This is a genomic window from Marinilabilia salmonicolor, from assembly GCF_003003035.1.
GTDB classification, from domain to species: Bacteria; Bacteroidota; Bacteroidia; order Bacteroidales; family Marinilabiliaceae; genus Marinilabilia; species Marinilabilia salmonicolor_A.
Genome location: NZ_PVTS01000017.1, coordinates 57,672 through 115,342 on the forward strand (window position 1 = coordinate 57,672; position 57,671 = coordinate 115,342).

Annotated in this window: 44 protein-coding genes and 2 tRNA genes (1 of these 46 only partly in view); 22 read left to right on the forward strand and 24 right to left on the reverse strand. The window is 42.3% G+C overall.

The window, feature by feature from the left end; translation table 11 throughout:
- Positions 1-118 precede the first annotated feature (118 nt).
- The 3 genes from BY457_RS15235 to gcvT form a co-directional block, all read right to left on the reverse strand.
- A complete protein-coding gene (locus BY457_RS15235; protein WP_106154191.1) occupies positions 119-1,042 on the reverse strand; it encodes an NAD(P)-dependent oxidoreductase in 924 nt (307 codons plus the stop codon).
- Positions 1,043-1,101: 59 nt separating this feature from the next.
- Entirely contained in the window at positions 1,102-2,169 is a 1,068-nt protein-coding gene (gene serC / locus BY457_RS15240; RefSeq protein ID WP_106154192.1) for a 3-phosphoserine/phosphohydroxythreonine transaminase, read from the reverse strand.
- Positions 2,170-2,402: 233 nt separating this feature from the next.
- Positions 2,403-3,491: a glycine cleavage system aminomethyltransferase GcvT gene (gene gcvT, locus BY457_RS15245; RefSeq protein WP_106154193.1), complete on the reverse strand. Its 1,089-nt coding sequence runs from the start codon at positions 3,489-3,491 to the stop codon at positions 2,403-2,405.
- 653 nt (positions 3,492-4,144) lie between these two features.
- Here gcvT and BY457_RS15250 point away from each other — a divergent pair.
- Together BY457_RS15250 and BY457_RS15255 are read left to right on the forward strand one after the other, a co-directional pair.
- Positions 4,145-4,621 (forward strand): Hpt domain-containing protein, encoded by a 477-nt coding sequence (locus BY457_RS15250; protein ID WP_106154194.1) that lies wholly within the window; start codon positions 4,145-4,147, stop codon positions 4,619-4,621.
- A complete protein-coding gene (locus BY457_RS15255) occupies positions 4,621-4,935 on the forward strand; it encodes an STAS domain-containing protein (protein WP_106154195.1) in 315 nt (104 codons plus the stop codon). Before BY457_RS15250 ends, BY457_RS15255 begins: the two co-directional genes overlap by 1 nt.
- Positions 4,936-5,206: 271 nt before the next feature.
- Here BY457_RS15255 and clpB read toward each other — a convergent pair whose 3' ends face one another.
- Positions 5,207-7,792: an ATP-dependent chaperone ClpB gene (clpB, locus tag BY457_RS15260; protein ID WP_106154196.1), complete on the reverse strand. Its 2,586-nt coding sequence runs from the start codon at positions 7,790-7,792 to the stop codon at positions 5,207-5,209.
- A 581-nt stretch (positions 7,793-8,373) separates the two neighbouring features.
- Here clpB and BY457_RS15265 point away from each other — a divergent pair.
- The 3 genes from BY457_RS15265 (at position 8,374) to BY457_RS15275 (ending at position 14,126) form a co-directional block, all read left to right on the forward strand.
- Entirely contained in the window at positions 8,374-10,308 is a 1,935-nt protein-coding gene (locus BY457_RS15265; RefSeq protein WP_106154197.1) for a hypothetical protein, read from the forward strand.
- 282 nt (positions 10,309-10,590) lie between these two features.
- Positions 10,591-11,025, forward strand: coding sequence for a hypothetical protein (locus BY457_RS15270; protein ID WP_106154198.1), 435 nt, complete (start codon positions 10,591-10,593; stop codon positions 11,023-11,025).
- Between the two features lie 35 nt (positions 11,026-11,060).
- Entirely contained in the window at positions 11,061-14,126 is a 3,066-nt protein-coding gene (locus BY457_RS15275) for an ATP-binding cassette domain-containing protein (protein WP_106154199.1), read from the forward strand.
- Between the two features lie 87 nt (positions 14,127-14,213).
- Here BY457_RS15275 and BY457_RS15280 read toward each other — a convergent pair whose 3' ends face one another.
- From BY457_RS15280 to guaA, 7 genes are all read right to left on the reverse strand, one after another.
- Positions 14,214-14,594: a DUF1987 domain-containing protein gene (locus BY457_RS15280; RefSeq protein ID WP_010665017.1), complete on the reverse strand. Its 381-nt coding sequence runs from the start codon at positions 14,592-14,594 to the stop codon at positions 14,214-14,216.
- Positions 14,595-14,613: 19 nt separating this feature from the next.
- Positions 14,614-15,177: a SiaB family protein kinase gene (locus BY457_RS15285; protein WP_106154200.1), complete on the reverse strand. Its 564-nt coding sequence runs from the start codon at positions 15,175-15,177 to the stop codon at positions 14,614-14,616.
- A gap of 149 nt (positions 15,178-15,326) precedes the next feature.
- A complete protein-coding gene (epsC, locus tag BY457_RS15290) occupies positions 15,327-16,253 on the reverse strand; it encodes a serine O-acetyltransferase EpsC (protein ID WP_106154201.1) in 927 nt (308 codons plus the stop codon).
- Between the two features lie 168 nt (positions 16,254-16,421).
- Positions 16,422-16,964: an AAA family ATPase gene (locus BY457_RS15295; RefSeq protein ID WP_106154202.1), complete on the reverse strand. Its 543-nt coding sequence runs from the start codon at positions 16,962-16,964 to the stop codon at positions 16,422-16,424.
- A gap of 26 nt (positions 16,965-16,990) precedes the next feature.
- Positions 16,991-17,629, reverse strand: a complete 639-nt coding sequence (pnuC, locus tag BY457_RS15300) for a nicotinamide riboside transporter PnuC (protein ID WP_106154203.1) — start codon at positions 17,627-17,629, stop codon at positions 16,991-16,993.
- Positions 17,619-19,202, reverse strand: a complete 1,584-nt coding sequence (locus BY457_RS15305) for a S41 family peptidase (RefSeq protein ID WP_106154204.1) — start codon at positions 19,200-19,202, stop codon at positions 17,619-17,621. The genes pnuC and BY457_RS15305 overlap by 11 nt, the downstream gene beginning before the upstream one ends.
- Positions 19,203-19,214: 12 nt before the next feature.
- Entirely contained in the window at positions 19,215-20,744 is a 1,530-nt protein-coding gene (gene guaA / locus BY457_RS15310; protein ID WP_106154205.1) for a glutamine-hydrolyzing GMP synthase, read from the reverse strand.
- A gap of 225 nt (positions 20,745-20,969) precedes the next feature.
- On the opposite strand from guaA, the gene BY457_RS15315 reads away from it, so the two are divergent.
- Positions 20,970-22,574, forward strand: a complete 1,605-nt coding sequence (locus tag BY457_RS15315; RefSeq protein ID WP_106154206.1) for an alpha-N-arabinofuranosidase — start codon at positions 20,970-20,972, stop codon at positions 22,572-22,574.
- A 139-nt stretch (positions 22,575-22,713) separates the two neighbouring features.
- Here the strand turns inward: BY457_RS15315 and BY457_RS15320 are convergent, their stop codons facing one another.
- The 3 genes from BY457_RS15320 to rpsA are packed head-to-tail and all read right to left on the reverse strand — an operon-like array spanning position 22,714 to position 25,915.
- Complete coding sequence (locus BY457_RS15320) at positions 22,714-23,625, reverse strand: ribonuclease Z (protein ID WP_106154207.1); 912 nt, start codon at positions 23,623-23,625, stop codon at positions 22,714-22,716.
- An 8-nt stretch (positions 23,626-23,633) separates the two neighbouring features.
- Positions 23,634-23,990 carry an STAS domain-containing protein gene (locus tag BY457_RS15325; protein ID WP_106154208.1) on the reverse strand — a complete coding sequence of 119 codons (357 nt, stop codon included), beginning with the start codon at positions 23,988-23,990 and terminating at the stop codon, positions 23,634-23,636.
- Positions 23,991-24,016: 26 nt separating this feature from the next.
- Complete coding sequence (gene rpsA, locus BY457_RS15330) at positions 24,017-25,915, reverse strand: 30S ribosomal protein S1 (RefSeq protein ID WP_106154209.1); 1,899 nt, start codon at positions 25,913-25,915, stop codon at positions 24,017-24,019.
- Positions 25,916-26,952: 1,037 nt separating this feature from the next.
- Here rpsA and BY457_RS15335 point away from each other — a divergent pair.
- Genes BY457_RS15335 through BY457_RS15360 form a run of 6 tightly spaced genes read left to right on the forward strand, consistent with a single transcriptional unit; the run spans position 26,953 to position 33,464 of the window.
- The gene (locus BY457_RS15335) at positions 26,953-28,284 is read left to right on the forward strand and encodes a UDP-glucose dehydrogenase family protein (RefSeq protein ID WP_106154210.1); all 1,332 of its coding nucleotides are present in this window, start codon (positions 26,953-26,955) and stop codon (positions 28,282-28,284) included.
- Between the two features lie 6 nt (positions 28,285-28,290).
- Positions 28,291-29,241, forward strand: coding sequence for a UDP-glucuronic acid decarboxylase family protein (locus BY457_RS15340; RefSeq protein WP_106154211.1), 951 nt, complete (start codon positions 28,291-28,293; stop codon positions 29,239-29,241).
- A 49-nt stretch (positions 29,242-29,290) separates the two neighbouring features.
- On the forward strand, positions 29,291-30,193 hold the full coding sequence (rfbA, locus tag BY457_RS15345; protein WP_106154212.1) for a glucose-1-phosphate thymidylyltransferase RfbA: 903 nt from the start codon (positions 29,291-29,293) through the stop codon (positions 30,191-30,193).
- Positions 30,194-30,201: 8 nt separating this feature from the next.
- Entirely contained in the window at positions 30,202-30,762 is a 561-nt protein-coding gene (rfbC, locus tag BY457_RS15350; RefSeq protein WP_106154213.1) for a dTDP-4-dehydrorhamnose 3,5-epimerase, read from the forward strand.
- 8 nt (positions 30,763-30,770) lie between these two features.
- Complete coding sequence (gene rfbD, locus BY457_RS15355; RefSeq protein WP_106154214.1) at positions 30,771-31,667, forward strand: dTDP-4-dehydrorhamnose reductase; 897 nt, start codon at positions 30,771-30,773, stop codon at positions 31,665-31,667.
- Positions 31,668-31,706: 39 nt separating this feature from the next.
- Entirely contained in the window at positions 31,707-33,464 is a 1,758-nt protein-coding gene (locus tag BY457_RS15360) for a phospho-sugar mutase (RefSeq protein ID WP_106154215.1), read from the forward strand.
- A 56-nt stretch (positions 33,465-33,520) separates the two neighbouring features.
- Here BY457_RS15360 and BY457_RS15365 read toward each other — a convergent pair whose 3' ends face one another.
- On the reverse strand, positions 33,521-34,942 hold the full coding sequence (locus BY457_RS15365) for an ATP-dependent DNA helicase (RefSeq protein ID WP_106154216.1): 1,422 nt from the start codon (positions 34,940-34,942) through the stop codon (positions 33,521-33,523).
- Between the two features lie 177 nt (positions 34,943-35,119).
- Between BY457_RS15365 and BY457_RS15370 the strand changes: the two genes are divergently transcribed.
- From BY457_RS15370 to BY457_RS15380, 3 genes are read left to right on the forward strand one after another with little or no spacing between them, the layout of a single operon-like run.
- The gene (locus BY457_RS15370) at positions 35,120-35,749 is read left to right on the forward strand and encodes a hypothetical protein (protein ID WP_106154217.1); all 630 of its coding nucleotides are present in this window, start codon (positions 35,120-35,122) and stop codon (positions 35,747-35,749) included.
- 14 nt (positions 35,750-35,763) lie between these two features.
- A complete protein-coding gene (locus BY457_RS15375) occupies positions 35,764-36,618 on the forward strand; it encodes a DUF3822 family protein (protein WP_106154218.1) in 855 nt (284 codons plus the stop codon).
- Positions 36,609-37,148: an RsmD family RNA methyltransferase gene (locus tag BY457_RS15380; protein WP_106154219.1), complete on the forward strand. Its 540-nt coding sequence runs from the start codon at positions 36,609-36,611 to the stop codon at positions 37,146-37,148. The genes BY457_RS15375 and BY457_RS15380 overlap by 10 nt, the downstream gene beginning before the upstream one ends.
- A 366-nt stretch (positions 37,149-37,514) precedes the next feature.
- On the opposite strand, the gene BY457_RS15385 is transcribed toward BY457_RS15380, so the two are convergent.
- The 4 genes from BY457_RS15385 to aroQ form a co-directional block, all read right to left on the reverse strand.
- Positions 37,515-37,591: transfer RNA gene (locus BY457_RS15385), tRNA-Asp, on the reverse strand.
- Positions 37,592-37,620: 29 nt separating this feature from the next.
- A tRNA-Asp gene (locus tag BY457_RS15390) sits at positions 37,621-37,697 on the reverse strand.
- A 168-nt stretch (positions 37,698-37,865) separates the two neighbouring features.
- Positions 37,866-39,305, reverse strand: a complete 1,440-nt coding sequence (pyk, locus tag BY457_RS15395; protein WP_106154220.1) for a pyruvate kinase — start codon at positions 39,303-39,305, stop codon at positions 37,866-37,868.
- A 43-nt stretch (positions 39,306-39,348) separates the two neighbouring features.
- Positions 39,349-39,762 (reverse strand): type II 3-dehydroquinate dehydratase, encoded by a 414-nt coding sequence (aroQ, locus tag BY457_RS15400; protein ID WP_106154221.1) that lies wholly within the window; start codon positions 39,760-39,762, stop codon positions 39,349-39,351.
- 332 nt (positions 39,763-40,094) lie between these two features.
- Between aroQ and xerD the strand changes: the two genes are divergently transcribed.
- Positions 40,095-40,994 (forward strand): site-specific tyrosine recombinase XerD, encoded by a 900-nt coding sequence (gene xerD / locus BY457_RS15405; RefSeq protein WP_106154222.1) that lies wholly within the window; start codon positions 40,095-40,097, stop codon positions 40,992-40,994.
- Positions 40,995-41,497: 503 nt separating this feature from the next.
- Positions 41,498-43,117, forward strand: coding sequence for a phosphoenolpyruvate carboxykinase (ATP) (gene pckA, locus BY457_RS15410; protein ID WP_106154223.1), 1,620 nt, complete (start codon positions 41,498-41,500; stop codon positions 43,115-43,117).
- A gap of 51 nt (positions 43,118-43,168) precedes the next feature.
- On the opposite strand, the gene BY457_RS15415 is transcribed toward pckA, so the two are convergent.
- The 4 genes from BY457_RS15415 to folP form a co-directional block, all read right to left on the reverse strand.
- Entirely contained in the window at positions 43,169-44,029 is an 861-nt protein-coding gene (locus BY457_RS15415; protein ID WP_106154224.1) for a TIGR01777 family oxidoreductase, read from the reverse strand.
- Between the two features lie 28 nt (positions 44,030-44,057).
- Entirely contained in the window at positions 44,058-45,413 is a 1,356-nt protein-coding gene (locus tag BY457_RS15420; protein ID WP_106154225.1) for a mechanosensitive ion channel family protein, read from the reverse strand.
- A 176-nt stretch (positions 45,414-45,589) separates the two neighbouring features.
- On the reverse strand, positions 45,590-46,369 hold the full coding sequence (cdaA, locus tag BY457_RS15425) for a diadenylate cyclase CdaA (RefSeq protein ID WP_106154226.1): 780 nt from the start codon (positions 46,367-46,369) through the stop codon (positions 45,590-45,592).
- A gap of 37 nt (positions 46,370-46,406) precedes the next feature.
- On the reverse strand, positions 46,407-47,279 hold the full coding sequence (gene folP, locus BY457_RS15430; RefSeq protein ID WP_106154227.1) for a dihydropteroate synthase: 873 nt from the start codon (positions 47,277-47,279) through the stop codon (positions 46,407-46,409).
- A 133-nt stretch (positions 47,280-47,412) separates the two neighbouring features.
- Here folP and BY457_RS15435 point away from each other — a divergent pair, with 133 nt between their 5' ends.
- The 5 genes from BY457_RS15435 to BY457_RS15455 all read left to right on the forward strand — a co-directional run bounded on the left by BY457_RS15435 (position 47,413) and on the right by BY457_RS15455 (position 55,968).
- The gene (locus BY457_RS15435) at positions 47,413-47,997 is read left to right on the forward strand and encodes a DUF1599 domain-containing protein (RefSeq protein ID WP_106154228.1); all 585 of its coding nucleotides are present in this window, start codon (positions 47,413-47,415) and stop codon (positions 47,995-47,997) included.
- Between the two features lie 18 nt (positions 47,998-48,015).
- Positions 48,016-49,254, forward strand: coding sequence for a BT_3928 family protein (locus BY457_RS15440; protein WP_106154229.1), 1,239 nt, complete (start codon positions 48,016-48,018; stop codon positions 49,252-49,254).
- Positions 49,251-50,006 (forward strand): triose-phosphate isomerase, encoded by a 756-nt coding sequence (gene tpiA / locus BY457_RS15445; protein ID WP_106154230.1) that lies wholly within the window; start codon positions 49,251-49,253, stop codon positions 50,004-50,006. The genes BY457_RS15440 and tpiA overlap by 4 nt, the downstream gene beginning before the upstream one ends.
- A gap of 266 nt (positions 50,007-50,272) precedes the next feature.
- On the forward strand, positions 50,273-51,118 hold the full coding sequence (prmA, locus tag BY457_RS15450; RefSeq protein ID WP_106154231.1) for a 50S ribosomal protein L11 methyltransferase: 846 nt from the start codon (positions 50,273-50,275) through the stop codon (positions 51,116-51,118).
- A 350-nt stretch (positions 51,119-51,468) separates the two neighbouring features.
- Entirely contained in the window at positions 51,469-55,968 is a 4,500-nt protein-coding gene (locus BY457_RS15455) for a hypothetical protein (RefSeq protein WP_106154232.1), read from the forward strand.
- Between the two features lie 10 nt (positions 55,969-55,978).
- Here the strand turns inward: BY457_RS15455 and BY457_RS15460 are convergent, their stop codons facing one another.
- Positions 55,979-57,671 carry the final stretch of a PAS domain S-box protein gene (locus BY457_RS15460; RefSeq protein ID WP_106154233.1) on the reverse strand. It continues 1,982 nt past the right edge of the window, so only the last 1,693 of its 3,675 coding nucleotides appear in the window; its start codon lies off the right edge, out of view; the stop codon is at positions 55,979-55,981.

Below are 57,671 nucleotides of genomic sequence, written 5' to 3' on the forward strand. Positions count from 1 at the left end.
AAAAATCTAAACCGCAGTCCCGAAGTAGCGTTTGTAAGATTTTTAAACAAAAAGCACAATCGGGATGAGGATCTAGATTTTGAGCAACAACGCAGAGGTTGGACTTTATAGACAAACACTATTTATTCACCCGGAAAGTTTCGTCTCCATCCTTCAGGAACTTAACAATTTGGTTGGCAGCAGCCACTCCTGCATTGATGTTAGCCTCGGAGGTCTGTGCGCCCATTTTCTTAGGCGTAAAGAAGAATCGTCCCGGGAATTTCTCCTCAAAAACCGCTTTATTATCTGGGGCAATATCAGAAATATAAGCAAAGTCGGCTCGTTTCTCCATGAGCGCCACCACGCTTTCCTCATCAATTACCTCCTTACGTGCAGTATTTACTAGCACAGCACCTTCGGGCATTGTGTTAAGCAACCCCGCATTGATAGACTTTTTGGTTTTATCATTGGCCGGAATATGCAATGACACATACTGACAAGTACTGTACAATTCCTCTACTGATGAGACAGGTGTGATACCATCAGCTTTAATTTTAGCATCCTCAACAAAAGGATCGAAGGCATATACATCCATTCCGAAACCTTTGGCTATTTTGGCCACATAGATTCCCACGTTTCCATAGGCGTGAATTCCAATTTTCTTTCCACGAAGCTCCGTTCCGGCCGCTCCGTTGAAATGATTACGTGCCTGAAAAACCATCATTCCAAATGCAAGCTCTGCCACTGCATTGGAGTTCTGCCCGGGGGTATTCATAGCCACAATATTTTTAGCCGAACAAGCCTCCAGATCCAGATTGTCGTATCCCGCACCGGCACGAACAACAATCTGCAACTCTTTTGCAGCATCAACCACATCAGCGGTTACTTTATCCGACCGAACAATCAGAGCGTTGGCATCGGCAACAGCAGCATTGAGTTCATCAGGTGATGAATATTTCTCAAGCAAAGACATAGAAAAACCTGCAGCTTCAACAATCTCTTTTATCTGAGCTACTGCAGCAGGAGCAAAAGGTTTTTCGGTTGCAACCAGTATTTTCTTCATAATTACCAAAGTTTTAAACAAACAAAGGGCCCTCAAAGGCCCTTTGCTGTGGTTTAATGTTAGTGTTTCTTTTCAAATTCCTGCATGGTTTCCACAAGGGCCTTAACACTTTCATAAGGCAAAGCGTTGTAAGTAGAGGCCCTGAAACCGCCCACACTTCGGTGACCTTTAATCCCAATCATTCCACGTATTGTGGCAAAATCCAGAAACTCTTTTTCCAGCTCTGCAAACTCATCATTCATGACAAAGCAAATGTTCATCAAAGAGCGATCTTCTTTAGCGGCAGTTCCTTTAAACAATTTGTTGCGGTCAATCTCATCATACAGCAAACCTGCCTTCTCTTCATTCTTCTTTTGCATGGCAGCCACTCCGCCCTGCTCCTTAAGCCATTTCAATGTTTGCAAAGCAGCAAAAACGGGAAGTACAGGAGGTGTATTAAACATTGAACCTTTGTCGGCGTGGGTTCTGTAATCCAGCATGGTTGGAATATCCCTGCCGGTTTTCCCGAGAATATCCTTCTTCACAATTACGAAAGCGACACCTGCAGGAGCCAGGTTCTTTTGCGCTCCACCATATATAATGGCATATTTTGATACATCTACAGGTCGTGAAAAGATATCGGATGACATATCAGCCACCAAGGGTACATTCACATCCAGATCTTCTTTGATTTCGGTACCGTAAATGGTATTATTGGTGGTGATATGAAAATAATCTGCATCGGCAGGTACCTCATAATTTTTGGGAATGTAATTGTAATTGGCCTCTTTGGATGAAGCAACTTCCACAACCTCGCCAAAAAACTTAGCCTCTTTCAATGCTTTGGCAGCCCATGCACCGGTATTCAGATAGGCAGCTTTTTTCTTCATCAGGTTGTATGGTACCATACAAAACTGAGTGCTGGCGCCACCACCCAGAAAAAGTACTTCATAATCATCAGGAATATTGAGCAGCTCTTTAAAAAGTGCCTGTGCCTCATCCATAACGGCAACAAACTCTTTTCCGCGGTGCGAAACCTCCATAACAGACAGGCCGGTACCTGCAAAGTTCAAAACAGCATCTGCTGTATTCTTAATGGTAGAATCAGGCAAAATAGATGGCCCTGCATAAAAGTTGTGTTTCTTCATCACCAATTCGTTTTTTTAATGAGAATATACAATAATGTTAGGTTTCAAAATCAATTGCAAGAGAATCGCCTGCAATAATTATAAATGATAAGTCAGACTTGTTGATTTTGTAAGATATTGAAACAAGAGATGATTTTTATCACGGTTCAAAGTTAGTGATTTATGATTTTTTATTCATCTGTTTGTCACTTTTTTTTGCGGATTAACCACAAGGTTGGAAAAATGACATTTTGTTACAATTCCACAAAGGGAGGCTTAACTACTTTTGCCCTGAGATCTTTATTCCTGACTCTGATAAATATTTCGCTTTCCGGTTTCCAAAATCCCTTTTTCAGATACCCCATACCAATCCCCTGCTTCAGCATTGGCGACATGGTTCCGGAAGTAACCGTGCCAATATTGTTGCCATCGGCATCTACAATTTCATATCCATGACGGGGTATTCCTCTCTCCTGAAGTACAAAACCTTTCAGCCTTTTCACCACTCCCTTCTCTTTCTGTTGTTCAAACAGCTTGCGCGAAATAAAATCATTGCCATCAACCAATTTGGTGATCCACCCCAGACCGGCCTCCACCGGAGAGGTTGTGTCGTCCAGATCATTTCCATAGAGTGCCAGTCCGGCTTCCAGTCGCAGGGTATCCCTGGCTCCCAGTCCGGCGGGCAACAGACCGAATTCAGTCCCGGCCTCCATTACTGCATTCCAAAGTGCCGGAGCCTCCTCATTATAGACATACAGCTCAAATCCCCCGGAGCCGGTATATCCGGTATTGGAAATGATAACATTATCCACCTTGCCGATGGTACCCACCTTAAATGAATAGTAAGGAACCGAGGACAAATCCGTAGTGGTAATTTTTTGAAGAATCGAAGCCGCTTTTGGGCCCTGAACAGCAATCAGTGAAATTTTGTCACTGGCATTTTCGAGTTCTGCTCCGAATGAGTTGTTTTCATTAATCCATTTCCAGTCCTTTTCCATATTGGAAGCATTTACCACCAACATATATTTTTCGGCCTCGTAATGGTACACTATCAGGTCGTCCACAATTCCACCCTGTTTATTGGGAAGACAGGAATACTGAGCTTTGCCAAACGGTAATGCAGCAACATCATTACTGGTAACATATTGAATAAGCTTCTGAGCATTGGGGCCTTTAACCCAAAACTCTCCCATGTGCGAAACGTCAAAGATTCCGGCAGCTTCTCTTACCGCCATGTGCTCTTTGTTAATTCCGGAATACTCAACCGGCATATCAAAACCGGCAAAAGGAACCATCTTAGCCCCCAGTTCCCGGTGAATATCATTTAAAACAGTCTTTTGCATAAAAAAATATATTATTGTAAATTATTCAGTCCTCCCAAAAAGAGAGGCTTTTTTCCTTTTAAAAACAGACATATTGCCGCTCGACAAGATAAGTCCGTATTTTTAAAAGGCCGAAGGTCTTTAAGCAATAGCCTGGGGCACCCCCCCCAGGAAAATTGGAACAACTCCCCCCTCATTATTGGTCGCGACGCGACCAATAATGAGGGAGCATGAGGGATACCTCCAAACCCAGGGCGTTGCCCCGGGCTATTGCTCTCAGGCTTTCAGCCTGTTTACATCTTACCTGTCTTATGTATAAGGTAGGCAAATGTCAGGTAAAGTGTAAAATGTCGGGTAAGCCGCAGCTATTTTCCACCTTGGGCAAAACAACAAAAAAGTAAGCATAGCCGCAGCTACGTGAGTCTTCATTTTGAGAAGCACAAGGTAGAAAGAGCAAGACTTGGTCCATCAGACGATGCTTGACTTCACACTAGCACAAATTTAAACGAAAAAAAGTGTTTAAAAGAATGACAATTATTTGTAAATTTACGTTAACAAAAAAAGATGAAGCAGAATGCTAACGCTATTGGAATGTTTTGTTTCATTTCGCTGATGACATCATTTTTATTAGATTTGTACCTTTCAATAATCAGAAAATAAGAAAACAACAAGATATGTCCGACAAATATGAATTCGTGAACCTGTCCTATTTACAAAGTATTGCCGGGGATGACGAGAGCATTATCAACGAGCTGATAACCATTTTCCTGGATCAAATTCCCGAATTTACCGATGGATTGGATCAAAGTTTTAAGGAAGGAGACTGGCGGAATGTAGCGGCTATAGCCCATAAAGCCAAATCATCCGTCTTGTCAATGGGCATGGAAGAGTTGGGCAATGTAGATTTAAAAAATCTGGAACTTATTGCAAAAGAAATTTTTGTTCAGGAGGTAAAAAAGAAGTCGGCACCCACCGAAAAAGAGATTAAAGAGGCAGAGAAAATGGAAAAAAACCTCAAAGGTTACGATGAAGAACGTCAGAAGTGGGTAAATGAGAATACCAAACCTGAAAAAGTTGCAGAACTCATCGAAAGATTTAACACCACCATCAGAAAAGCAGAAAAAGAACTTAAAACCGAAATTAAGGAATAATGGATACACTACTCAAAGTAACCCGGGAAAACAATAAAATCACAGGCACACTTGTGGATACCGATCGGTTAAATGCCACCATCGCCACCGGGGTTAAGGAGCAACTCAATAAAAATTTTGATGATTCAGAAATTTGCTTTACCCTGAACCTGCAAAATATAAAATTTATTGATAGTACGGGTATTGGTGTACTCATATCAGCTCTTAAAACTGCAAGGCAGCACAACGGTGAGTTTTATCTTACCAATGTAAATAAAGAGGTGATGGATTTGCTGGCGCTGATGAAACTTGATAAAGTCTTTGATTTTAAATAGTGTTTGTCCATAAAGAACCTTTTACTGTGTTATGCTTGCCCGAAAACTCCTCATTTACTCAAGTAAACTGCGTATTTTCGGGCTTCGCAAGCCTTGTAACTGATTCTTTCTTGACAAACACATGACTAGAAACAAATTTTGCTTAGTTTATAGACGGACACTAAATAGTATTTGTCCATAAAGTATCATTTACTTTAAACATCTTTCTTCCACAAAAAAAAGTCCACCGGATTCTACTTCCGATGGACACATTTCTTTTATTTTTCGTTGCCTAATTGGTAAATTCCAGATTGCCATCCTTAAAATCAACGCGAATTGGCCGCTCCTTATCCACCTCATCTGCCAATAGCTTTTTCGACAGATCATTCAGAACAAACCTTTGAAGTGCCCGTTTTATCGGTCGGGCACCAAACAGTGGATCATACCCCACCTCTGCCAGGTGATCAATGGCAGCATCGCTCATCTCAATGGATACATCCTGTGTTTTCAGGAGACGGGATATTTGCTCAAACTGTAACTTGACAATTTCACGTATCTCTTCTTTTGACAATGGAGAGAAGGTTATGATATCATCTATTCTGTTGAGAAACTCCGGACGGATGGTCTGTTTCAAAAGTGCCATCACCTCCTGACGGGTTTTCTCTACAACTTCTCCTGAAAAGCCGGAAGCCCCCGCCTCTTCAAAATTCTTTTGAATCAGATGAGACCCCACATTGGAGGTCATGATGATGATGGTATTCTTAAAATCAGCATGGCGTCCCTTATTGTCTGTCAGACGCCCGTCGTCCAGCACCTGCAGCAGAATATTAAAGACATCCGGATGTGCCTTCTCAATCTCATCAAGCAAAACCACCGAATAGGGCTTTCGCCTGACAGCCTCTGTTAGCTGGCCTCCTTCATCGTACCCCACATATCCCGGAGGAGCTCCGATAAGCCTTGAAACAGAGTGACGCTCCTGGTATTCAGACATATCAATACGAGTCATCAAATCTTCATCATCAAACAGAAATTCGGCTAGCGCACGAGCAAGCTCCGTCTTACCTACTCCGGTAGTCCCCAAAAAGATAAACGAACCTATTGGGCGACGAACATCCTGAAGCCCGGCACGGCTTCGTCTGACAGCATCAGCAACGGCTGCAATAGCCTCGTCCTGACCAACAACCCGCTTGTGCAGTTGATCTTCCAGCTTAAGTAACTTCTGGCGCTCACTCTGAAGCATGCGGGTCACAGGGATACCTGTCCATCGACTCACAATCTGGGCCACATCTTCGGCATCCACCTCTTCCTTGATCATCGCACTCTGCGACTGCCGCTCAGCCAGCTGAAGCTGCAACTTTTCAATGGTTTCGTTGGCCTCTTTTATTCTTCCGTAGCGCAACTCAGCGACCTTTTCGTAAAGCCCTTCCCGTTCCGCACGATCAGCTTCAAACTTATACTGCTCTATGGCCTCCTTGTTTTTCTGAATTTGTTCAATGATGCCTTTTTCCTCTTCCCACCTGGCTCTCAATCCGTTTCGCTCTTCCTTCAGATTGGAGATCTCCTCACTCAGCTCATTGACTTTTTTCTTGTCTCCTTCTCTACGAATAGCCTCTCTCTCAATCTCCAGTTGTTTAATCCGGCGTTCGATCTCATCAATTTCTTCCGGAACTGAGTTCATCTCAAGTCTAAGCTTCGAAGCAGCTTCATCAATCAAATCAATGGCCTTATCGGGAAGGAATCTGTCAGAAATATATCGTTTAGACAGTTCAGCCGCAGAAATAATGGCTTCATCCTTAATCCTTACCCTATGGTGTGTCTCATACCGCTCTTTAAGCCCGCGCAAAATAGATATGGCTGAGGCCAGATCAGGCTCATCCACCATCACAATCTGGAAACGACGCTCCAAAGCTTTATCCTTCTCAAAATATTTCTGATACTCTCCAAGTGTGGTTGCTCCGATGGCCCTGAGCTCTCCTCTGGCCAGTGCTGGTTTAAGAATATTGGCAGCATCCATGGCACCTTCACTTTTTCCGGCCCCTACCAGGGTGTGAATTTCATCGATGAAAAGCACAATTTCCCCGTTACTGCCAACCACTTCCTTAACAACCGCCTTAAGACGTTCCTCAAATTCCCCTTTATATTTGGCACCTGCAACAAGGGCTCCCATATCCAGAGAAAAGATTCTCTTACTCTTCAGGTTTTCGGGCACATCTCCATTGATAATACGGTGAGCCAGACCTTCTGCGATAGCTGTTTTTCCTACACCGGGTTCCCCAATCAAAATGGGATTATTTTTGGTTCGTCTTGATAAAATCTGAAGAATGCGACGGATCTCATCATCCCGACCAATGACAGGATCCAGCTTTCCACTCCTGGCCTGCTCGTTCAGGTCAATAGCAAAGCGTCCCAGAGCATTAAAGGCATCCTCCGCCGACTGACTTTCCACTTTGCTGCCTTTACGCAACTCCTCAATTGCCTGCTTCAGCCCTTTTTCCGTCACTCCGGCATCTTTCATCATTTTGGAAACCTGATCTCCGCTCTTGAGAATCCCCAGCAACATATGTTCAATACTGGCAAACTGATCCCCCATCTCCTTGGAAAAGGTCACCGCTTTTTGCAGACTTTCATTGGCTTCACGACTTAAATAAGGGTCGCCACCACTCACCTTGGGGTACGATTCTATCATCTTATCCAACACCGGAGTAAGCTGTCCCACCCCCATTTTATTAAACAGAAATCGTGTAATATTCTCTTCAACTTCAAGCAAACCCTTAAGCAGATGCCCGTTTTCTATTGCCTGATGTTGATAACCACCAGCAATTTGAAAGGCCTGTTGAATGGCCTCCTGTGCTTTTATAGTAAATTGATTCAGATTCATATCTTTTGGTTTTATTATTCAAAAACAGAATGTGCTCTTAACAATCTTATGATTTTACGTTAGTCGATAAGCCCACTTTTCAGGAGGACTGACTCATTGATTCCTTCGATCTTCTCTTCATAAAAAAATTCTTCTGCTTAGCCTCTTTCAAGCACCCTGCCACACACAATAATGCGTCATTTTGGCATAAAAAAGCATTATTTGTGCGTCATTTTTTCAGCTACAGGATTTCTATCTAGCGTGTTTCTCTCATAAGACAGTTTCTCTCATAAGACAGTTAAGATGTAAACAGGCTGAAAAGCCTGAGAGCATTAACTCAGTTAAATCAGCGCGTTGCCCCGGGTTTTGACCCCCTCATTATTGGTCGCGATGCGACCAATAATGAGGGGGGAGGAATTTTTACAATTTCCCTGGGGCGTTGCCCCGGGCTATTGCTCTCAGGTCGTTGGCCTGTCACAGAGTAGTTTTGAGAAGGAAAAAATTATGGGTCATCACTCTGGTCAAAAACACAATTTAAAATGATTAAAAAATTCCTATTTTAGTGAAAGCAAAAACAAGGCTGTTTCTCAAAGCTGAAACTAATGACAATAACATTCACACAATATATTCTTACTAAAATACAACATTTAAAACGGGATTTCAGAAATTTATTTTTCTTCGGAGTTACCCTGTTCCTGCTGTTGCCTCCGGCCATTAACATTCAGGCTCAAACATCGGACACACTAACGATTATCCGAAACGACACCATCATACAATTTGTACAACCCAATACCCGGGAGACTCCCTTGCAAGGCAAAACCATAGAGGACATCCTGAAGAACTACTCCGACAGAAATATTTTCAGTCGAAAATTGCATGAGTGGCTGGTAAAAAGCAGCATTGAAGACACAAAATCAGAAAGAAACACTGACTATCAGGAAAACGCCGACTACCGTGGCAAATCAATTAACCACATCGATGTCAGACACATTGAACCCTTTGGCGGTTCGGTGGAAGACACGGTTTCGGTTGCCGACTCCTGGATTGCAAGGGTAGGTAACAAATTAAGGTTTGAAACCGCATCGGGAGTTATTTTAAAGACCATAACATTCAAAGAGGGACAAACCATATCGGGCACCGACATCACAGACAGTGAACGTCTGCTGCGTTCGTTTTCCTTCATCAACGATGTAAGAATTATTGTCTGGCCCAACCCTGGAAATCCGGAAACGGTAAACATAAGCATATACGTACAAGACAGATACCCGCATGCAATTTCACTGGGCCTGACCGATCAAAATCCATCCTTTACACTGATCAATAAAAACCTTTTCGGACGCGGTTTCTATTTATCGCATACATTGGTAACACCCACCATCGACCTATCAACCTGGGGATTCAGGGAAACCTTTGGAGCAGAGAACATCTTTGGAGAATATCTGGATTTTGAGATAGATTACGCTCATATCGAAAATCTGGAAATGGTAAGTGGAATTTTGAAAAAGGATTTTGTTCTCCCGGAAATTAAGTATGCGGGAGAAATATCCCTAAACAGGTCATTCATCAATCCTAAAATAAATGAATACCCTGCAATAGAATGGACTCCCCCGTTGGACTACCGTCGCAAAAACTTTTATATCGGTCGGTCGTTCCTGATGAACAATCCGGACTCACCGGTTCGTTCAAACATCTATATCCTTGGACGCCATCTGGACATAGAGTTATTTGATGCTCCACCTGCCTCTCCGCTCTTTTCAGGCGGAAAATTCTATTATGGTGGTCTGGCATTCTCACGCCGCGCTTACTACAAAAATAATTTGATTTATTCTTTTGGCCGAACTGAAGATGTTCCTCACGGAATGCTTGCAGGATTATCGTATGGATACCATGAAGCCACCGATGCAGCCCGCCATTTTCTGGCACTTCATTACAGCTCCGGACGTGCCCTGATACCTTCCAAAGGCTATCTTTACCTGAGTGGGGATATTGGTTCCTTTTTTCAAAAAGGAGACCCGGAACAAGGTTATCTTAAACTCTCGGGGGAATACATCACCCCCCTGATTAATGTCGGACAGAGCAAAATGAGAAGCTTTATGGAGATCCAGTATGTTACAGGCCTGCACCGAAAGCAAGGTGATTATTTATCCATCGACGAAAACGTCAAAGGATTACACCGGTTTGAATACCGAAACACCATCAGGGGATCGGAAAAAACAGTGTTAAAAACAGAACAAGTATTTTTCAGCCCGATGGAGCCCCTGGGATTCAAATTTGCTTTCTTCACATTTTTCGACATGGCTTTTCTCAGAGAAAACGATGACCAACCGCTGCTCAGCCACACACCCTATTTTAGTTTTGGCGCAGGATTAAGAATACGGAACGACAACCTGGTTTTCAACACCCTTCAAATAAGGCTCTCCATCATGCCAAGAGTTCCCGAAGGAGAACTACCATTCAGTTTCAGAACCAGTGGTGAATCTGTAAAAAACTTCAGAGATTTTGTCCCGGCACAACCGGGGAGTCCGGTTTTTTATTAAAACGAATGAAACGAGCATGGCAAAGGTTGCCTCAAAAGAATATGTATAAGTTATTGCATGCGAGTTCCATCCGACCTTGAAAAATTAATTTTATACGGATGAAACCCGGGGCATAATAACTCCGTATAAAATATTCCAACAGCACTTTCTGAAAAACTAAAACGCAATTCTTAATTAACACCACAAAAAATTATTTTGGACTAAAAGCGTTATTTATCTGAATTTTTAAATAACTTTGGGTAAAGACAATTGAGGGCCATAATCTTATCTAAGCTTTAATTCATGAAATCGAATAGAACAATAACATTTTTTCTGGCAGTTATTTTTTCGGTATTCTTCACCTCCGGAACCAATTCTCAGCCAACAGAAAAAATCTATGCCGACTGTTTTCTGGAGATTCAGAACGGGTTTGTTCATAACAGCCAACCCATGAAAGCACTTCTGACAGGATCGGAAGTTGCCGAATTCAGAACTACTTTATTCGAAGGGAACATATACCGGATTGCCACCTGTTCACCGACAGATAAAAAAATCTGGTTTTCGGTTTATGATACAAACAATAATATTTTGTTTTCCAGCACACATCAAAACTTCTCTTCTTCCTGGGACTTTAAAATGGAAGGAAATATGGAGTGCGTTATTGAAGCAGGGCTGATGCCGGGCAGCGGTGATTCGGGGCTGGCTCTTGTGCTCATAGGCTTCAAAAATGCTCAATAAATCAATTTTCGAAAGAGAGAATCTGAATAAATACCATGAGTGAAGGTATTTTAAAAGCATTAATGCAACTTTTTGCTTTAGTGGCAGCTCCGGAGCAGGATGCCACTTCGGGAAGAAAAGTTGTGCAAAATTATCTCTCCTTACAACTCAACCGGCAGCTCATCGAAGAGTACCTTCAGCTTTTCGATAATCACAGAAGTGCCTACCGCGAAAAAACAAAAGAAAAAAACCGGATCCCTAAGCTTTATGCTGCAAGTTCTGTCAAAGTTCTTCGAATTGCCACAGCAATCAACGAGGAACTTACTCACTACCAAAAAGTCATCGTTGTTATTCAGTTGCTGGAATTTCTCAATTCTGGCAAGCGAGCCATGTCTGAGATGGAGTATGAGTTTGCCGAAACGGTTGCCGAAACATTCAACATCGACCGGGATGAGTTTCTATCCATTCACCATTTCATTGGAATTTCTGAGAAAGAACCCGAAGAGAATCATCTGATTGTTGGTGGGGAGAAAAAAAGAGCACGCGAGGAAAAGTACATTTACCGGGAGTTTTTAAACACAGAGATTTTTGTTCTTTATGTAAGTTCCGTCTCGCTTTGTCTCCTCAAAACCAACGAAAGCACCGAACTGACCATAAACGGGCAGGTACTTCTTCCCCACCACATCCATTTTTTAAGACCCGGGGGATCAATACGTTACAAACATGGAACTCCGGTAACCTTTAGTGATATTGCCACGCATTTCAACTACAAAGCAAATGAGTCTCCCATCGTTTTTGATGTAAGAGACATCTCATTCAGCTTCGACACCAAAAGAAATGCAGGACTTCACCCACTTAGTTTTACCAGCCACTCAGGACAGCTGGTAGGCATTATGGGAGATTCGGGAGCCGGGAAAAGCACATTAATCAATGTGCTTACCGGGATTTATCTTCCATCATCGGGGGAGATTCTCATGAATGGGATTGATCTCCACCTTTTTCCAGAAAAAGTAAACGGACTGATTGGTTATGTGGCGCAGGACGACCTGCTGATTGAGGATTTATCGGTCTATCAGAACCTCTACTACAATGCCAGACTCTGTTTTGACCATCTCAGTGAAGAACAGATTACTGAAAAAGTAATTCAGCTGCTCAGGTCACTTGGGCTTTATGAAATCAGAAACATGAAGGTAGGCTCCCCGCTGAACAAAAAAATCAGTGGAGGGCAGCGAAAACGGCTGAATATTGCACTTGAACTGATTCGCGAACCCTCGGTACTTTTCCTGGATGAACCAACCTCCGGCTTATCATCAAGAGATTCGGAGAATATTATGGATCTGCTCAAGGATCTGGCAGTTAAAGGAAAACTGATTTTCGTTGTTATTCATCAGCCCTCTTCCGAAATATACAAGATGTTTAACCAGCTTCTTGTTTTGGACACCGGAGGATACCTGATCTACAACGGCGATCCCGTCGGAGCCATCAACTACTTTAAATCATGCATCAATCACGCCAACCGGGATGAGAGTGAATGTCCCGTCTGTGGAAATGTAAACCCCGAGCAAATACTAAGCATCATTAACTCGAGTGTGCTGGACGAATACGGAACGCCCACTCCGGCAAGAAAAACCTCACCTGTTGAATGGTTTCAGCTGTTTAAAAAGCAATTCCCTTCCAGCAGGGAGCGAAAAGAGAAAAGATTGCCTCTCCCTGAAATAAACTTCAGTATTCCGGGTAGAACAGGGCAGTTTGGTATCTTTTTTATGCGCGATTTAAAGTCCAAACTTGCCAATGCTCAATACATATTGATCAACGTTCTGGAGATGCCTGTTTTGGCACTCATCCTGGCAAGTTTACTCTATTACTTTCAACCCGAATCTTCTTCAGAACCCTCTTACCTGCTTTACAAAAACCCGAACATGATTACCTACCTCATCATTTCGGTAATCATCTCCATATTTGTGGGTTTAACTGTAAGCGCGGAAGAAATTATCAGTGATAAAAAAATTCTTAAACGGGAAGCCTTCCTGAATTTAAGCCGTTTGAGCTACTTATTCTCAAAAGTCTTTCTCCTGGCCATTTTATCGGCCATCCAAACGGCCATATTTACCTTTATCGGAAACAGCATTCTGGAAATACAAAATATGTTTTGGCCATTCTGGCTTGTGTTGTTTACCTCTGCCATTTTTGCCAATCTGTTGGGGTTAATCATATCGGACAGTCTTAAAAAAACCGTAAACATCTATATCCTGATCCCTTTCCTGATCATCCCCCAGCTTATTCTAAGCGGTGTTTTTGTATCCTATGACCGTTTAAATCCCCATTTCTCTTCGGTATCCGAAATCCCCTGGTACGGAGAAACGATTACCGCACGCTGGGCTTTTGAGGCAATGGCGGTTCATCAGTTTACCCACAACGACTATCAAAAAGAATTCTTTGTTTTCGACAAATTAAAAAGTAAGGCCAACTACTATAAAGATTACTGGGTTCCTGCTTTTAGAAATGAGCTGACACGCCTTAAAAATAGTGAAAAGGAAAAAAAAACACGCAACATCCTGGAGTTGCTGGAGAATGAAAGCAGAAAAGCGGCAGCAGAACTACCGGACGACAAAAACATTACCCCACCTGTTTACAAAAAGGCCGTTTCTATTGATAATTACCTAAATGAAGCAAAACAATTTACATCCGAGGTACAAAAATTCTACGTGGCCTTATACAACGAGGCAGACAGAAGACATGAGGAACAACGTCGAAACCTGATTGAGCAACATCCGGAAGAAGGCAATATATTCCTGACCACTTTAAAAAACCAACACCACAATGAAGGACTCGAGCGATTCGTAAGAGGGACAGACGATTTCTTTTCCAAACGAATCATCCGGCAAAACAATTCATTCATTCAGAAGTTTGATGCCATTTACCAGGATCCTGATTACCCCTTTGTCAAAGCGCACTTTCTGGCTCCATACAAAAACATCGGAAGCTACAAAATGCCAACCCTATGGGTAAACATACTGGTAATGTGGGGAATGAACATCCTGCTTTTCATTTTTCTGTACAGCCAGCTCCTGAAAAAATTTATATCAGGAAGCAAAAAAGCATTACCCCGAAAAAAACAATAGGTAATCCCCGCTTCGGAATTACCTATAATCAGCCCGAGCACCTCAGACTGTATAATTTCAATTAAAAAGAGCATCCATTTCCCGGATTTACTCTTCCATTTCAATCATTTTAAAAGGAAGATTAATGATGGACTGGTAGTCTTCACCTGCCTCAAACATATCTTCATCGTCTTCTTCGTAGTACCAGTTTACCTGAACTTTAAACCCCTTCTTAAACAACAATTCCAGTTTCTTGAAGATATCCAGAATGCACTTTGAAGAACTGGTATTGAAGTATTCCAATTGAATATTGATAATCGTATTGTCTTTGGGATCATCACCATACTCATCAATCCAATCAATCAGCGGTTTATAAAACTCTACTGAATTCTCGGGAATTGACCGGCCCTTGATCTCAACCACACCTTTCTCCCCGTCTAGCTTAACGTAGGGAGTTTTGGGTGTATCTTCACGGATAATTGTTTCCATAATGGCAATTATATCTTTATTAACTTATATACACGTCCAAAGAAAAGAAAATATGTTCTCCGTCGTAAGGATACAAAAAATATTCCAGTTTATTACCTGTTTTTCTTACAATATCAAGCATTCCCAATCCACCGCCTCCCTTCTCAGAGAGGGCTTCGTTGCCCAAAATATCACGATAAAGCATTCTAACTTCCTCATCTGAGAGAGAGTTCAATTGCTCTATGCGATCTTTAATAAAATTGACTTTGGATCTAAGGATAAAATTCCCGGTGGTTACTCTGAAAAATGAACCATCGTGAACCAGGCATACGATACCAAAATTAGGAGATCCACCGGCAGAAAGACCCGCGGGAGGGGCATCCACATGGTGATAAAGATTTTGCAAACACTCTACAAAAACATTGTAAACTTTTTTGCGGGTTTGCAGTCGTTCTTTTCTTAATAAAGGGCTGTCCTCTACAGCTTCAAGAGCATGGGTTATCATCTCCGGAGAAATACTTCCTGTATATTTAAAAATTACATCGCCCTGCAACTTGTGAGCGTACCATTCCTCAAGATTAAAACCCATTTTAATATCTTGCATTAGTTCTTTACAAAGATAAAAATTTATATACTTTTTTGAACTTAAAAGTTCCGAAGTTTAACGATTTCTGAACAAATTGAAACACAAATATTCTTTTTTTTGGTAAATAAAGCTCAGAATATGGCAAAAGAAACCATTTCCATGATAAATCAAATTCCATCTCCTCCAACAAATCCGGAATGACGGTACTTCTCCTGAATAATTTTACTCTCAGGCGGAACTGAAGTTGTGAGCCAGACATTACCCCCTATTACAGAGTTGGCCCCCACAGTAACCCGGCCAAGAATGGTTGCCTGGGCATAAATAATCACATTATCTTCCACGATGGGGTGACGATCAATGCCTTTTATAGGATTCCCATCTTCATCAAGAGGAAAACTCTTGGCTCCCAGTGTCACTCCCTGATATATTTTCACATGATTCCCAATAATACAGGTGGCTCCAATAACAACACCGGTACCGTGATCAATGGTAAAATGATGACCAATGCTGGCTCTGGGGTGAATATCAATGCCTGTTTCGGAATGTGCCATCTCAGATATAATACGGGGGATGAGCGGCACTTTTAGTTGCAACAGTTCATGAGCAATCCGGTAATTGGTGATTGCCCGAATGGCAGGATAACAAAAAATAACCTCTGCACTGCTTTGAGCAGCAGGATCCCCCACATACGCAGCCTCCACATCTGTAGCCAGCAAGTGACGAATCTGCGGTAATTTCTCAATAAAATCCAAGGTAATTTTTGCTGCCCTGTCCTTGCGTTGCAACAAATCTTCCCTGTTTGTATGGTGACAATCAAAGCACAGACCGGCATAAATCTGCTGACGAAGCAAATCGTAAAGCTTCTCCACGTTTACGCCGATATAATAACTGATACTGGCGGGTCGTGTTGGTGAATCGCCGTAATATCCCGGAAAAACAATCTCCCGAAGAAGATCAACAATTTCTCCCAGCACCCTGGAGGAGGGCATTGGTTGATCGGGATAGTGCCGGTGACAAACCGATTGGTACGATTCCTCCCGCGACAATTGTTCAATGGTTGCTTTCAGCCTTTTGGGATATTCCAGATAATTCATCAGTATAAAATTTGATTATAAAGGTCAGATGGAACTCACATGCAACAACTTATACACATTCTTTAGTAATCCCCCTACCTTTCTTGTTTTATTTTAGTCAACTCGTAGAGTTCGCAAAAACCAGATGTGTGATCACAAAACACGATTGAGCGAATGCACTGCGAAAAATCATAAGGTTTTTGGAGAATTAACGGTCAGTCCATTGGTCAAAAGTCCCCTCAGAGCACTATTGAGCCTTTTAGCTCCTGCTCCCTCAACCGCTGAAAAAGGAATTCCGTAGTATTCCAGTTCTTTAATATAGCACTCAAGCAAATAATCGCGGCTATCTGGGTTTTCACGGATTCCATCATCCTCCCAGGGCAAATCAGGCATGCACACAAGCGCAAAATCCGGTTTGTGCTTCCTTACAGCTTTGTTGAGCCATACAGGACAACACGCAAAAACCTCCTGAAACCACACCTTTGTAATAATCAAAAAGGTATCAAAAAATACAAATGATTCTGCCGCTACATTTTGCTTCAATTGCTGAAATTCAAGCAACTGGTGCCGGGCAATTTTCTCAACATCTTCAAAAGAATAAGAACCTCCCCTTATTTCGACATAATGCCTTGCATATTCTTCAACGGCATGCCCCTGAAAATGTTCAGCCAGCTTTTTCGTCAATACAGACTTTCCTGTCGATTCCGGTCCCGTAACAACAATGGCAATCATAGCTTCTGGCTTTTTCAGTTTCCCGGTTAAATCAACTGCATTCTCTGATGTTCATCATGATCGCGCACCATCATCTGCTGCTTCCATTCACGAAAACCAACAACTGCAACCAGGGTGTAAACAATATACAATACAACAGTTACAGTCAATCCTTTATAGATATACATACCCGTACTCACCAAATCCACAACGACCCAAATGAGCCAGTGTTCCAATTTCTTGCGGGCAAGCATCCAGGTGGCAACAATTCCACCTGTGGTGGTAAATGCATCCCAATAAGGCAAATCTGACGTTGGAATACCCAGTTGCTCAGGCAAGGTTAACAGAGCAATGATAACCACCCCATAAATCCCCGCTCCTGCAAGAAGTAACTTTAATGCCAGGGATCTGTTCACACATGAAACGGGCATTTTGGGCCTGCCACTCGCCTTTCGTCCTGATGTCCATGCAAACCATCCATAAACACTTATAATAAGATAGTAAACCTGAAGAGACATATCTGCATAAAGCCGTTCGTCCAGAAACAACACCAGGTATAAAAAGGAACTGACAAACCCTGTAACCCATAACCAAATATTCTCACGAACAGAGAGATAAAGATACAAAAAGGCAAAAAATGTTCCCAGCAATTCAATCCAGTGACCGGATATCCAATCAATTATCATTCTCAAGTACCTTTAAGTAGGCAGCCTGATCTTCTATAACCTTAAGTACGGTATCAAAAAAAGGCAAGGCCGGGTTCAAAGTTTGATAATATTCACTGGTGGTCCACAAATTACGGGCAATTAGCGCCTTAATCTGCAACTTAAGCCAGACCAACGAGGTCTCCAGCTGCTGTTCATCAGGCTCAATTCCGGCATCCTCTGCCCTTTGGACAAGCTGATTGATGAATACCTCCGGAACAGAAAAGCGCTCAATAAACTCTTCGAATGAACCAAAATCCTTCAACCACTCTTCACGATGTTCATCAAGTTTATCCATTACCAGTCGATTGACCGAACCGGATGCCACTAAATCCCGGTAATAGGGTGTGTAGTACGCAGTGTCCATAGGAATAAAAATATCAGGCATAATACCTCCTCCGCCAAACACTTTACGTTCAGACTTCAAAGTGCGATAAGTCAGGCTGTCTGGCATATCTATGCTGTCTGAATGCATCATCTCTCCATGCTGAAAACGCTCATATATTTCGGCATGGTACTCATCCACACCTTCCTCATAAGATTTTTGAATACTGCGTCCGGAAGGAGTATAATACTTAGCAATTGTCAACCTGATTTCGGCACCATCGGGCAACGAAAAGGGACGTTGAACCAATCCTTTACCAAAGCTCCGGCGTCCCATTATCACCCCACGATCCCAATCCTGAACAGCCCCTGCAACTATTTCGCTGGCAGATGCAGAACCTTCATCGATGAGCACCACCAGGTTACCCTTTTCCCAGAGTTGTCCCGAACGGGAATGGTATTCCGACCGGGGAATGGCCAGACCATCGGTATAAAGCAACAAACGCTCTCCGCCGATAAACTCATCGGCTATGTCCAGTGCGGCTTTAAGATACCCTCCACCATTTCCTCTCAGATCCAGAACCAAGTTGTCAATCCCCTTTTCTTTCAACTCCTTAAGTGCTTTGACAAACTCTCTATGGGTACTCTGGGCAAACCGCGATATCTTAATGTAACCGGTTTTCCCGGACATCTTGTAAGCGGCCTCCAGACTAAAAATAGGTATTTTATCCCGCTCGATAACAAAACTCAGAATCTGGCCATTCCTGGAAACCTCAACCTTTACTTCCGAACCTTTGGGGCCGCGAAGAAAATCAAAAACATCACTATTGGCCAGACCTATGCCTGCAACATTTTGTCCGTCTATCTCCACAATTCGGTCACCGGCCATTAGTCCCACTTTCTCAGAAGGCCCTCCGGGAATGGTAGCTACCACCATCAGGGTATCCTTCAAAATCATAAACTCAATGCCAATACCTTCAAAATTACCATCCAGAGGTTCATTCATAGCCTCCACCTCTTCGGCAGGAATATATACCGAATGCGGATCAAGCTTCTCCAACATGGCAACAATGGCTTCTTCTGCCATTTCATGAGTATCCACACTATCCACATAAAAAGTGGATATCAACTGCCAGGAAAGTCTCAATTTATCGAGTTCCGGATCATCCAACTGGGCATGGACCGGAAAAAACATCAGCAAAAATGCAGCAAGCAAGCAATAAAATCGCATAAAAAAATATTTTTATTCCCATTCAATGGTCGCAGGTGGTTTTGAACTGATATCGTAAACCACACGGTTAACTCCTTTGACACGGTTAATTATTTCATTGGAAATACGTCCCAGAAATTCATACGGAAGGTGTACCCAATCGGCCGTCATACCATCAGTGGAAGCAACTGCTCTCAAAGCAACCACACTTTCATAAGTTCTCTCATCACCCATTACGCCCACCGACTGAACGGGAAGCAACATGGCACCGGCCTGCCAAACCTGATCGTACAAATTATGTGAACGAAGCCCCTCTATAAAAATATGATCCACATCCTGAAGGAGCGCTACTTTTTCGGGAGTAATCTCTCCAAGAATACGGATGGACAGACCCGGTCCGGGGAATGGATGACGCCCCAGAATAGTGGGAGATATTTTCATTTCGTTACCCACTCTTCGTACCTCATCTTTAAAGAGCAATTTAAGGGGCTCAACAACTTTCAGGTTCATCTTTTCGGGCAATCCGCCTACATTGTGATGAGACTTAATGGTTGCCGAAGGACCGTTGACCGATACCGATTCAATCACGTCAGGGTAAATGGTTCCCTGAGCCAGCCATTTCACACCGGTAATTTTTTTAGCTTCAGCATCGAAAACCTCAATAAATACACGGCCAATAATTTTGCGTTTCTGTTCAGGTTCCGATACGCCATTCAATTGACCCAAAAAGAGATCTTTCGCATCAACTCCAATAACATTAAGCCCCATGTGCTTGTATGAATCAAGTACATTCTCGTACTCATACTTTCTTAAAAGACCATTGTCAACAAAGATACAGGTAAGATTTTTCCCAATGGCCTTATGAAGCAACATAGCCGCTACTGAGCTGTCAACTCCGCCCGACAATCCTAAAACAACCCTGTCATCTCCAAGTTGATCCTGCAAAGCCTGCACCGTCTCCTCCACAAAGGAGGCCGGAGTCCAGTCCTGCCTGCAACCACATACATCAACAACAAAGTTGCTCAATATCTGGAGACCCTGGGTGGTGTGATAAACTTCCGGGTGAAACTGGATGCCAAATGTCTTCTCATTTTCAACCTTATAGCCGGCCACCTCAACATCGCCGGTGCTTGCCACAATTTTAAAATTTCCAGGAAGCTTCATGATGGTATCTCCATGAGACATCCACACCTGAGAGCCTTTTTCAATTTCCCGAAACAACTCATTATCAGAATCGATAAATTTCAAATTGGCCCGACCATATTCCCGGGTATCGGAAGCTTCCACGAGTCCACCATAGTTTTGAGCCATAAACTGAGCTCCGTAGCAAACCCCCAATAAAGGTAATTGCCCCTTTATTTTACTCAAATCGGGTACAGGAGCATTCTGATCCCTCACACTGGAGGGACTTCCCGAAAGAATCACACCTTTTACAGTTACATCCAACTCCGGAAAGTTATTAAAGGGATGTATTTCACAATAGACATTGAGTTCACGGACACGTCGGGCAATCAACTGAGTATATTGAGAGCCAAAGTCCAGGATAAGAATTTTTTCCTGCATGAAGATTGAGTGTTATGGGATTAAAAAAAATCACGACAAATATAAGGAGAATGTCGGTATTTTCCGTTCTTTTTAAATCATACCTGCCTGATCGTTCCATATAAATCAAATAAAAGAACAAAGTCAAAACATACATCTACCTCAAATATCTGATTGTCCTCCACAGGAGGTGAAAGGAAACTTAAATTTGTTAAAAATCATTTATTACAAAAAAACAATATCACTATGAAAGAACGTTATCTGTTTAAAAGCATTTTGGTTGCCCTTCTGGCATTTGCGGCTTTTTTACCCGGAAGCGCACAGAATGCAGAAAATGCGCGAATAAAAATTGACGTGGAACGTACCATTGGTGAGGTAAACAAAAACATCTACGGCAATTTCGTGGAGCATTTGGGACGATGTGTTTACGGAGGTATTTACGACCCCGACAGTCCGCATGCTGATGAAAATGGTTTTCGCAAGGATGTGCTGGAAGCTGCCAAAGGCCTTAACATATCGTTACTGCGCTATCCCGGAGGTAACTTTGTATCAAACTATAACTGGAAAGACGGAGTAGGCCCTGACCGTCCCAAACGCCTGGAGCTGGCATGGCAACGTCTTGAAACCAACGAAGTAGGAACCAATGAATTTATGACATACGCAAAAATGCTGGGCACAGAGCCCTATTTTGCGGTTAATCTGGGAACCGGAACCATTAAAGAAGCCCAACAATGGGTGGAGTACACCAATGTTAAAGAAGGTCCTTACTATGCCGAACTAAGGAAGAAACACGGATATCCGGAGCCCCATAATATAAAATACTGGAGCCTGGGCAACGAAATGGACGGTTACTGGCAAATGGGGCATCTGAATGCCATTGATTACTCCAAAAAAGCACGTGAGGCAGGCAAACTTATGCGACTGACCTCTCCCGACATTAAGTTAATCGCAGCCGGATCATCCAACTACCGCCCCGACGCCAATCCGGATGAATGGAACAGGACCATACTTGAAGAGCTGAAAGATTACATTGATTATATTGCCTTACATATCTATGTCGGCAATCCGGATGACAACTATTACAATTTTATGTCCACCCCTCTGGTCATTGAAGAGCGTACAAAAATTGTCAAAGGAATGATCAATGAAGTCATGCAAAGAACACTACGCCGTGACCATACGGAAGATCCTATTTACATTGCATGGGATGAGTATAATGTATGGTACCGCGCCAGATCAGGCGCCAACATGGTGGGTGATCGTGCCCTGGAAGAACATTACAATCTGGAGGATGCTCTGGTAATTTCAGGTATGCTCAATGCTTTTATCAGAAATGCTGATGTTGTGAAAATGGCAAATATGGCACAATTGGTCAATGTTATCGGCCCCATCTTCACCAGCAAAGACGACATGTTTAAACAAACCATTTACTATCCGCTGGCATTGTTTGCCAACAATATGCACGGAACATCCCTGAATTTGTTTGTTGATTGTGAAACTTATGACACAGAAGAATTTTTTCTGGGTCTTGGAGAAACAACCACTAAGCAGACAGATGTACCCTACCTTGATGTATCGGCAACCTATAAGGATGATGAAGTAACCATTGCTGTTGTAAACCGTCACAAAGATAAAGCCATCACCACCGATCTGATTGCACAAACAGGTGAGTTTACAGGATCACTGGAAATCTTTGAAGTAAACGGCCCCGACATCAAAGCAAAGAATGATTTCGGTGAGACCAATGTAGCAACCAAAAAACTGGAAAGTGTTAAGGCTAAAGGAAAATCTGTTACTTATGCATTTCCGCCCCACTCCCTTACAATTATCAAAGGAAAGATAAAACTGTAATTGTCTCCTTCCATAATAAAAAACGGGAATCCGCATAGTTGCAGATTCCCGTTATATTATAAAAAGATCTTGGCGATCATTGCCTCAGGAGAACAATGAACCGCCAACCATGAGAAGGCGAAACGGTTCAACAAATCAATCAAATCTCAAAAGTGACCCCTTCGGTGGCAATTTCAGTATCCGGAAAAACCTCTCTGGCCTCAGAAAGTAAGGGAGACAAATCTTTGTATCGGGAGGAGAAATGGCCGATCAATAGTTTCTTCACTCCTGCCTGCAGCGCAACCTTTGCAGCCTGGCGGGCTGTACTGTGAAATGTTTTATATGCCAGTCCTTCCTGATCCGACATAAAAGTGGCCTCATGATAAAGCATATCCACCCCTTTAACAACTTCAACCACTGATGGCAGCGGTCTTGTGTCGGTACAAAAAGCATAAGACACTGATGGAGGAGCAGGCAGGGTCAACTTAGTATTTGGCACATGCCCCCCGCTGTCCGGGATAAAATCCTCTCCCTTTTTCAATTTGGGCAAAACACGCAACGGCACCTCGTAAAAGTCACACATCTGCTTATTTATCTTACGCTCTTTGGGCTTCTCCCTAAAAAGAAAACCAACTGTCGGAATCCGATGCTCCACAGGGAAAGTAGCGACTTCAAGTGCAGCATCCTCATAAATAAGTTCCTTCTCAAGAGGATTAATGTGATGAAAAACAACTTTGAACGGTAGTTCGCGACTGAAATAATCAATTACCGGACGAAGGACCATCTCCAAATCAGCCACTCCGTGAATATGCAAGTCATTGGTTCGTCCCAACAGCCCAAAAGAAGAAATCAAACCGGGCAATCCAAACACATGATCCCCATGCAAATGAGAAATAAACACATGGTCTATTTTCCCAAAATGTACTCTGTTTCGACGTAACTGCATCTGCGTACCCTCTCCACAATCAATCAAAAAAAACCGCCCCGATGCATTGAGCACCTGGGCGGTTGGATTTCGTTCGGATGTGGGAAGTGCTGAGTTACTGCCAAGAATGGTGACAGAAATTCCCATAAGCACAACTATTTTTTACCGATGGATTGTCTCATCATCTGAATACCTGCATCGGTATCCGGAGCAATGTTTAAGACTGTGTCCAGTTGTGACACTGCAATAAGCCTTTCAACGGCAGGCTGCAAGCCACAAATCACAAACGCACCATCAGCATTTTTACACAACCGGTTGGCGACTAATATGGAACTTAATCCTGATGAATCGCAATAATTACATTTACTTAAATCGAGCAAAATGTTTTTCTCACCGTTGCCGGATAGTAAAACAATTTCTGATTTAAGATTAGGTGCTACATTGGTGTCAAGTTTTTCTTTCAACACCTTCACCACCATGAAATCATCAATTTTATCAATTTTAAAGTCCATATATTATCGCCCCCTTAAAAATATGACTATTCTTCTTTTTTGTCTTTAGAACCACTCTCGTCTGCTTCCATTTGATTTTTCAAAGCAGCAAGTTCTGAAATGTCACCCAGTGTGGTTTTTTCCAGACTGTCCTTGAGTTTCTTCACTCCTTTTTTGGCTGTTTTGGCCTGAGTTTTCTTAGCAGTCTGCTCTTCTGAACGTTTTTCATCTTCAAAAACGCGTGAGTGAGACAAAATAATGCGCTTGGCACCTTTATTAAACTCAATCACTTTGAATTGCAATTTCTCATCTGCTTTGGCCTGACTTCCATCCTCTTTTACAAGGTGACGGGGAGTGGCAAAACCTTCAACACCGTAAGGTAAAGCAATAACTGCACCTTTGTCGAATACATCAACGATGGTTCCTTCATGAATTGAATCCACAGTAAAGATGGTTTCAAACACATCCCATGGGTTCTCTTCAAGTTGCTTATGACCAAGGCTCAGACGACGGTTTTCTTTGTCGATGTCAAGTACAACCACCTCGATGTCTTCACCAACAGTGGTAAATTCAGCCGGGTGCTTCACTTTCTTGGTCCATGACAGGTCTGAAATATGAATCAAACCATCAATACCTTCTTCGATTTCAACGAACACACCAAAGTTAGTAAAATTCCTGACTTTTGCTTTGTGTTTGCTTTCAACAGGATATTTCTCTTCGATGTTATCCCACGGATCTGGCTTGAGCTGTTTCATACCCAGTGACATCTTACGCTCTTCGCGATCCAGAGTAAGAATCTGAGCTTCCACCTCGTCGCCAACTTTCAGGAAGTCCTGAGCGCTGCGCAAGTGCTGTGACCATGACATCTCAGAAACGTGGATAAGACCTTCAACACCGGGAGCAATTTCAACAAATGCACCATAGTCGGCCATCACAACCACTTTTCCTTTCACTATATCACCAACTTTAAGCTCGGTATTCAGAGAATCCCAAGGGTGAGCAGTAAGCTGCTTAAGTCCGAGAGCGATACGTTTTTTCTCGTCATCAAAGTCGAGAATAACCACGTTCAGTTTCTGGTCAAGCTGAACAATTTCTTCGGGATGCGAAACACGTCCCCATGAAAGATCTGTAATGTGAATAAGTCCGTCAACACCACCCAGGTCGATAAATACACCATAAGAAGTAATGTTTTTGACAGTACCTTCCAGTACCTGACCTTTCTCCAGTTTGGAGATAATTTCTTTTTTCTGCTGTTCCAGCTCAGCCTCAATAAGCGCTTTGTGTGAAACAACAACGTTTTTGAATTCAGGGTTAATTTTAACCACTTTGAATTCCATGGTTTTACCCACGTACATATCGTAGTCACGAATAGGTTTCACATCAATTTGTGAACCCGGAAGGAAAGCCTCAATGCCGAATACGTCCACAATCATACCGCCTTTGGTACGACATTTAATGTATCCCTTGATAACCTCATCTTTTTCGAGGGCTTCGTTAACACGATCCCAGGAACGAAGAGCACGAGCCTTTTTGTGTGAAAGAACCAGCTGACCTTTTTTGTCTTCCTGACTTTCCACATAAACCTCAACCTGGTCTCCTACCTTAAGGTCGGGATTGTAACGAAACTCGTTGCGACTAACAATACCATCAGATTTGAAACCAATGTTGATAACAACCTCGCGCTTATTCATCGCGATAACGGTTCCTTCAATAACTTCTTTTTCGGTAATGGTTGACAAAGTTTTGTCATAAAGCTTTTCCAGTTCTTCTTTTTCAGAACCTTTGGCTTCTTCAACCAAATCACCGTTTTCGTACTTGTCCCAGTCAAAGTCAGCATCCGCTGTTTCAACAGTTTCAACCTGAGGCTTCTTGTCCTCAACTTTTTCGTTTACTTCAGGAGTAGCATTGGTCTGCTCCTGCAAGTTTTCATTTTCTAATTCTGCCATTAATTAAACCTCGCAAAATCTATTAGTTAGACATTATATTGATAAAAATCGGTGCAAAAATAGGAACTTTTCCAACAAAACAAGAACAATCACTCAATTTTATTTGCTAACTAACTTGAAAATAGTCCACTATTCCCAACTGTTATATTGTTTAAAGCTGTCACAGAAAAGGATCAAAACCCTTGACAATTGTGCTAAATCAATTCATCCGTATAGAATTTACTTATTATAGTCGAATGAAACCCGCAATCCTTTTATACATACTCTTTCCCCGATGAACCGAGGCAGGTAGTAGCTGGTTTCTTTGTAAACAAAGCGGCAAAGCCGAAAAAACAAGCAAAGTTCTATGCTCTTTTTATCTGTAATTTAAAGGATTCCGGGCACAATGTCAAGAATCACGACTTACGTCAAATAGTCATGCAATAATTCGGACATTTTTGTATATTTCATCCGTATAAAATTTATTTTTCAAGGTCGGATGGAACTCGCATGTAGGAATTTATACATATTCTCTTGTGGCAATCGTTGCCATGTTCGTTTCATCAGAATATATATATAAATTAAGTTATTGGTCTGATGGAACTCGCATGGTTGATTGTTTACATTCTCTTTTGAGGCTATCGTTGCCATGCTCGTTTCATTCGTTTATAATTTATAAGTGTTTGTATATAAAATCCAACCTATGCGTTGTTGCTCAAAATCTAGATCCTCATCCCGATTGTGCTTTTTGTTGGTTTTTTGTTTAAAAACCTTACAAAAGCTACTTCGGGACTGCGGTATAGATTTTTCACATGCCTTGAATTTGAACTTTCTAGTTCAAACACATGAAAAACGCTTGGTTTATAGACAGACTCATTTATAATAAGTTGTAAGTTGAAAATCGACGAAGTCAAAAAACCAGGTTATAATTTACATTTCAGGCCCGGTGCTTTAATTTTGGCAGCTCCCGGCTGATATGAGAAAACAGGGTTTCATGCGGTTTCACCGAAATATTTTTTCTATTTTTGAAAACTGAAGCAATAAATTAAAAACCAATTATGAAGATATCTATTGTAGGAACAGGCTACGTAGGCCTGGTTACCGGAACTTGTTTTGCCGACACAGGCGTGAATGTAACCTGTGTGGATATTGATGAGAAAAAAATCAACAACCTGAAAAAAGGTATTGTTCCAATCTATGAGCCCGGACTGGAAACCATGATCAAAAATAATGTTGAAAAAGGCAGATTGCATTTTTCAACCAATCTGAAAGAAAGTCTGGATCAGGCAGAGGTTATCTTTATTGCAGTGGGAACACCTCCGGGAGAAGATGGAAGTGCCGATTTAAGTTATGTTTTAGCTGTTGCCTCAGAAATTGGAAGGCACATGACGCAAAGCATTGTTGTAGTAACCAAAAGCACTGTTCCCATTGGTACTTCGAAAAAAGTAAGAGCTGCTGTAAAAGCGGAACTGGATAAACGCAACGCTGACATTCCTTTTTATGTGGCCTCCAACCCCGAATTCCTGAAAGAAGGAAATGCCATCGACGACTTTCTGAAGCCCGACCGCATTGTCGTAGGAACCGATTCGGAAGATGCCGAAAAAGTTATACGCAGACTCTACAAGCCATTTCTGCTCAACAATCATCCTATCCTTTTCATGGATATTCCCTCGGCAGAGCTCACCAAATATGCTGCCAACTCCATGCTGGCCACAAAGATCAGTTTCATGAACGACATTGCCAATTTGTGCGAGTTGGTGGGTGCTGATGTAAATATGGTACGCAAAGGAATCGGAAGCGACAGCCGTATCGGAAACAAATTTATTTACCCGGGCATTGGTTACGGAGGAAGCTGTTTCCCCAAAGATGTAAAAGCAATTATCCGTACCGCCAATTCCTACAATTATCCTTTACGATTGCTGGAAGCCGTTGAAAACGTCAACGAAGACCAGAAAAAAATAATGGCAGCCAAAGTAAAAAACTACTTCAACAACGATATAAAAGGGAAGACAATCGCACTTTGGGGGCTGAGTTTTAAACCCAACACCGACGACATGAGGGAAGCTCCTTCAAAGGTCATCATAAAAGAGTTGGTGGAGGCAGGTGCTAAAATAAAGGCCTATGATCCCGTGGCTATGGATGAGGCAAAAAAAGAGGTTGAGGATTCAATTACTTACGGACAGGATCCTTATGATGTATTGATTGATGCCGACGCCCTTCTGCTGCTTACCGAATGGCCTGAATTCAGAATACCCAATTATAAAGTAATGTCAAAACTGATGAATCACAAGGTGGTTTTCGACGGTCGGAATATCTACGACATGAATGAAATGAATGAAAACGGATTTGATTATTTTGGCATTGGCCGATCTCAAAAGGAGGTTAAATAGATATCTATGAAACGAATTCTTGTAACCGGAGGTGCCGGTTTCATCGGGTCGCATTTGTGCGACAAACTCATTGAACAGGGGCATGATGTCATTTGTCTGGATAACTTTTTCACAGGGGCCAAACAAAACATCCACCACCTGATGGATAATCACTACTTCGAAATGGTGCGTCACGACGTGACGCACCCTTATTTTGTTGAAGTGGACGAAATTTACAATCTGGCTTGTCCGGCTTCTCCCATCCACTATCAGTACAACCCCATCAAAACCATTAAAACATCGGTAATGGGGGCCATCAATATGCTTGGATTGGCCAAAAGGATTAAAGCCAGAGTTTTGCAGGCCTCCACAAGCGAGGTATATGGAGATCCGCTCATTCATCCGCAAACCGAAGATTATTGGGGAAATGTAAACCCGATCGGGATTCGTTCATGCTACGATGAAGGGAAACGATGTGCGGAAAGTCTTTTTCTCAACTACCACAGACAAAACGGAGTTGACATCAAGATTATCCGCATATTTAACACCTACGGCCCAAGGATGAACCCCAATGATGGCCGTGTAGTATCCAATTTCATCGTTCAGGCCCTCAAAGGGGATGACATCACTATTTTTGGAGATGGCAGTCAGACCCGCAGCTTTCAATATGTGGACGACCTCATCGATGGGATGCAACGCATGATGGAATCAAGAAATGGTTTTCACGGGCCCGTAAACATCGGAAACCCCAATGAGTTTTCGATGCTTGAACTGGCTAAAGAAATCCTGGATCTGACAGGTTCTAAATCCAAAATTATTCATAAGCCACTGCCTGAAGATGATCCGACACAGAGAAAGCCGGACATCTCTCTGGCTCAAAAGGAACTCAACAACTGGGAACCAAGAATTCAGCTTAGAAAAGGACTTTCAAAAACCATTGAATATTTTGATGATTTATTAAGTATATCCAATTCATGAAGTATATCCAATTCATAAATTGGATATACGACTAAAAAAGAACCACACCATGTCGAATTACAAAGGAATCATTCTGGCAGGAGGTTCAGGAACCAGATTGTATCCGGCCACCCAAAGTATTTCTAAACAAATCATTCCGGTTTACGATAAACCCATGATTTATTACCCCTTGTCGGTTTTAATGCTTGCCGGCATACGGGAAATACTGATTATCTCAACCCCTCACGACCTGCCGTTGTACAAGCGATTATTTGCCGATGGCAGCCAGTGGGGATTAAAAATTGAATATGCCGAACAACCATCCCCTGACGGACTTGCACAGGCATTCATCATTGGAGAAGAATTTATCGGAGATTCTCCCGTCAGTCTGATTTTGGGCGACAATATTTTCTACGGATATGAATTCAGCCGGATTCTGAACGAAGTATCTCCCGGGGAAGACAATGCCTTTATTTTCGGATATTACGTTAATGACCCGGAACGATACGGAGTCGCTGAATTTGACGACCATGGTAAAGTGCTCAGTATTGAGGAGAAGCCCAATCAGCCCAAATCAAATTATGCAGTTACGGGGCTTTATTTTTATCCTCCTGATGTGGTTAAAAAAGCTAAAAACCTAAAGCCAAGCGCCAGAGGAGAATTGGAAATTACCGATCTGAATAAGCTTTACCTGAAAGAAAACAGGCTCAAAACAAAACTTTTGGGACGCGGCATGGCATGGCTCGACACCGGAACACACGACAGCTTACTGCAAGCCTCAAATTTTATAGCCACCATTGAAAACCGGCAGGGGTTAAAAGTTGCCTGTATCGAAGAGATTGCCTATAAAAGGGAGTACATTACCCGCGAGCAACTGTTAAAGCTGGCGGAACCACTAAAAAAGAATGAATACGGACAATACCTGATTAAAATTGCTGATCAGAACCTGAAAACCATTCAAAAACAATTATAATAAAGTATATGCAGATATTGCAAACAAAAATTCCCGGCTTGCTAATCATTGAACCCAACGTTTTCGAAGATCAGAGGGGTTATTTTTTTGAGTCGTACAATCAGGAAAGATATACAGAAGCAGGATTGGACACCCGATTTGTACAGGACAACATTTCCTCATCGGTACGTGGTGTAATCAGGGGTCTCCATTATCAACTTGCACCCTACTCACAGGCAAAACTCATCCAGGTACTTAAAGGAACAGTCCTTGATGTAGCGGTGGACCTGCGACAGGGCTCGCCCACTTTCGGTGAACATTATGCCATCGAACTATCTGAAAAAAACCGGCGTCAGTTTTTTATTCCCTCCGGTTTTGCACACGGGTTCTCCGTATTGAGCGAGGAGGTGCTGTTTCACTACAAGTGTGATCGTTTTTACAACCGGGAAGCCGAAAGAGGCATCAACTTCAACGATAGCGAGCTAAATATCGACTGGCAAATACCGGAAGAAGAAGCCATCGTATCGGGAAAAGATCAGGCACTCCCTTCATTTAAGGAAGCCGAACGCAACTTTATATTCAGACACTAAAAGATTTTATGAAGAAAATACTCATCATAGGAGGCGAAGGTCAACTTGGAAGTACATTAACGGAACAATCGGACAAGATTAAATGGGGTGAATTTTCCCACACCACCGTTGACACGCTGGACTTGATGGACTCATCCGCCATCAGGAACTATTTTAAAACCAAAACATTCGATTTCATCATCAATTGCACCGCATATACGGCAGTGGACAGGGCTGAAACAGACGCTGTCGCGGCCTGGAGATTAAATGCCGAAGCCCCCGGTGAACTGGCTGCTGAAGCAGCACGAATGGGAGCCCATTTCGTTCACATTTCAACCGATTATGTCTTTGGAGGAACACACTCACGACCTCTTAAACCGGAAGATTCCAAAACTCCAGACTCTGTTTATGGCAAATCAAAACTTCAGGGAGAAGAGGATGTGCTTCGACAGCAACCCCAAAGTATTATAATCAGAACCTCATGGCTCTATTCGGTTTATGGCAAGAATTTTTTAAAAACCATGTTGCAACTGGGAAAAGAACGGGACTCTCTGAATGTGGTTTTCGATCAGGTGGGCACCCCTACCCTGGCCGATGACCTGGCGAATACCATTCTTTCAATCATAGAAAAGGTTATTAAGGGCGAAAAACAATTCACTCCCGGGGTTTACCATTTTTCCAATGAGGGAGTATGCAGTTGGTACGATTTTACCAAAGCCATTTTTCATGAAACAGGAATCTCCTGCAACGTGCTTCCTGTTGAGTCGGACCAGTTTCCCACAGCAGCTCCCAGACCCTCCTTTTCGGTGATGGACAAGTCCAAAATCAAACAGACCTTTGATATAGAAATTCCACATTGGCAGGATAGTCTGAGAAAATGTATCAAAAAACTGGATGATGCAACCACTGGCGAATTCCCGAATTAAAAGCATAATAAATCCCAAAATCAATCAAAAAATACTACTATGACTAAAGAAAATATCCCTGCTCAGGTTATTGAAAAAGCCAACCAATGGCTTAACGGAAAATATGATGATGAAACAAAAGCCACTGTAAAAAGGATGCTTGATGCGGACGATCCCTCCGAATTGATTGATGCTTTTTATAAAGATCTTGAGTTTGGAACCGGTGGATTGCGCGGAGTAATGGGCATTGGCAGCAACCGGATGAATCGGTACACGGTGGGAACTGCCACACAGGGACTGGCCAACTATCTAAAGAAGGAGTTCAGCAGTCTTCCCGAAATAAAAGTGGTAATTGGATATGACTGCAGAAACAACAGCCGCTATTTTGCCGAGACAGCAGCCAATATCTTCTCTGCAAACGGTATCCGGGCTTTTATATTCGAAGACCTGAGACCAACGCCGGAAATCTCCTATGCCATCAGGGAACTCAAATGTCAGAGCGGCATTATCCTTACCGCCTCTCATAACCCAAAAGAGTACAACGGCTACAAAGCTTATTGGGAAGACGGTGCACAGATTCTTGGACCACACGATAAAAACATCATCAATGAGGTGCAAAGCATCACCGATGTGGCAGACATCAAATTCGACGGAAACGACGAGTTGATTGAAACACTGGGAGCTGCAATGGACGAAAAATTCCTTCAGGAGGTAACTGCGCTCTCTTTTAACCCCGATGTGGTACAAAGGCAAAAGGACATGAAAATTGTATTCAGTCCTATCCATGGAACCACAGTAAAAATGGTACCTGCAGCCCTGGAAAGAATGGGCTTCAGAAACGTGATTCACGTTCCCGAACAAGATGTTGTAAGCGGAGATTTTCCGACTGTAATATCGCCCAATCCGGAAGAACCCGCTGCCCTGGAAATGGCCATTAATAAAGCAGAAGAGACCAACGCCGACATCGTTATTGCCACCGACCCTGATGGTGACCGCCTGGGAATTGCCGTGCGTGACGAAAAAGGCGAGTTCGTATTGGTAAACGGCAACCAGACAGCAATCCTGCTCACCTGGTACATGCTGAATCAGTGGAAAGAAAAAGGTATGCTTACCGGAAAAGAGTTCACCGTAAAAACCATTGTGACATCCGAATTAATTAAAACCATTGCCGACAAAGCCGGTGTGGAATGCTTCGACACTTATACAGGTTTTAAATGGATTGCAGGGGTGATTCGCGAAAACGAGGGCATCAAAAAATACATTTGCGGAGGAGAAGAAAGCTATGGTTTTATGCCGGGAGATTATGTCCGTGACAAAGACTCCGTAGGTTCCATTGTGATGATTGGCGAGATTGCTGCCTGGGCCAAAGACCAAAACAAATCGGTTTATGACCTGTTGAAGGATATCTACATTGAAAACGGGTTCTCGCAAGAGAAAATGAAATACATTGTGCGTAAAGGCAAAAGCGGTGCAGAAGAGATTGAAGCTCTGATGAAAAAATTCCGTGAGACCCCTCCTGCAATGCTTGGCGGATCAAAAGTCAGCCATGTGAAAGATTACCTGACGCTGAAAACCAAAGATCTTATTTCAGGCGAAACCACTGACATTACCGACAAACCGACCACCTCAAATGTACTTCAGTTCTTTACCGAAGATGGATCAAAAGTATCTGTTCGTCCATCGGGAACAGAACCAAAAATAAAGTTCTATTTTGAAGTAAGAGACAATATGAACAACCGGGAAGAGTTTAACTCTGTATCGGCCAAAGCACTAAAAAAGATCGACAGCATCATGACCGACATGGAAGTGGGCGAATAGTGGAAAAGTTAATTTTGAAAAAGGGTTTTGCTTCCGGCAGAACCCTTTTCTTTTGCCTAATCCTGAAAAAAAGTATCGGGGAAATTGACCAGGTAAACCCGCTCTGTACCTCGGGTAACAGCTGTGTAAAGCCAGCGCAGGAAATCTCGTGAAAGATACTCTTCAGTAAAATATCCCAGATCCACAAAAACAGCTTTCCACTGACCGCCCTGAGACTTGTGGCAGGTCATTGCATAAGCAAATTTTACCTGCAAAGCATTGTAAAAATCATTTTCCCGGGTGCTGTCAAAGCGCTTTTTTGCATCCGACTCATCCTGATAATCTTCCATTACTTTATAAAAGAAAGCCTCCTGCTCCTCCTGCTTAAGACCGGCTCCGGGAAGTGCTACTGAATCCATCAGTAGTTTCACATCCAGCTCCACCTCTTTGTAGTCAACCAGACGAAGCACCACGTCAGCAAACCTGCGGCCGTAAAGCTCCTGATGCCCGGTAATCCTGGCAACTTCTGCAATATCACCATTGGCAATAAAATTAATTTTATCCTCCTCTTTCACCCAATGATAATTGTTTTTCATTACCAGCAGATAATCTCCAACCGTTAGTTCCTCTTCCCTGAAAAGCATGGTATTCCTGATGCCCTGGTTATACAGATTGGCTCTTTTATTGGTGCGACAAACTACCAGTGTCTCCTCCTGACCAAAATGATTGTAACAATAATCAAGTTCCTCCATTAACTCAGCACCGGTAATACGAAAGAAATCAGGAAATTCAGCAACCACAAATTCAGGGAAAGAGCTATCCTGATTACCCCCTTCAAGCATATCCCGCAAGTGCGTAGCATTGGTGAGGATTCCACTATCTGCCTTTTGCCGAACCACATCAGTGAGGGTGGCATCATAAACCGTGAGCCCATAAGCTTCCAGATTCCCTTTCTCCAGGGCAGGACTAAGCGAGATCCCCACCGGAGGAAGCTGTGCATCATCTCCGATAAAAAGCACCCGGCAATTGGAACCGGAAAAAATAAACTTCAATAAATCATCGAGCAGACGGCCGGAACCAAAAAGGCTGCCACTTCCATCATTGGCAATCATTGAAGCCTCATCCACAACAAATAATGTATCCTTATGAAGATTTTTATTCAGATCAAAAGCAGCAAAACCATCTTTGGATGATTGTTGTCGGTAGATCTTCTTATGTATGGTATAGGCAGGCATTCCGACACTATTGGATAAAACTTTAGCGGCACGCCCTGTTGGAGCAAGTAGAAAAGCTTTCTGTTTAAGTTCAGAAAGTACCTGAACCACCGCTTTCACCATGGTCGTTTTTCCGGTACCCGCATACCCCTTCAAAATAAAAGCCGACTGGTCGGTTGCAGCTGCAAGAAACTCACCGAGTACTCCGGCTGCTTCCTCCTGAGAAGCAGTAGGCAAAAAGCCTAAACCATCAATAAGTTTTGTCTTTAAAAAATCCTGCAGCATATCTTTCACTAATTTTACGCTCAAACGCCCTGTTTTCAATTCTGCTCCGACACCCTATTTCACAAGCGTTGAAACAATAATGCACAAAGATTTGCGAATTATTTCAGATAAAGAAATGAAGGTTTGATTTTTTTTATAAATTTGTGCTTTCAAACAAAAAACAAAATCCGAAAAATAATGAAAACAGCAATCCAGATTATTCTGACAGTTGCCATTCTTGCATTGGGTTATCTGTGTGTAGAGAGCATTCAAAAGCCAGTAAGATTCAAGCAGGCACACAACGAAAGGAAAGAAAAAGTAATTGAAAGACTGGAAGGAATCCGCGAAGCTCAACGGGCCTATAAATCTCTGAACGGGAAATTTACAGGTAGTTTTGACACACTCATTGAGTTCATTAACAATGATTCTCTTCGTCTTGTTAAAATGGAAGGACGTCTGACTGACAGCATGCTGGAAGAAGGAATGACCGAGTTAGAGGCTCTGAAAAAGGGAATCATCAAAAGGGATACAATTTTTGTTTCTGTAAAAGACTCGCTCTTCAATAAAAATTTTATTGCAGACTCACTCAGGTATGTACCCTTTACCAACAAAGAAGAGTTTGAGATGGAAGCCACCAAAATTAATACAGCTTCCGGTGTTGAAGTACCCATTTTTGAGGCAAAAGTTCACAACAACACTTATCTGAAAGGTCTTGAAGAGCAGGAAATCATCAACCTGAACGATGCAGACATAGCTTATGAAAGATATCCTGGCCTTAAAGTTGGTTCACTTACTGAAGCCAACAACAGTGCCGGAAACTGGGAATAACAAAAATTTATTTTATGATTCCTGACCTCTCTGTGGTTGACGAAACTTACGATACAACGATTACATCGTCATATTTTTTATCCATCCAGGCAAGCCTGGATGGATTTTCTTTTTGTACACTTGATCCTGTCAGGAATAAATATGTACAATTTCGTCATTTTGCCTTTAAAAATCTGACACCCGAAGAGCTTCCTGAAATTGCCGAACAGATTTTCCGGGACAATGAACTCTTAAACTTACCTTACAAAAAGGTATTTATACTGATTCCTTCTCCGGTCTCCACACTGGTTCCGTCAGGTCTGTTTCAGCCTGGTGAAGCTCAAAAATGGCTAAGTTTCACACATCAGGTTCCTTCGGGTAGTGACATCGCATTTACCAATATGAAAATGGCTGATGCCTGCACTGTCTTCACGATTCCGGAAAAGCTCAAAAACCTTTTTAAACGCCAATTTCCGGAGCCAATGTTTTTCCATCAATATGTGCCCATGACGGAGACAAAACTGGCCATCAGCAGACCGGGAAACAGCAAAAGCCAGATTATAATAAACGTTCAGAACCGGTTCTTCGATCTGGTGGTACTGGAGAAAAACAACCTGAGACTTTGTAATACCTTTGAGATCAACGGGGAAGATGACCTCATTTACTTTACCCTGTTTGTCTTTGAACAACTGCAAATATCCCCTGCCACTGCAGAAATACAATTTATTGGCCATCATCCTTCAGCCAATAAAATTAAGCAGAAGCTGGGAAAATACCTGAAGCATGTGAAGCAACCCGGACTTCCATCAGGATTTCAGTACAGTTACCTTTTCAGAGATGTTCCGGGACATCAGTTTTACAATCTTTTTAGTCTTGCAGGATGCGTGTAGTCAGCGGAAAATTAAAAGGAAGAAGATTCTCCCCACCAGCCTCTTTTAAGGCACGGCCAACAACAGATCAGGCCAGGGAGAGTTTGTTCAATATACTTAATAACCTGATCTCTTTTGAGGATCTTGAGGTGCTTGATCTTTTCGGTGGCACCGGAGCCATGTCTTATGAATTTGCATCAAGAGGAGCACTTTCCGTAACCACAGTGGAGAAAAGCTTTCCTCACTTCAAGTATATAATAACCACTTGTGAAACATTTGGACTAACAGACACCATCAAAGTTGTGAAAGCAGATGTGTTTAAATACCTTCAAAAAGAAAACAGGCCCTACTCCCTGATTTTCGCCGATCCACCCTTTAGCCTGCCTGAATTGAAAGAACTACCGTCAATTATAATCAATTCCAAAGCACTTCAGTCATCAGGACTTTTCATTTTGGAACACGGCCCTGATAATAACTTCGAGAATCATCCCAATTTTTGGCAGCAACGCAACTACGGGAAAGTAAACTTTTCTTTTTTTCAGCAAAAATAATCGATGAAGTTGGAAATTTGCTTCAAAACTTAATTCCGGGATTGAAATCCCGGACCGCAATGTGAATCGTGCCTATGGCACTATAAAGTCACCAAAGCTCCATCGAGGTCCTGGGATTGAAATTCCGGACGACAATATGTACCGTGCCTATGGCACTATAAAGTTATCAAAGCTCCATCCAAGTCCTGGGATTGAAATCACGGACCACAATATGCATCATGCCTATGGCTCTATAAAGTCATCAAAGCTCCATAGGAGCGACCCATCTCATGATCCTGGAATTTATTCCAGGGGATAAACAAAAAGAAAGAAACCCACACCACCTAAAACAAAAAAAGCCACTGAACCAAATCAGTGACTTTTTTTTGGCGGTCTGGACGGGACTCGAACCCGCGACCTTCGGCGTGACAGGCCGACATTCTAACCAACTGAACTACCAGACCAAAAAGGGCGCTCTTCAATATTTTTCCGGTGGCGGTCTGGACGGGACTCGAACCCGCGACCTTCGGCGTGACAGGCCGACATTCTAACCAACTGAACTACCAGACCAGAAAAGAGCGCTACCCTTTTGTTTTAAAGCGTTGCAAAGATAACGGTTCTTTTTATTCCTGCAATACAAAATGCAATTTTCTTGACCTTTTTTTTCATTAAAAAAAGAACCGCCAATTTAACTATTTGATAAATTGGCGGTTGATAAAATAGTAATTATTTAAAAAATTACTCTTCCTTTTCGACAAAACGGTTTGTCTTATTTAAAAGAGCTTCCACAGTCACAATTTCCAGGTAAGTGGTGCCGCCACCAATACCAAAACTACCTCCCAGGTAAGCAATCAAATCTTCATCGTTAATGACTTTTACCATCTGAAGCCTGTTCAAGGTATTTTTCAGAATCTCTCCCTTTGAACTACCTGCTTCTGTCAATTCAGGGAAAACACCATACGACAATCCAAGTTCACGTCCTACTCTCTTATTGTAACACAAAGCAACCACTGCATTCTGCCCCCTGAAAGCAGACAAATAACGTGCAGTTTTCCCGGTAAGGCTGTCGGTCAGAACGGTCTTAATATCCAGTTCACGGGAGGCCTTTACTGCAGTATCTGCCAGATAAGCAGTAATATCATGCTTAACCACATCAACAGGGATATCATTTCGGCTGTCTTTTGCTGCCTCTACCTCACGGGCGATGCTTGCCATTGTCTGAACTGCCTCAACAGGATAAGCTCCATAGGCAGTTTCTCCGCTAAGCATGATGGCATCGGTACGATAATAAATGGCATTGGCAACATCGGTAACCTCAGCTCTTGTAGGACGCGGATTCTTAATCATTGAGTGCAACATCTGTGTAGCCACAATAACGGGTTTCTTTGCCTCTACGCACTTACGAATAAGCTGACGCTGAAGTCCCGGAATTTTTTCCTGTGGAATTTCAATTCCCAGGTCTCCGCGAGCCACCATTACACCATACACATTCTCCAGAATCTCGTCAATATTTTCAACACCTTCCTGGTTTTCAATCTTGGCAATAATCTTCACAGGACTTTCGTGCTCATCGAGAATCTTCTGAATTTCGATAACATCCTCTTTATTCCTCACAAATGAGTGAGCAATAAAATCAATTTCATTCTCAATGGCATAACGAATAAATCCCTTATCGCGCTGTGTCAGGGAAGGTAGATTTATGCGAACTCCCGGAACATTTACACTTTTTCTGCTGCCAAGCGTACCGTCATTCATAACCTTACACTTAAGCACACCGTTGTCCTTCTCAATAACTTCGAGGTCAATCTCTCCGTCATCAATCAGAATATGGCTACCCACTGAAACATCATCAGCAATATGAGGGTAAGAAACACAAATTTTCCGTTCATCGGTTTTGCTATCCGGATCACCCACCAACAGTAATTCAGAACCTGTCTTCAGCTCAATATCTTCGTCAGATACTGTTGTTCTCACTTCGGGCCCCTTGGTGTCAACTAAAATGGCGATTTCGTCTGACACTTCCCTGATATTGGTAACAATTTTGTTAATACCTTCAAAATCCAGGTGAGCAGTATTCAGACGTGCCACATTCATTCCCGCTTCAAAAAGTCTCCTGACAAAATCAACTTCACATCGTTGATCGGACACTGTTGCCACAATTTTGGTGAATTTCTTCATTCCTTGTTATTTTTTTCAGATAAAAAAATATGATTATTCAACTCTATATTAATGATTCAATAGCCAGTCGGTACGAGTCCATACCAAAACCGGCAACAACCCCTTTACAAACAGGGGATAAAAAACTATGATGCCTGAACTCTTCGCGCTTAAACACATTAGAAATATGCACTTCCACCACCGGAGATTTTACAGCACTAACGGCATCTGCGATAGCTACCGAGGTATGTGTATAGGCTCCTGCATTAAGAATTATCCCGTCTGCACTAAACCCTGCCTTATGAATTTTATCAATAATTTCACCCTCGGAATTGGATTGGAAATAATCAATCTTAACAGAAGAATATTTTTTTTGTAAGATAGAGAGATAGTCATCAAAAGATTGGTTCCCGTATGTATCCGGTTCCCGTACGCCCAGCAAATTCAAGTTCGGGCCATTGATAATGAGGATGTTCATAAAACAAAATATTTAAAACGATGCAAAAATACGACAATGGTACAAAATAAAAAAAAGTAACCTGAAAATGTTTTCAAATCTATTGCCACAGAGCACATTAACACACAAAAGAACAAATCATTGTTTTGCCTGTTGTAACAATATATTACATTTCAGGTTTATATGGCAAATTAATAGATGAAATATTTGCATTTACATAAAAAAATTTTGCAACTTTAACCTAATATTATCATTTTGGTATTTATCTTGCGTCAATAAACCTGACTATTGTCCCTGAGGCCACCCGATGATTAAGAAAAGATGACACTCCATAAAAACAAATCATAGAAACGATGAAATGGGAAAATGAAATTGAAGGATTTAAGAATTATCTGAAAATTGAGAAAGGACTATCGGACAATTCAATACATGCTTATATAACTGATCTTTACAAACTGGTTCAGTTTCTCAAAGAAAAACAGTACGAGTTGAGTCCGGAACAAATTGTTCTTGATCACCTCAAACAAATGCTTGAATGGGTCAACGGCAAAGGGATCAGTCCCCGGACACAGGCCCGAATCATCAGCGGTATAAAATCTTTTTACAAATACCTCCTAATCGAAGAAAAAGTTGACCGGGACCCTACAGCTCTGCTGGAGACTCCGAAAGTTGGACGAAAACTTCCGGAAATACTTTCTGTCGAAGAAATTGACACCATTATCAATGCCGTGGACACCAAAAAGGCAGAAGGACAAAGAAACAAAGCCATCTTGGAAACGCTGTACAGTTGCGGACTGAGAGTCTCGGAGTTGATTGACTTAAAGATTTCCAATCTCTTTTTTGAATCAGGATTTGTAAAAATTGAAGGTAAGGGAAGTAAAGAACGCCTGGTTCCCATAAGCACCAAGGCAATCAAGGAGATAAACCTCTATCTGAGTGAATACCGTCGAAATCTGAATGTTCATCCCGAACATGAAGACATCCTTTTTCTCAACCGAAGGGGAAAAAAACTTTCAAGGGTAATGATTTTTACCATTATCAAAAACATCACCAAAAAACTGGGGTTTGAAAAAAATATCAGTCCGCACACATTCAGACACTCATTTGCCACCCATTTAATTGACGGAGGTGCGAATCTAAGAGCAGTTCAGGAGATGCTTGGCCATGAATCCATTATCACTACCGAAATCTATACCCATTTGGACAAGGAGTACCTGAAAAATACCATTATTCAGTACCACCCAAGATCCTGATTCGACCAAGCTTTATTAACAAAATATTTATCCATGCCCGAAAAGGAGATCCATTTCCTTTTCGGGCATTTTTGTTTTCTGTTTCCTCTCATTCGGTTTGTTTCTATTTCGTAAAAATCGACATCAGAACTCTTCAATTATCCGGGAAAATGCCAAACACCTGACCACAACCGGACTCAGCTACATAACAGCGCTCTCCTCATATCTGCCTTTAAAGATATTTAATACTTAAATACCTTTTTTGGGCTTAATTTACACCGATATTTTGATCAATCCTGTTTCGAACAGGCCAAAATAAACCTTTGTTCGTTTTAAATTACTACTAATTTGTCAAATAGAACTTTCAAAACCCTTACTACCAATAAATTAAAACATTTTATTCGCCAAAAATTAAAAACATTTAATGCTTTTTTTCTTTATTAAAGTATTTTTCATACTTTTGATACAATTCAATTTAAAAAACTCATCATAAGAGTATTACAAAAAGTAAAAAAACCTTTAATATGCAAAAGCCAGATTTAACAAAGTATGGAATTAAGGACGTTAAAGAGATCGTCCATAATCCCTCCTATGAAATCCTTTTTAAAGATGAAACCAACCCCAACCTGGAAGGTTTTGAAAAAGGTATTGTCACAGAACTGGATGCTGTTGCCGTGGATACCGGAGTATTCACAGGACGCTCACCCAAAGACAAGTACATTGTTAAAGATCAAACCACTAAAAACACCATCTGGTGGACATCAGAGCATGCTCCCAACGACAACAAGCCTGTCACACCTGAGGTTTGGGAAGAACTGAAGGAGATGACCATTCAACAGCTCTCCGGTAAGAAGCTTTATGTAATGGATACATTCTGCGGAGCCAATCCCGACACCAGATTAAAAGTTCGTTTTATAATGGAAGTTGCCTGGCAGGCACATTTCGTAAAAAATATGTTCATCCGTCCTACCCAAGAGGAATTAGAGAATTACGGAGAGCCTGATTTTGTATCGCTCAACGCAGCAAAAACGGTTAATCCCAAATGGAAAGAACATGGGTTGAACTCCGAAGTTTATACTGTTTTCAATCTCACTGATAAAATGCACGTCCTTGGCGGTTCATGGTATGGAGGTGAAATGAAAAAAGGAATTTTCGCCATGATGAACTACTTCCTTCCATTACAGGGAATCGCAGCCATGCACTGCTCCGCCAATGTAGGTAAAGAGGGAGATACTGCCATTTTCTTTGGTCTTTCCGGAACAGGAAAAACCACCCTTTCCACCGATCCCAAAAGGGCATTAATCGGAGATGATGAGCACGGTTGGGACGACGACGGTGTGTTCAACTTTGAGGGAGGATGCTATGCAAAAACCATCAATCTTGATAAAGAAGCCGAACCAGACATTTATCAGGCCATAAAGCGGGATGCGCTTCTGGAAAATGTAGTTGTTGACGAAAATGGAAAAATTGACTTTACCGACTCTTCCAAAACTGAGAACACGAGAGTTTCATACCCCATTTATCACATTCACAACATTGTAAAACCAGTTTCAAAGGCAGGTCACGCAAAGAAAGTTATCTTTCTGACTGCTGATGCTTTTGGAGTTATGCCACCCGTTTCAAAGCTTACCCCGGAACAAACCAAATACCATTTCCTCAGTGGATTTACAGCCAAACTTGCCGGCACAGAGCGAGGAATTACCGAACCGGTACCCTGTTTCTCCGCTTGCTTCGGCGAGGCATTTCTCTCTCTTCATCCTACTAAGTATGCAGAAGAACTGGTAAAAAGAATGGAAGCCGCAGGCGCCACAGCCTACCTGGTTAATACAGGCTGGAACGGTACCGGAAAACGGATTTCCATAAAAGACACAAGAGCCATTATCGACCGAATTCTGGACGGCTCCATTGAGCATTCGGCAACCAAAACGGTTCCGGTTTTCAACCTGGAGGTACCTGTTGCTCTCGATCAGGTAAATCCCAAAATTCTGGATCCCCGGGATACTTACAGCAATGTTGAAGAGTGGGAAGAAAAAGCAAAGGATCTTGCTTCAAGATTCATCAACAACTTTGTGAAGTACACCGATAACGAAGAGGGAAAAGCTCTTGTTACTGCCGGTCCTCAGCTCGATGAAGTAACTGTCTGAAGCAAATAGATAGAATCACCATCAGAAACGGGATGCAAAATGCGTCCCGTTTTATTTTTTCAGCAAATCGCCAAGTGCCAGTCGTATGTCCGGAAAACGGTACTGAAACCCACTATCCGGAAGTCGGTGAGGTATCACCTTCTGACCTTCGGTAATAACAGTTGCAGCACCTCCATAAAGTATGCGCAGGGCAAACTCAGGAATTACAAAAAAAGCAGGACGATTGAGTACCGCACTTAAGGCATCAGTAAATTCAGTATTGGACACCATCTGCGGAGCAACCATATTGAAAACTCCTTTTTGATCATCATGATTAATTATCCACTCAACTCCGGCAGTCAAATCATCAATATGGATATATGGCATGGGTTGCATTCCATCGCCGATACGGCCTCCCACCCCCATTTTAAAAGGAAGAGCCATTTGCTTCAGGGCTCCGCCTTCGGAAGATAAGACCATCCCCAACCGAACAACAGCCAGTCTTATTTTTGCTGTGTCCACCTGCATGGCCTCTGCTTCCCATCTCTGACAAACCATAGAAAGAAAATCATCTGCATACTCGGTCGAGTATTCATCATGAACTTCAAAAGTATCATAAATACCAACAGCAGAAGCAGAAACAAACACAGAGGGAGGAATCATCATCCCATTCATCGCCTCTACAAGCTGTGCGGTTGTCTCTGTGCGGCTGCTAAGTATGGTTTCTTTCCATTTTTTTGTCCACCTTTTAAGTATGGGTGCTCCAGCCAAATGAACCACCACATCAACACCCTTTAATTTATTCTGAAGATGAGCTATATCCCGGCCAAAGTCTGCCCGTCCGATTCCGGCAACACAATGGCCTGCATTCAATAACCTTTCAGCTAAAGCCTGCCCTACCAATCCGGTAATACCACTTATTGCTATGTTCATAGCTACGCGTTTTTTTTAATTTAAAAAATCACTCTCTGTGTCCCATCTGATCCCAGCCGGTTTTCAGGTGCAAATCCCGCTGCGGGAAGGGTATAACCACCTCATGCTCACGGAATTTCTCATCAATAGTAAAACGAATTTTACTTTTCAATATCTCGACATAAAAAACCTCTTCCACCCAAAAAAACAAGCGAAAATCAAGGGAAGAGTTCCCAAAATCCCTAAAAAGAACATGTGGCTTGGGTTCATCAATCACCTCACTCTGCTCCAACGCACTTTCTATCAACAACTTTTCCACCAATCTGACATCAGATCCATAGGCCACTCCCACATCCACATGAAAGCGGGTTTTTTGCTCATTGTAACTCCAGTTAATTACTTTATCGCTCACAAAGTTATGATTGGGAACAATCATAATAATGTTGTCACGGGTCAGAATTTTGGAAGTTCTCAGACCTACATCCATCACACGACCAATCAGTTCCGACTCGATCTCTACCACATCGCCAACTTTGATAAGCCCTTCGAATAAAACCACCAGACCGGAAATATAATCATTAAACAAGCCCTGGATACCAAACCCGAGTCCGACCAGGAGTGCTGCAGAACTTGCCACCAGAACGGTAATATTAATACCAATGGAATCGAGTGTAAAAATAATAGCAATCACCCAAAGCGCATATTTCAACAACTGAAATACGGTTTTGGACTGCCCCATATTTAACCCTTTGGAAAGCACATGGCGTGTATAAATAACCTCAATAAGCCGAATACCCAGCGCAACTCCGTAAAGAATAAAAAGGGTATATACCAGAATTCCGGGTGTTATGGCCACTTCATTGATGGCAAACAGCTTATCATTGAATAAATCAAGCAAAAATGAACCCGCCAACTTTAACCACAAATGTCCCAGCAAAATGAACAGCAACAACATTGCAAACCGTCGCAACTGTTTGGCGATATTTCTGTCGAACCGCCATTTCTCTGAAGCTTTTGAAATAAATCGCTTGATAAATTTATTGAAAACAACCAGCAAATAAACACCTACCACCAGTGTAAACAAAAAGAATGGCGAAACAGGAACCTCTCCTGCAATGGTAACCACCGGAGTGCCAAAAAACTCACCAAGGTTCAACCCTAAAACACTGAGTGCCCACAAAGCCAGGCCAACTGTCACCACACCCCTGATTACCCAGGCAAGAGTGATCAGGAAAATCTTTTTCATCTCAGAAGCTCCGGATGCCAGTTTTTCAGGTCTGGAAAAAATCCATGCAAGCGCAAGGGCAAGAATCATCAGGCCCAATTGCAGGTATTGCAGATAGTCAAGAGACAACAACCATCCTTCACTATAAGCGGGCATTTCCGTAATTAAAGAGTCAATCATAAAAGCATATTTATGTGTCTGTCCATAAAATCCCGTTTCCTGCGTTACGCCATTAGCGGAAATTGCTCATTTACTCGAGTAAACTCCACATTTCCGTTAATAGCAAGCCTTGTAAACGGAACCTTCTGAACAAACACAGCGAACTTAAGAAACTTTGCTTTGTTTTTAAACGGACTCTAATTGGTGAGTCCTGCTTCTTCCAATCTTTTTTCGAGTTCTTCAATGGAGATATTGTATTCTCCCCTGCCATTTTGAAAAAAACTAATGCGTCCACGCTCTTCAGAAACAACGATGGCCACAGCATCTGTTGATTCTGTAATTCCCATACCAGCTCTGTGTCGCAAACCAAAACGCTTGGGCAGTTCCATATTTTGTGAAACCGGCAAAATACAGCCGGCAGCCTTTATTTTATTTCTGTTGATGATTACCGCACCGTCGTGCAAGGGACTGTTTTTAAAGAAAACAGATTCAATAAGTCGCCTTGAAATTACAGCATTCAACAACTCCCCTGTATGCACAAAATCAAGAAGTTCCGAGTTTTTAGTTATCACGATTAATACTCCTGTCTTAGATCTTGCACAGTCTTCGCAAGCCTGGACAACCGGCTTGATATAAATATTCATCATTCCGGCCGATTTACTCTCAAAAAAGCGATCGAAGGAAAACTTATTATGCAGATTATATTTACTTCCCAGTAAGAGCAGAAAACGTCTTATCTCCTGTTGAAATACCACAATAATAGCCAACACACCAACATTCACAAAGTTATCGAGTATGGTGGAGGACAAATCCATATTTAATGACTTAATAACAAGCCAAAAAACGATAAATGCGAAAATCCCAATGAAAATATTCAGGGCCACTGTACCCTTAATCAGCTTATAAAGCCGATACATAAGGTAAGCCACCAGAAAGATATCCACCAAATCGATAAATCGTATTTCCAGGAAGGTCATATTTTGTGTTTTGAATTCAAAAATTGGGAAGCTGCAATTACCATTGCTCTGTTTTTGTCACTAAATTAACACATTCTACGGCTTCTTTAACATCATGGACCCGTAAAATTTTAGCTCCACCTGTCAATGCCAGCGTATTCACTACGGTTGTACCATTCAATGCGGTCTCCGGACTACCACCAAGAAACCTGTAAATCATCGACTTCCGCGAAACGCCAACCAATAGGGGAAGTTCAAACATCTTAAATTGTTCAATATTGTGCAGCAACTCAAAGTTATGATCGATGCTCTTTCCGAACCCAAAACCCGGATCCACAATAATGTCTGATACTCCGCGACTACGCAACTCATCAATTTTCTGCGCCAGAAATAAAAGAACCTCTCCGGTAACATTATTATATTGAGGATTCTTTTGCATATTTTTCAGGTCACCCTGTATGTGCATCAAAATATAAGGTACATTCAACCGGGCAATGGTATCAAACATTGAATCATCAAGCTGCCCTGCAGATATGTCATTAATAATATCCACGCCGAACTCAACAACGGATTTTTCAGCAATCCGACCACGAAAAGTATCCAGCGATATCAACAAGTCAGGCCACTGTTTTCTGATGGCAGACAAAACCGGCCACAAGCGTTGCCACTCCTCTTCTTCGGGAACATCATCAGCTCCCGGACGCGACGAATATGCACCTACATCCACCATTTGACCACCCTCATCAATAATTTGTTCTACCCTCTGGAGAACAGCATCAGTAGTATTCTTTCGGCTCTTTTCATAAAAGCTGTCCGGAGTGATATTAATAATCCCCATTACCACAGGGTTTGTTAAATCAACCAGACGACCGTTACAATTGATGGTGAAATCTGAAGGCAGATATTTTTTCTCAACTTCGTATTGGTTCATCTCTTTATTTCTTTTTTGAATCCACAAATTAACTCAAAAATATTAATCGTTTCAAAGCGAAGAAACAAGATAAAAAGATTTATGTCATCATGTTCCCAAGCTTTTTTGTAATTTTACGGCTCAATTTTGAATTATGGCTCAAAACACCGATCAACAATACGAACACGTCATCAAATTATGCCGCGATCTTTTTGAGAAAAAAATGAAAGATTACGGTACTGCGTGGCGCATTTTACGCCCCAGCTCCATGACCGACCAAATTTTCATCAAAGCTCAACGCATCAGGAGTATCGAAACCAAAGGAGTTTCCAGGATAGAAGAAGACATCAGGTCGGAATTCATCGGAATTGTCAATTATGCCACAATGGGACTTATTCAACTTGAACTGGGCCCCTGCGATCAGCCAACGATGGATGCCGACAAAACCATTGAGTTGTACAACAAGCACATCTATGCGGCAAAAAACCTGATGAGCGACAAGAACCATGATTACGATGAAGCCTGGCGAAGTATGCGCATCAGCTCCTTTACCGATCTGATTCTCATGAAGCTTCACCGCACCAAACAAATCGAGGACAACCAAGGCAAAACTCTCGTATCTGAAGGGATTGATGCCAATTATATGGATATGATCAATTATGCAGTTTTCGGACTCATAAAACTTGAGTTTCCTGAAGAGACCCGTGAAAACTCAGAGAATTCTTTGACACTGAACTAAACAAAACCGAATATTAGTATGTGGAATCTATTGCGATTTTTCAGCCGAATTTTTGTTGGTAGCACATTTGTTTTCTCCGGATTTGTCAAAGCCGTTGATCCGGTTGGAGGAGCTGTAAAATTCCATGATTACTTTCAGGCCTTCTCCCTCGACTGGCTCATCCCCCTTGCCCTGCCGGCAGCCATTGTCCTGGCTGTATTTGAGTTTCTGATTGGCACACTGTTGATCTTTAACATATTCCCCAAGCCTACCATCCGGGTGGCTTTTGGGTTTATGGTTTTTTTTACCGTGCTGGCATTTGTCCTTGCCTTATTCAATCCGGTTTCGGATTGCGGGTGTTTTGGTGATGCCATTATTCTTACCAACTGGCAGACCTTCTGGAAAAACATTGTAATCATGCTTTTCGCAACCTTTCTTTTTGTTTCGATAAAGCAGATAAAATCGCCTTACACCGCCTCAATTCAGCTAATTTTCTCAATAACTGTCCTGGTCTATATTGCAGGAATCTCCATTTACAGTTACCGCCATTTACCCTTAATTGACTTCCGGCCTTACAGCATCGGAAGCAATCTTCCCGAAGGAATGTCATATCCTGATAATGCTCCCCAACCCAAATACAAGACTTCTTTTATCCTTGAAAAAAACGGAGAGACCAAAGAGTTTAACGAAGAAAACTATCCCTACGAAGATACCACATGGGTCTTTGTGGACAGCCGGACTGAACTGATCAGTCAGGGATATACCCCTCCCATTCATGACTTTGTTTTGCAGCATCCCGAAAACGGCAACATCACAGATCAATTGATGGAAATGAGCAACCCGCTGTTTTTGGTGATATCACCCGATATCAGTAAAATAAGAAACAAACAGGCAATAGACCTGGCACAACTGAACCAGACTGCACAAAATCAGGAAATCCCATTCTATGTGGTAACTTCTTCAACCATTTCCAGATCTGAAGAGTTCAACAATCAGCACAAAACTAATTTTGAGTTCCTCCAGGGAGACGAAACCAATCTGAAAACAATCATTCGATCAAATCCCGGACTGATACTGATAGCAAATGGCACGGTGATCGGGAAATGGCACTATAATGATCTGCCGGATACCAAAGAAATCAGACACCCTCTGAGTAGCGCAATTAAACAACAACAAAAAAACAGAACCAGAATGATATTATTGGGGCACGCATTTTTTATAGCCCTGTTATCCATATTTATTTTAAAATCACGTAAAACCATAAACAAGAACCAATGAGACAAAACATTGTAGCCGGAAACTGGAAAATGAACAAAAACCTCCAGGAAGGTGTGGAACTGGCAAAGGAACTTCAGAACATTTTGAGTGCCAACAAGCCCAATTGCCGTGTGGTAATCGGAACTCCTTTCATCCACCTTACCGAGGTATGTAAAACTGTAGATCAGGATCTGATCGGTGTTTCTGCTCAAAACTGTGCCGACCAGGAATCGGGCGCCTACACCGGTGAAGTATCTGCCGAAATGGTAAAATCAACCGGAGCACGCTATGTGATCCTTGGTCACAGTGAGAGAAGAGCTTACTACGGAGAAGACAATGCCATTCTGAAAACAAAAACAGACCTGGCACTCAAAAATGAGCTTACGCCTATTTTCTGCATCGGAGAAGTATTGGAAGAAAGAGAAGCTGATAAGCATTTCGAGGTTGTAAAGTCACAAATCGAAGAAGCATTGTTCCACCTCTCAGCCGATGATTTCAAGAAAATTGTTTTGGCTTACGAACCTGTTTGGGCCATCGGAACCGGTAAAACTGCCAGTCCTGATCAGGCACAGGAGATGCATGCATTTATTCGCAAGACTCTTGCCGACAAATATGGCAAAGAGGTGGCCGATGAGACCTCTATTCTTTACGGTGGAAGCTGCAAGCCCTCCAACGCCAAGGAATTGTTTGCCAATCCCGATGTGGATGGTGGTCTGATTGGTGGTGCTTCATTGAAAGCTGAAGACTTCCAGGGCATTATTGCTGCATTTTAATGACCATTTATAAAGCAAAAGACCTGCCTCACAAATGTGCAGGTCTTTTTTTATGATTTCAGGTGGTATTTTATCACACAATAATCCGTAAAACCTGGCAATAATATAAAATTACGTTTTTGCAATTAGAGATTGCTTCGGGCATTCAATATTTTTTCTTCTGCCTTCTGCCTCTTAAACTTCTGCCTGTTGGTCACGAACCTCTAATTTCTAAAAATCTAACGATCTCTTGATCACAAAGACCGGATCAAAAAACAGAAACCTTCATGAAATATAAAAAAATCAACATCAATATTTCCCCTGCTGATGACACAGCCCGAGAAATCATTATTGCCCAGTTATCAAATATTGGTTACGACAGTTTCATGGAGACTGAAGATGGACTTGAGGCCTACATTCCTGAAGATGATTACCGCCCACTGGACGAGGAATTGTTGCCTTTCCTTATTGCGCCGGCCTATAAATTTGAGATTTCCGCTGAAGATCTGGAAGAAAAAAACTGGAATGAAGAGTGGGAAAAAAACTATTTCAAACCCATTGTTATTAGCGACCAGTGCCTGGTGCGCTCCCCTTTTCATGAAAAACCCGAGATTACTCCCCGTTACGAAATCCTGATAGAACCAAAAATGGCTTTTGGCACCGGTTATCATGAAACCACCACCCTGATGGTGCAATACCTGCTGGAAACAGATTCGGCCAATACAGATGTTTTGGATATGGGATGTGGCACCGGAATTCTTGGGATTTTAGCTGCCATGCGTGAAGCCAAAAACATTCTCGGCATTGACATTGACAAATGGGCGGTTGAAAATGCACTGGAAAACATAAAAATCAACAACATCTCAAATATGCAGGTACAAATGGCCGATGCCTCCTTTCTGGGGAAAAGCCGGAGGTACGACATTATTTTGGCCAACATCAACCGAAATATCCTGTTGGAAGATATGCCCCGCTATGATCTTACCACCAAAACAGGAACACAGATTTTTTTGAGTGGTTTTTACCGGGAAGATCTTCCAAAAATAGATTCTGTTGCCTCCCAACTCAATTGGCAACAAATTTCGATCAAAGAACAAAACAATTGGGTGGCTGTATCGTATAGGAAAAAATAAATTCTAAGTAGTTTCTGTCCATAAAGTACAACTTGCGTCGTTACGCTTGCCGCCAAAATACTCATTTACGATTAGTAAACTCCGTTTTTGGTGGCTTCGCAAGCCTGGCAATTGGCACTTTCTGACCAGAAACAGCTCTTAAAACAGAATTTGCTTAGTTTATAGACAGACTCTAAGTAGAGGTTAGTGTGGCAATTACTAAATTCCTTCACTAATTTCAAGCGCTTTTTTCCTTTCTGCTTCGCGAGGTTTTTAACCGTAACTACGGCTATGCTTTGCAAACCCCGCCTGGCATAAAGAAAAAAATCACATAAAATTTAAGTAAACCAATTTAATAACTGATACACTGGATGATTGCACTTTTACCTGACAATAATATTCCTTTTTCGCATTTTGGTCGAAAGTTTTTTTCCATCTTTATTTTTCTGACTGTTTCTTTATCGTCTCATTCTCAGACCGGTTATTTTAGTGAATCGGGAGAGGCAGGTTTTCCGGAAAAAATTGAAGACATTTTCAAGATCTCCTCCGAGAAAAAGCGAGCCAATGATTTCATTGATCAATTTGAAGAATTCTGGCTCTCTCCTGAAACTCCCGATGAAGCCAAAGCAGCAGTTCTGGAAATCTCTGATTTATTGTACGACAAAAAAGCCACTGCCTTCCCCGACTATCACCTCTTCCTATCCACTGTCCGGATGTTTGTGGAACAGAATCAAATAAATGAAAACTTTCGGATTTGGCGGGAAGCGGCCATTACCTATCTGAAGAAACCAAGATACTACACAAGACATTTCAACGAATTGCTCAATACCACCCGTGGCATTATTGACCAGCAGAGGATTTTTGGCGGTCCCGGGACAGACTGGTATTCAAGAAACCCAAATTACAGTTTTCGACTGATTGATGACACTCTCACCCTGTCTCTTCCCGAAACCCGCCTGGTTTGTCATTCACGCACCGACAGCATCGAAATCTATAACACATCCGGAAACCTGAACCTTCTCTCAGGAATCTGGAAAGGTAATAAGGGGCGTGTAACGTGGGAACGAAGCGGTTTTGAGGGTAATAAAGTTTATGCCACCTTTGATGACTACCAAATAGATATGAGTGACTCCGATTTTGCGGTGAAAGATGCTGTTTTTTACAACAGACACTACTTCAACGGCCCGCTTAAAGGAGATCTGGAACACAAAGTAACGCATATACGCACCCCTTCCTCCAGCCTTTATCCAAAATTTGAGTCTTACGACCAGCTGTTCAACATAAACAACATCCACCCGAATCTTCATTACAAAGGCGGGTTTTCTCAGCATGGAGCAAAATTTCTGGGTTCAGGAACAGATCAAAACCCTGCCACCATTTCCATAATCAGAAATGATACCCTGTTTATTTCTGCCAGATCTAAAATGTTCTCCCTGAGAACGGATGAGATTCTGAGTCGGGAAACAGAAGTTACCATTCATCTGGACACAGGAGAAATTCACCACCCGGGACTGGAATTCAAGTACATGGCTCCCAACCGGGATTTATACCTGATCAGAAGCGGAGAAGGAATTAGTCAAAGTCCATTTTTCGACACCTATCACAATGTGAGTATTAATTCAGAAATTATTCAATGGAATCTGGACAAGGATTTTATGGAACTGAGGATGCTGGATGGTGCCGCCCAAAACCGCTCCTTTTTTGAATCACTCAGTTTTTATCGCGAATCCTTCTTCAATTATCTTCAGGGGATGGATGCCATACATCCGTTATTCGGACTTCGCAACTGTTACTACAACAACGATCAAAAGCCATTTACTGCAAAGGATTATGCCCGCTTTCTAAACCTGCCCGAAAGTCAGGTTCGTCAACAGGTTCTATCCCTGTCGTTTCACGGATTTATCGATTTTAACTTCAGCACCGACACTATAAAAATCAATGAAAGACTAACCGATTACATCAAGTTCCGTCTGGGGAAAAAAGACTACGATGTCATCAGATTCAGATCTGTGACGGATGAGGACGTTCCCAATGCCATTTTCGACCTTAAAAATTATGATTTGGCACTCAATGGCGTCGAAAACGTCTCCATCAGCGATCATCAAAATGTAATTTTTCTTCCTGAAAATGAAAAAATCACCCTGAAACGCAATCGAAACTTCAGTTTCAATGGTCAGATTAAAGCGGGTATGATTGAACTTTTCGGAAACGGTTTTCTCTTTACCTACGATGATTTCCGAATTGACATGCAGAATATTGATTCCATGCGTATGAGTGTGGGTACGGAACAACTTGATCAGTACGGACGTCCGCTACTTAGAACCATCGACAACACGGTGGCCCGACTTTCGGGGTATCTGCAAATTGATACCGCCAACAACAAATCGGGAATCAACGACTATCCACACTACCCGATTTTGGTTAGTGACAGAGATTCATATGTTTATTATGACAGACCCGACATTCAGAATGCAGCCTACAATACGGAAAACTTTTATTTTGAATTGGATCCGTTTGAAATAGACAGTATCAACGAATTAAACCTAAAGAACATTGTGTTCGACGGAAAGCTCGTGAGCAACATATTCCCCGAACTGGAAGACCAATTGGTGGTGCGCAGAGATTATTCTTTGGGTTTTGTAAAACAGTCTCCTCCCGAAGGATACCCCATCTACAATGGCAAAGCCCAATTTACCAATGAGATAGATTTAAGTAACCGCGGACTAAAGGGAAATGGTCGTCTGGATTATCTGACCAGCTCTGCCGAATCGGAGGATTTCACCTTTTTACCGGAGGAAACCAACGGGATTGCACACAGTTTCAATATTGAGCCAAGTACTACGGGCGTTGAATATCCTGATGTACAAGCTGAGAACGTAAAGCTCGTTTACAAACCTCAGAAAGACCAGCTTCTGACGGAAAGCACCGGATCAGAGTTTCATATTTTCAAGAAAGAAACTTCCCTTAAAGGTGCACTGGCGCTAACTCCTTCAGGACTTCAGGCCGGAGGAACGTTGCATATGCCAACAGCCAATCTGATCTCTGAAGAGATGGATCTTACCCACCATGCGCTGATAGCCGACAGTGCCGATTTCAATCTGATAGGCGGTGAAGAGATGGACGGAGTCTCCTTTAAAACCAATAACCTGATTGCTCAACTTGATTTTGAAGAGCGACAAGGCCGGTTTACCTCCCGTGACATGGGAAATACAGTCGAATTTACAGAGAATCTCTATCTGGCTTACATCAGTGAGTTCTCGTGGGACATGGATCAAAACGACATCTACATGGGTGCCAGTGGATCGGAAGGAAACAGGTTTGTTTCCACTCACAGGAGACAGGACTCTCTGGAATTTCTGGCCCCCCTGGCCGTTTACGACATTGAAACCAAAACAATACAGGCCAACGAAGTTACAAATATAGAGGTTGCGGATGCGGACATCATACTCAACGACGGGATCATCAATATCCGCAAAGATGCTGAAATGGATCCGCTCGATTCCACTCAGATTTTGCTACCGGGTTCAACCCATAAATTCAAAAATGCCCACGTAAAAATTGAAGGAAAATTTGTTTACAGCGGCTATGGGGAATACGATTTCATCAATGGCAGTGAAAAACAATACACACTGGATTTTCATAACATAGAAGTAAATGATGAGCAGCATACGATCGCCCAGGGAACCATTCGGGATAACCAGCTGTTTACTTTAGATGATCATTTTGCTTACAAAGGAGACATAGAGCTCTCCGCTGATGCCCCATTGCTCACCTTTGATGGCGGAACCCAAATGCTGCACCCCTGCTCACAAAAAGGCCCGCAGGATTACATAAGGTTCAATGCCCCCATTGATCCGAACGAGGTCAGAATTCCTATTGGAGAGCGCACCACCAATACGGAATTGGAACGACTGAGTCATGATGTAATGCTTCAAATTGACTCAACTCATGTTTACAGCGCTTTTCTGGAAAAACACCGCAGAATCAACAATGCATCAATAGCCGGATCAACAGGCCATTTGAGGTACAACAAGTATAAAAACAGTTTTGAGATAGCTACTGAGGAAAAATTTGCAAACCCTGATTCGGCAGGACACATAATCCGTTTCAATGAAGATGAGTGTTCTGTAAACGCTGAAGGAAAACTGGATTTCAATCTGGATCTGGAACAGGTGAAACTTTTTGCATCAGGAAGAATTGACCATTTTCGTGAGACAGACAGCGTAAGCATTGATGCCCTGTTCGGCACCTATTTCATGCTCGATGACGTCAGCATCAACACAATGGCCAATGCCATACGGGGATCCAAAGCACCCATTGCCAAACATGAAAAAGAGACCACAGAAAAACGATTGAGAGAGTGGATGAAAGGCAGTGATGCAAAGAAACTGGCGGACCTGATTCAGCCAACCACCGATATTTCAGAAGTATTACCACTTGATTTGCAACATACCCTGTGCTTTACAGATATCAATTTCACATGGAACACTCCATCCCGATCCTATGTAGCCAATGGCACAGCAAGCCTCGGATGGATAAAAGACCAGTCCATTGCCAAAGAAGTGGAAGTAAAAGCCTTGGTTTCAAGAAGCCGGGGAGGAAATTCTTTTGAGATTCATATCAAAGCTGATGAGAACACCTGGTTCTTCTACAGCTACAACAATGGTAAAATGCTGATTCTTTCCTCACTTGATGAGTTTAACAAGGCCATTCAGGCTCTGGATATCGACTTGAGGAAAATGAAAACCGGGATGGGGCAACCCGATTATGTATTCCAACTGGGCTCTATGAACAGGCTACGAAGTTTCATGAAACACTTCAACCCCGATGAGCCTGAAAGTGAAGAGGAAACAGAGGATTTAGAAGAATAACACTCATCTGTTATTGCTCCGGCATTACGGGTAACGTAAAAAAGAATGTTGAACCAACTCCGGGGGTGGATTCTAACCAGACTTCACCCCCCAACAGTTCAACATGCCCCTTACAAATGGCCAACCCCAGTCCTGTCCCCCCAAATTGTCCTTTAACTGAGCTGTCAGCCTGCACAAAACGTTCAAATATTTTTTTCTGCATCGTTTTGGATATTCCCATGCCGGTATCTTTCACAAAAAACCGGTAAAAAGCATTCTCCTGGGCCTCAAACCCAAATTCGATACTGCCTTCATCAGTAAATTTCAGAGCATTCCCCAGCAAATTGATTATAACCTGCCTCAATTTCAGTTCATCAGTCATGATAACCGCCTTCTCATCAGTCACCCCTTTGATTACAGAAAGCTTAACATCTTTTTCTTTTGCTTTAGGACGAAACACAGCATACAACTCAGATACCACTTCGCCAATATTAACCGGCGATATTGCCACTTTATCCTGTCTGGTCTCTATGGCTGATATGGTTAAAATATCGTTGACCAATTCCAGAAGTTGCCTGCTGCTGTTCACAATAATCTCAGTAAATTCCTTCCGGTCGATGTCGGTGATATAATCCATCCCAAGCATTTCAGAAAAGCCGATGACCGCATTCAATGGAGTACGGATTTCATGAGACATATTCTGAAGAAATGCAGTTTTTAGTTTTTCACTCTCCTCGGCACGTTCAATAGCCAGACTCAGGTCCTGGTTTATGCGGGTGAGCTCTTCATTCATTGTCAGATACTCCTCATTCAATGCGGCATATTCTTCATTTTGTCTCTCCAAAAGGTTACGACTCTCCTGAAGGGCTTTTTCCGCCATTTTACGTTCCGTTATATCCCTGCCTACCCCAATGATTTCAACAATAGTTCCCTCTTCGTTAAGTACGGCGGTATCATGCCAGGATAGCCATTTCCACCCGTCACTGGTCATGGCACGTTGTTCAAGACTTACCCGATGCGGAGCCTCAGCAAGTTTCTTCATTTGTTCCTCTGTAGATGCCTGATCCTGGGGGTGCACCAGTGGCATAAACTTGGTATTCAACAACTCCTCCTCTGACTTACCAAACATCTTACAGTAGGAAGGACTAACATAAGTAAGATATCCTTCCCAATCCACTTTCACCACCAGGTCACTCTGGTTTTCTACAAGTAACCGGTATTTCTCTTCACTGTCTATGAGTGCTTTCTCAGCTTCCACACGGTCGGTTATATCTCTGCCAACACCTAAAACAAAAGACACCTCATTATCCTCATTTAACAAAAGGGTGGTGACCATTTCCATTGGCAGTGTGCCGCCGTTTCCTTTCTTGACAAAAACCTGGGAGCGTATTACCCTCATGGCCTCATCTCCCTGGTCAAACCGTGCCAGTCGCAATGGAATCAATTTCCTCAATTCCTCATACGACTCGGAGCTTAAAACATAATCAAAATCCTTTCCCACCACATCGAGATATTCTTTACCGGTAAGGTTTTTGACCGAAGGACTCACATAAGCAAATTCACTCGTATGCGGATTGTACAACCAAATAAGATCTTCAGCATTTTCAGAAATCAAACGATAGCGCTCTTCACTCTTTCGAACCCTCTCTTCCACCTTTTTCCGAAGAGTAATGTCAGAAAAAATAGTAGCAAATCCGTTATTTCCCCAAGGTGCAGCAGATATT

Excerpts from the sequence above, each read along its gene's own strand:
- BY457_RS15320 (WP_106154207.1), bottom strand. The coding sequence starts at position 23,625 with ATGGGAATTTCTGTCACCATTCTTGGCAGTAACTCAGCACTTCCCACA.
- BY457_RS15280 (WP_010665017.1), bottom strand. The coding sequence starts at position 14,594 with ATGGAAACAATTATCCGTGAAGATACACCCAAAACTCCCTACGTTAAG.
- BY457_RS15365 (WP_106154216.1), bottom strand. The coding sequence starts at position 34,942 with ATGCTGCAGGATTTTTTAAAGACAAAACTTATTGATGGTTTAGGCTTT.
- BY457_RS15235 (WP_106154191.1), bottom strand. The coding sequence starts at position 1,042 with ATGAAGAAAATACTGGTTGCAACCGAAAAACCTTTTGCTCCTGCTGCA.
- BY457_RS15270 (WP_106154198.1), top strand. The coding sequence starts at position 10,591 with ATGAAATCGAATAGAACAATAACATTTTTTCTGGCAGTTATTTTTTCG.
- serC (WP_106154192.1), bottom strand. The coding sequence starts at position 2,169 with ATGAAGAAACACAACTTTTATGCAGGGCCATCTATTTTGCCTGATTCT.
- BY457_RS15275 (WP_106154199.1), top strand. The coding sequence starts at position 11,061 with ATGAGTGAAGGTATTTTAAAAGCATTAATGCAACTTTTTGCTTTAGTG.
- BY457_RS15335 (WP_106154210.1), top strand. The coding sequence starts at position 26,953 with ATGAAGATATCTATTGTAGGAACAGGCTACGTAGGCCTGGTTACCGGA.
- rfbA (WP_106154212.1), top strand. The coding sequence starts at position 29,291 with ATGTCGAATTACAAAGGAATCATTCTGGCAGGAGGTTCAGGAACCAGA.
- BY457_RS15340 (WP_106154211.1), top strand. The coding sequence starts at position 28,291 with ATGAAACGAATTCTTGTAACCGGAGGTGCCGGTTTCATCGGGTCGCAT.
- BY457_RS15265 (WP_106154197.1), top strand. The coding sequence starts at position 8,374 with ATGACAATAACATTCACACAATATATTCTTACTAAAATACAACATTTA.
- BY457_RS15285 (WP_106154200.1), bottom strand. The coding sequence starts at position 15,177 with ATGCAAGATATTAAAATGGGTTTTAATCTTGAGGAATGGTACGCTCAC.
- guaA (WP_106154205.1), bottom strand. The coding sequence starts at position 20,744 with ATGCAGGAAAAAATTCTTATCCTGGACTTTGGCTCTCAATATACTCAG.
- BY457_RS15370 (WP_106154217.1), top strand. The coding sequence starts at position 35,120 with ATGAAAACAGCAATCCAGATTATTCTGACAGTTGCCATTCTTGCATTG.
- xerD (WP_106154222.1), top strand. The coding sequence starts at position 40,095 with ATGAAATGGGAAAATGAAATTGAAGGATTTAAGAATTATCTGAAAATT.
- cdaA (WP_106154226.1), bottom strand. The coding sequence starts at position 46,369 with ATGACCTTCCTGGAAATACGATTTATCGATTTGGTGGATATCTTTCTG.
- epsC (WP_106154201.1), bottom strand. The coding sequence starts at position 16,253 with ATGAATTATCTGGAATATCCCAAAAGGCTGAAAGCAACCATTGAACAA.
- BY457_RS15250 (WP_106154194.1), top strand. The coding sequence starts at position 4,145 with ATGTCCGACAAATATGAATTCGTGAACCTGTCCTATTTACAAAGTATT.
- BY457_RS15295 (WP_106154202.1), bottom strand. The coding sequence starts at position 16,964 with ATGATTGCCATTGTTGTTACGGGACCGGAATCGACAGGAAAGTCTGTA.
- BY457_RS15375 (WP_106154218.1), top strand. The coding sequence starts at position 35,764 with ATGATTCCTGACCTCTCTGTGGTTGACGAAACTTACGATACAACGATT.
- rfbC (WP_106154213.1), top strand. The coding sequence starts at position 30,202 with ATGCAGATATTGCAAACAAAAATTCCCGGCTTGCTAATCATTGAACCC.
- BY457_RS15435 (WP_106154228.1), top strand. The coding sequence starts at position 47,413 with ATGGCTCAAAACACCGATCAACAATACGAACACGTCATCAAATTATGC.
- BY457_RS15315 (WP_106154206.1), top strand. The coding sequence starts at position 20,970 with ATGAAAGAACGTTATCTGTTTAAAAGCATTTTGGTTGCCCTTCTGGCA.
- aroQ (WP_106154221.1), bottom strand. The coding sequence starts at position 39,762 with ATGAACATCCTCATTATCAATGGCCCGAACTTGAATTTGCTGGGCGTA.
- BY457_RS15420 (WP_106154225.1), bottom strand. The coding sequence starts at position 45,413 with ATGATTGACTCTTTAATTACGGAAATGCCCGCTTATAGTGAAGGATGG.
- BY457_RS15380 (WP_106154219.1), top strand. The coding sequence starts at position 36,609 with ATGCGTGTAGTCAGCGGAAAATTAAAAGGAAGAAGATTCTCCCCACCA.
- BY457_RS15360 (WP_106154215.1), top strand. The coding sequence starts at position 31,707 with ATGACTAAAGAAAATATCCCTGCTCAGGTTATTGAAAAAGCCAACCAA.
- pnuC (WP_106154203.1), bottom strand. The coding sequence starts at position 17,629 with ATGATAATTGATTGGATATCCGGTCACTGGATTGAATTGCTGGGAACA.
- BY457_RS15325 (WP_106154208.1), bottom strand. The coding sequence starts at position 23,990 with ATGGACTTTAAAATTGATAAAATTGATGATTTCATGGTGGTGAAGGTG.
- BY457_RS15455 (WP_106154232.1), top strand. The coding sequence starts at position 51,469 with ATGATTGCACTTTTACCTGACAATAATATTCCTTTTTCGCATTTTGGT.
- rfbD (WP_106154214.1), top strand. The coding sequence starts at position 30,771 with ATGAAGAAAATACTCATCATAGGAGGCGAAGGTCAACTTGGAAGTACA.
- BY457_RS15255 (WP_106154195.1), top strand. The coding sequence starts at position 4,621 with ATGGATACACTACTCAAAGTAACCCGGGAAAACAATAAAATCACAGGC.
- clpB (WP_106154196.1), bottom strand. The coding sequence starts at position 7,792 with ATGAATCTGAATCAATTTACTATAAAAGCACAGGAGGCCATTCAACAG.
- folP (WP_106154227.1), bottom strand. The coding sequence starts at position 47,279 with ATGAACCAATACGAAGTTGAGAAAAAATATCTGCCTTCAGATTTCACC.
- rpsA (WP_106154209.1), bottom strand. The coding sequence starts at position 25,915 with ATGGCAGAATTAGAAAATGAAAACTTGCAGGAGCAGACCAATGCTACT.
- BY457_RS15305 (WP_106154204.1), bottom strand. The coding sequence starts at position 19,202 with ATGCGATTTTATTGCTTGCTTGCTGCATTTTTGCTGATGTTTTTTCCG.
- gcvT (WP_106154193.1), bottom strand. The coding sequence starts at position 3,491 with ATGCAAAAGACTGTTTTAAATGATATTCACCGGGAACTGGGGGCTAAG.
- BY457_RS15440 (WP_106154229.1), top strand. The coding sequence starts at position 48,016 with ATGTGGAATCTATTGCGATTTTTCAGCCGAATTTTTGTTGGTAGCACA.
- tpiA (WP_106154230.1), top strand. The coding sequence starts at position 49,251 with ATGAGACAAAACATTGTAGCCGGAAACTGGAAAATGAACAAAAACCTC.
- prmA (WP_106154231.1), top strand. The coding sequence starts at position 50,273 with ATGAAATATAAAAAAATCAACATCAATATTTCCCCTGCTGATGACACA.
- pckA (WP_106154223.1), top strand. The coding sequence starts at position 41,498 with ATGCAAAAGCCAGATTTAACAAAGTATGGAATTAAGGACGTTAAAGAG.
- pyk (WP_106154220.1), bottom strand. The coding sequence starts at position 39,305 with ATGAAGAAATTCACCAAAATTGTGGCAACAGTGTCCGATCAACGATGT.
- BY457_RS15415 (WP_106154224.1), bottom strand. The coding sequence starts at position 44,029 with ATGAACATAGCAATAAGTGGTATTACCGGATTGGTAGGGCAGGCTTTA.